41 protein-coding genes and 2 pseudogenes are annotated in these 49,356 nt (G+C 70.5%); 29 read left to right on the top strand and 14 right to left on the bottom strand.

Features of this window, described 5'->3' with window-relative positions:
- Positions 1-312 (bottom strand): transposase family protein (locus NH602_RS03225; RefSeq protein WP_253066969.1); only part of this gene is annotated, 312 nt, incomplete at its 3' end.
- 123 nt (positions 313-435) lie between these two features.
- Positions 436-1,320, bottom strand: coding sequence for a hypothetical protein (locus tag NH602_RS03220; RefSeq protein WP_253066968.1), 885 nt, complete (start codon positions 1,318-1,320; stop codon positions 436-438).
- Positions 1,321-1,595: 275 nt separating this feature from the next.
- On the opposite strand from NH602_RS03220, the gene NH602_RS03215 reads away from it, so the two are divergent.
- The 11 genes and pseudogenes from NH602_RS03215 to mobF all read left to right on the top strand — a co-directional run bounded on the left by NH602_RS03215 (position 1,596) and on the right by mobF (position 13,140).
- Positions 1,596-1,802, top strand: coding sequence for a helix-turn-helix domain-containing protein (locus tag NH602_RS03215; protein WP_253066967.1), 207 nt, complete (start codon positions 1,596-1,598; stop codon positions 1,800-1,802).
- Positions 1,802-2,035 carry a hypothetical protein gene (locus NH602_RS03210; RefSeq protein WP_060711238.1) on the top strand — a complete coding sequence of 78 codons (234 nt, stop codon included), beginning with the start codon at positions 1,802-1,804 and terminating at the stop codon, positions 2,033-2,035. Before NH602_RS03215 ends, NH602_RS03210 begins: the two co-directional genes overlap by 1 nt.
- A 281-nt stretch (positions 2,036-2,316) precedes the next feature.
- Positions 2,317-2,619 (top strand): hypothetical protein, encoded by a 303-nt coding sequence (locus NH602_RS03205; protein WP_253066966.1) that lies wholly within the window; start codon positions 2,317-2,319, stop codon positions 2,617-2,619.
- A complete protein-coding gene (locus tag NH602_RS03200; RefSeq protein WP_253066965.1) occupies positions 2,616-3,002 on the top strand; it encodes a hypothetical protein in 387 nt (128 codons plus the stop codon). The genes NH602_RS03205 and NH602_RS03200 overlap by 4 nt, the downstream gene beginning before the upstream one ends.
- A gap of 137 nt (positions 3,003-3,139) precedes the next feature.
- Positions 3,140-3,376: pseudogene (locus NH602_RS03195) on the top strand (WhiB family transcriptional regulator); the annotation flags it as partial.
- 194 nt (positions 3,377-3,570) lie between these two features.
- Positions 3,571-4,104 carry a hypothetical protein gene (locus tag NH602_RS03190; protein ID WP_253066964.1) on the top strand — a complete coding sequence of 178 codons (534 nt, stop codon included), beginning with the start codon at positions 3,571-3,573 and terminating at the stop codon, positions 4,102-4,104.
- Complete coding sequence (locus NH602_RS03185) at positions 4,080-6,056, top strand: type IV secretory system conjugative DNA transfer family protein (protein WP_253066963.1); 1,977 nt, start codon at positions 4,080-4,082, stop codon at positions 6,054-6,056. Before NH602_RS03190 ends, NH602_RS03185 begins: the two co-directional genes overlap by 25 nt.
- Positions 6,053-7,030 (top strand): hypothetical protein, encoded by a 978-nt coding sequence (locus tag NH602_RS03180; protein WP_253066962.1) that lies wholly within the window; start codon positions 6,053-6,055, stop codon positions 7,028-7,030. The genes NH602_RS03185 and NH602_RS03180 overlap by 4 nt, the downstream gene beginning before the upstream one ends.
- Entirely contained in the window at positions 7,027-7,686 is a 660-nt protein-coding gene (locus tag NH602_RS03175; protein ID WP_253066961.1) for a hypothetical protein, read from the top strand. The genes NH602_RS03180 and NH602_RS03175 overlap by 4 nt, the downstream gene beginning before the upstream one ends.
- The gene (locus tag NH602_RS03170) at positions 7,683-8,549 is read left to right on the top strand and encodes a hypothetical protein (RefSeq protein WP_253066960.1); all 867 of its coding nucleotides are present in this window, start codon (positions 7,683-7,685) and stop codon (positions 8,547-8,549) included. Before NH602_RS03175 ends, NH602_RS03170 begins: the two co-directional genes overlap by 4 nt.
- Positions 8,550-8,760: 211 nt before the next feature.
- Positions 8,761-13,140, top strand: a complete 4,380-nt coding sequence (gene mobF / locus NH602_RS03165; protein WP_253066959.1) for a MobF family relaxase — start codon at positions 8,761-8,763, stop codon at positions 13,138-13,140.
- Here mobF and NH602_RS03160 read toward each other — a convergent pair.
- The 4 genes from NH602_RS03160 to NH602_RS03145 form a co-directional block, all read right to left on the bottom strand.
- Positions 13,119-13,793, bottom strand: coding sequence for a hypothetical protein (locus tag NH602_RS03160; protein WP_253066958.1), 675 nt, complete (start codon positions 13,791-13,793; stop codon positions 13,119-13,121). The two genes, mobF and NH602_RS03160, sit on opposite strands and share 22 nt — an antisense overlap.
- Positions 13,794-13,861: 68 nt before the next feature.
- Positions 13,862-16,996, bottom strand: a complete 3,135-nt coding sequence (locus NH602_RS03155) for a type I restriction endonuclease subunit R (RefSeq protein ID WP_253066957.1) — start codon at positions 16,994-16,996, stop codon at positions 13,862-13,864.
- Positions 16,996-18,093 carry a restriction endonuclease subunit S gene (locus NH602_RS03150; RefSeq protein WP_253066956.1) on the bottom strand — a complete coding sequence of 366 codons (1,098 nt, stop codon included), beginning with the start codon at positions 18,091-18,093 and terminating at the stop codon, positions 16,996-16,998. Before NH602_RS03150 ends, NH602_RS03155 begins: the two co-directional genes overlap by 1 nt.
- A gap of 107 nt (positions 18,094-18,200) precedes the next feature.
- Positions 18,201-19,946, bottom strand: coding sequence for a class I SAM-dependent DNA methyltransferase (locus tag NH602_RS03145; RefSeq protein ID WP_253066955.1), 1,746 nt, complete (start codon positions 19,944-19,946; stop codon positions 18,201-18,203).
- 249 nt (positions 19,947-20,195) lie between these two features.
- Between NH602_RS03145 and NH602_RS03140 the strand changes: the two genes are divergently transcribed.
- Complete coding sequence (locus NH602_RS03140) at positions 20,196-20,489, top strand: hypothetical protein (RefSeq protein WP_253066954.1); 294 nt, start codon at positions 20,196-20,198, stop codon at positions 20,487-20,489.
- Between the two features lie 100 nt (positions 20,490-20,589).
- Here NH602_RS03140 and NH602_RS03135 read toward each other — a convergent pair whose 3' ends face one another.
- From NH602_RS03135 to NH602_RS03125, 3 genes are all read right to left on the bottom strand, one after another.
- Positions 20,590-21,342 carry a hypothetical protein gene (locus tag NH602_RS03135; protein ID WP_253066953.1) on the bottom strand — a complete coding sequence of 251 codons (753 nt, stop codon included), beginning with the start codon at positions 21,340-21,342 and terminating at the stop codon, positions 20,590-20,592.
- Between the two features lie 437 nt (positions 21,343-21,779).
- On the bottom strand, positions 21,780-22,484 hold the full coding sequence (locus NH602_RS03130; protein ID WP_253066952.1) for a hypothetical protein: 705 nt from the start codon (positions 22,482-22,484) through the stop codon (positions 21,780-21,782).
- A 360-nt stretch (positions 22,485-22,844) separates the two neighbouring features.
- A complete protein-coding gene (locus tag NH602_RS03125; RefSeq protein ID WP_374210120.1) occupies positions 22,845-23,816 on the bottom strand; it encodes a hypothetical protein in 972 nt (323 codons plus the stop codon).
- Positions 23,817-23,941: 125 nt separating this feature from the next.
- Between NH602_RS03125 and NH602_RS03120 the strand changes: the two genes are divergently transcribed.
- On the top strand, positions 23,942-24,973 hold the full coding sequence (locus NH602_RS03120) for a uracil-DNA glycosylase (protein WP_253066950.1): 1,032 nt from the start codon (positions 23,942-23,944) through the stop codon (positions 24,971-24,973).
- A gap of 660 nt (positions 24,974-25,633) precedes the next feature.
- Here the strand turns inward: NH602_RS03120 and NH602_RS03115 are convergent.
- On the bottom strand, positions 25,634-25,942 hold the full coding sequence (locus tag NH602_RS03115) for a hypothetical protein (protein ID WP_253066949.1): 309 nt from the start codon (positions 25,940-25,942) through the stop codon (positions 25,634-25,636).
- A gap of 33 nt (positions 25,943-25,975) precedes the next feature.
- On the opposite strand from NH602_RS03115, the gene NH602_RS03110 reads away from it, so the two are divergent.
- A complete protein-coding gene (locus NH602_RS03110) occupies positions 25,976-26,188 on the top strand; it encodes an SDR family oxidoreductase (RefSeq protein WP_253066948.1) in 213 nt (70 codons plus the stop codon).
- A gap of 87 nt (positions 26,189-26,275) precedes the next feature.
- Here NH602_RS03110 and NH602_RS03105 read toward each other — a convergent pair whose 3' ends face one another.
- Together NH602_RS03105 and NH602_RS03100 are read right to left on the bottom strand one after the other, a co-directional pair.
- A complete protein-coding gene (locus NH602_RS03105; protein ID WP_179762185.1) occupies positions 26,276-27,505 on the bottom strand; it encodes a CaiB/BaiF CoA-transferase family protein in 1,230 nt (409 codons plus the stop codon).
- A gap of 37 nt (positions 27,506-27,542) precedes the next feature.
- On the bottom strand, positions 27,543-29,021 hold the full coding sequence (locus NH602_RS03100) for an aldehyde dehydrogenase (NADP(+)) (RefSeq protein WP_253066947.1): 1,479 nt from the start codon (positions 29,019-29,021) through the stop codon (positions 27,543-27,545).
- Between the two features lie 163 nt (positions 29,022-29,184).
- Here NH602_RS03100 and NH602_RS03095 point away from each other — a divergent pair, with 163 nt between their 5' ends.
- The 9 genes and pseudogenes from NH602_RS03095 to NH602_RS03055 form a co-directional block, all read left to right on the top strand.
- Positions 29,185-30,342 carry a CaiB/BaiF CoA transferase family protein gene (locus NH602_RS03095; RefSeq protein WP_374210119.1) on the top strand — a complete coding sequence of 386 codons (1,158 nt, stop codon included), beginning with the start codon at positions 29,185-29,187 and terminating at the stop codon, positions 30,340-30,342.
- Between the two features lie 32 nt (positions 30,343-30,374).
- Positions 30,375-31,499, top strand: a complete 1,125-nt coding sequence (locus NH602_RS03090) for an acyl-CoA dehydrogenase family protein (RefSeq protein WP_179762188.1) — start codon at positions 30,375-30,377, stop codon at positions 31,497-31,499.
- A gap of 5 nt (positions 31,500-31,504) precedes the next feature.
- Entirely contained in the window at positions 31,505-32,689 is a 1,185-nt protein-coding gene (locus tag NH602_RS03085; RefSeq protein WP_253066945.1) for a CaiB/BaiF CoA-transferase family protein, read from the top strand.
- Between the two features lie 11 nt (positions 32,690-32,700).
- The gene (locus NH602_RS03080) at positions 32,701-33,816 is read left to right on the top strand and encodes a zinc-binding dehydrogenase (RefSeq protein WP_139282954.1); all 1,116 of its coding nucleotides are present in this window, start codon (positions 32,701-32,703) and stop codon (positions 33,814-33,816) included.
- Entirely contained in the window at positions 33,813-34,934 is a 1,122-nt protein-coding gene (locus tag NH602_RS03075; RefSeq protein ID WP_179762189.1) for a glycoside hydrolase family 88 protein, read from the top strand. Before NH602_RS03080 ends, NH602_RS03075 begins: the two co-directional genes overlap by 4 nt.
- Before the next feature lie 67 nt (positions 34,935-35,001).
- Positions 35,002-36,171, top strand: coding sequence for a GAF domain-containing sensor histidine kinase (locus NH602_RS03070; RefSeq protein ID WP_253066944.1), 1,170 nt, complete (start codon positions 35,002-35,004; stop codon positions 36,169-36,171).
- On the top strand, positions 36,164-36,799 hold the full coding sequence (locus NH602_RS03065) for a response regulator transcription factor (RefSeq protein ID WP_179762191.1): 636 nt from the start codon (positions 36,164-36,166) through the stop codon (positions 36,797-36,799). The genes NH602_RS03070 and NH602_RS03065 overlap by 8 nt, the downstream gene beginning before the upstream one ends.
- 130 nt (positions 36,800-36,929) lie before the next feature.
- Entirely contained in the window at positions 36,930-38,252 is a 1,323-nt protein-coding gene (locus tag NH602_RS03060; RefSeq protein ID WP_100880590.1) for an MFS transporter, read from the top strand.
- Between the two features lie 462 nt (positions 38,253-38,714).
- Positions 38,715-38,903, top strand: a pseudogene (locus tag NH602_RS03055) (IS3 family transposase); the annotation flags it as partial.
- A gap of 738 nt (positions 38,904-39,641) precedes the next feature.
- On the opposite strand, the gene NH602_RS03050 reads toward NH602_RS03055, so the two are convergent.
- Positions 39,642-41,108, bottom strand: a complete 1,467-nt coding sequence (locus tag NH602_RS03050) for a dihydroorotase family protein (RefSeq protein WP_253066943.1) — start codon at positions 41,106-41,108, stop codon at positions 39,642-39,644.
- Entirely contained in the window at positions 41,105-42,499 is a 1,395-nt protein-coding gene (locus NH602_RS03045) for an FAD-binding protein (RefSeq protein ID WP_253066942.1), read from the bottom strand. The genes NH602_RS03050 and NH602_RS03045 overlap by 4 nt, the downstream gene beginning before the upstream one ends.
- 183 nt (positions 42,500-42,682) lie before the next feature.
- Between NH602_RS03045 and NH602_RS03040 the strand changes: the two genes are divergently transcribed.
- The 6 genes from NH602_RS03040 to NH602_RS03015 all read left to right on the top strand — a co-directional run bounded on the left by NH602_RS03040 (position 42,683) and on the right by NH602_RS03015 (position 49,241).
- Positions 42,683-43,486 (top strand): IclR family transcriptional regulator, encoded by an 804-nt coding sequence (locus NH602_RS03040; RefSeq protein ID WP_100878327.1) that lies wholly within the window; start codon positions 42,683-42,685, stop codon positions 43,484-43,486.
- Entirely contained in the window at positions 43,483-44,679 is a 1,197-nt protein-coding gene (locus tag NH602_RS03035) for a CaiB/BaiF CoA-transferase family protein (RefSeq protein ID WP_179762196.1), read from the top strand. Before NH602_RS03040 ends, NH602_RS03035 begins: the two co-directional genes overlap by 4 nt.
- The gene (locus NH602_RS03030; RefSeq protein WP_253066941.1) at positions 44,676-45,539 is read left to right on the top strand and encodes a CoA ester lyase; all 864 of its coding nucleotides are present in this window, start codon (positions 44,676-44,678) and stop codon (positions 45,537-45,539) included. Before NH602_RS03035 ends, NH602_RS03030 begins: the two co-directional genes overlap by 4 nt.
- Positions 45,536-46,366: a cyclase family protein gene (locus NH602_RS03025; RefSeq protein WP_253066940.1), complete on the top strand. Its 831-nt coding sequence runs from the start codon at positions 45,536-45,538 to the stop codon at positions 46,364-46,366. Before NH602_RS03030 ends, NH602_RS03025 begins: the two co-directional genes overlap by 4 nt.
- Positions 46,363-47,799 (top strand): MmgE/PrpD family protein, encoded by a 1,437-nt coding sequence (locus tag NH602_RS03020; RefSeq protein WP_253066939.1) that lies wholly within the window; start codon positions 46,363-46,365, stop codon positions 47,797-47,799. Before NH602_RS03025 ends, NH602_RS03020 begins: the two co-directional genes overlap by 4 nt.
- Positions 47,800-47,954: 155 nt before the next feature.
- Positions 47,955-49,241: an MFS transporter gene (locus NH602_RS03015; protein WP_253066938.1), complete on the top strand. Its 1,287-nt coding sequence runs from the start codon at positions 47,955-47,957 to the stop codon at positions 49,239-49,241.
- Positions 49,242-49,356 lie beyond the last annotated feature (115 nt).

Here is a 49,356-nt window from a genome sequence, read left to right as displayed (position 1 = left end):
CCCGTCGAGGATCACGAACGCCTTCCCGATCGCGACCTCGATCGCCTGCTCCAGGGTCGGGGCCATCGCGGCGAGCAGCCTGATCGCCTCGCGCAGGTAGCGGTACACCGTCGAGGTCCCGACGCCGAATCCACAGGCCAGATCCGCGTAGGTCTCGCCCTTGCGCAGGTGCGCGATCACCAGCAGGGCCTGGCGGCCCGGGGTGAGCTTGCGCCACCGGGTGCGGCGCTGGTTGCGGTGTGCGCGCAGCGCGTCGGACAACACGTGCAGGGCGCGGCTGGACACGGTCATCCCGGACGGGTAGGACAGCACCTTGAAGCTCCTGGTCAGGCGGTCAGATCTAGTCAATCGCCCGTCTACCAGGAGCTTCACCCATCTCAGGTCACGCCACGCCGGACACTCGCTGACCAGTACGAACACGAGGTTGGCAAAGGCTCAGTGTCCGCGCCACCGGGCGAGGTGCCTGGCGTCGAGCATCAGGTAGGGCAGGGCGTGCTCGGGCTGCGCCGGGAGCGCGCCCGCTGCGGCGTCGAGGGACCGGAGCGCGGCGTCCCGGTCGCCGAGAGCGGCGAGCGCTTCGCCCTGGGCGGCGTGCAGCCAGGCCAGCAGCTCGCGCGGAACCGGGCCGTTAGCGATGGTGCGAGCCGAGGTGATCAGGTCGAGAGCATCCGCGGCCCGTCCGGCGTCGAGCAGGATGAACGCCTGCTGCGCCCGCGCATACCCGAGTCCGGCCGGTTGCCCGCTTTCGCGCGCCGCCGCGGTGGCGACCTCGTGCAGTCGCCACGCCTCCGGAAGTCGTCCCATGTCGAGGGCCTGCCATCCGGCGAGTGCCGCGACCTGGCCGAGTTCGTCCGCGGCCTGCTCGCGCGCCGTCCCGGGCAGGGCGTTGCGGACCAGGCTCTCCACGGTCTCGACGTGCGCGACGGCCTGGCCGTGCACCGTCGCCCCGCCGAGTCGGCGGTCCAACAGCCGGATGGTCTGTGTCTGCGACCGCAGGAGGTCGACCAGGCCGGGGTCGAGGCGGGTGAACTCCGGCAGCTCCAGCGGCTCGGTGATCGGCGCCGCAGCGACTTGCTCCGACGGCGGTGCCCCGACGAGGCCTAGCTCGACCGCGGAGCAGTGGTACACCTCGCACAGCAGCTCGCGGTAGAAGTCGCCGACGACGCCGCCTTGGTTCTCCCAGACGGCGACGCGGCGCCCGAGGCTCTCGTCCTTCGGGAGCTGCTCGCCCCGCCGGGTCGCTGCCGCCCGCAGCTCGTGCAGTAGCCGAGCCTTCTTCCAGCCGCGCTCCGCGCGGACCTGCGCGAGCCGGTTGTCCATCGACGCCCCCTCGTCCCGAGATCAACGGTGACTCGCTGACCTGGGGAAATCAACCCTGATGCGGATGGTCGCATCACCTCACGTCATCCCGCGTCATCTCCCGACAACACTGTTCGCGACTGCAATCTCAGTTCACGGAAGGCCCCGGCGATTGACTCCGATCGCCACTCGTGCCTTACTTGTTCAGTACATGTACCTAACATGTACAGATTGGGGTTGTGATGAGTGTTCTCCGAGGGTCGGAGACGGCGCCGCCGGCGCCGAGGTTCTACAGCGTGGCGCAGGTCGCGGCGCTGCTCGGGATGTCGCCGATGACCGTCTACCGGGCGATCGCGGCGGGGGAGTTCCCGGCGGTCCGGATCCGCGGGCGGCTGATCGTCCCGGCGAAGGCGATCGAGGCCATCGCCGACCTCGCCGTCGCCGAGCAGACCGTCGTCGACGCGTCGGGCTGGGCGCCGGTGCAGCACGGGAGCGCGGGCTGATGGGCAGCGTCGGGGTGCTGATCCTGTTCATGGTGCTCGGCGCGGTGATCTGCGCGAAGGCGCGGGTCGCGATGGGCGCGGTGGTGTTCTCGCTGATCGCGCTCGTGCTGTTCATCGCCACGCCGGTCGGCTCGGGGCTGCCGGACGCGATCTCGACGTTCGTGTCGGCGTTCGACCAGGCGGCAACACCAGCCCTCAACGGCGCGGGTGCGTCGGCCGGGAGCGGGCAGTGAACCCGGCCGCCGGTTCCGGTGGGGGAGACCTCGCCCTCACGGCCGGGCGGGCCGAGGACCGGGGTGGACCCGCCTGCGGCGGGCGGAGGGCCGTCCGGCCCGAGTTTGGCCCGGCCTCCCTCCCCGTCAAGGGCGCTGCGCGTCGCTGCGCGACCGGACTGCGTCCGGCCCTTGACGGCGAGCCTCCGAGGCCGTGCGCGCCTGACGGCGCGGTGGCGGACGGGACGCCGCCACCGGGGGGCCGGACCGGCCGACCCTCCTCGATCTTCTCGGAGGCCAGCGTGAGCGTGTTCTTCCTGCCCGGCCCGCCCGTCGTGGACCTGGACGACGACCCGACCGACCTGATCGACGTGGCGGATCTGGTGTGCCCGGGCTGCACCGGCCCCGTCGTGGACGCGCCGCCGTCGGGCTGGCCCGCCCGCGCCGGCCGGTCGCCGGAGTTCTCCCACACCGACGGCTCGGTGCTCTGCCCCGACCGGCTCGGACGGGTGCCGGAGCCGGTCGAGGCGGCCGGGCTGCGCTACGGGCTCACCGATGCAGGTGCCGCAGCGTGGCGGGACGAGGGCACCGGATGGTCGGCGTGAGCGCCAGCCCCGCGCCGGAGTGGGCGGTCCGCGAGCGGGTCGCGCAGCCCGGGGACCTGGACCCGCGATTGCTGCACCCGACCGGGCGCACCGACCGTCTCCAGGTCGTCGTCGAGCACTACGTCGTCGGGGCGGGTCGGTGCCCGGGGTGCGGGTGGCCGGTCGCGCGTCGGCAGGAGTGCCCGTCGCGTCAGGTCGCGGTGTGCCTGCTGGACAACCGGCTGTTGCCGGTCCGGCTGGCGCACCTGGTGGACGTCGTGCCCGGGGCCCGAGCAGGCCGGGACTCGGCGGCCGACCGGCACCGGGAGCGAGAGGAACTGGACGCGTTGCCGGGGCTGTTCGCCGCCCCGGCCCGGTCCCCGGAGCGAGGGGACACGTCGTGACCAAGGCGAGCACGCAGGAGATGGGACGGCCCGGCGACGGGTTCTTGGCGGAAGCACACCGCCGGGCCGCTCTCACCAACCAACAGGAGGTAGGAGAGATGTTCACCGTAGACCCGAGCCCCGGGCGGGGCGAGGAGCTGGACTGGCGGTCGCGCGCGGCGTGCCGCGAGGTCGACCCGGAGCTGTTCTTCCCGACCGCGGTGAACGGTGCCGCCTTGGTGGCGGCGGAGCGGCGGGCGCTGTCGGTGTGCGCGGGGTGCCCGGTCCTGGCCGCGTGCCGGGCCTGGGCGGTCGCCGAGCAGCCGCACGGCGTCGCTGGTGGGTTGACCGAGGACGAGCGGCGCCGCGCCCGCCGAGCGACGCCTCGGAGTCGTCGCGTCGAGTGGCGGCCGGCCGTCGTGCCCGTGCCGTCTCCGCGGACCGATCGGGCGCCGGTCATCGCCGCGGGCTGCGCCGCGCTGACCGCGGGAGCCGACCGCGGCGACGTCGCCCGCACGCTGGGCGTGACCCGTCGGACCGTCGACCGCTGGGCCGCCGCGCTCGTGGTCACCGCGGGTGGTGGTCGGTGATGAGCGTGTTCGACGCGTCCCCGAGGACCGCCGTGTCCGGGCGGGTCCGTGAGCTGGTCCGCCGGATCGCCGTCGAGGTGTTCGGCGCGGCCGAGGCCGAGGTCCCGATCCCGGGGTTCACGGTGTTCACCGACCGCCGCCTGGACGACCCGCTGGCCGGGATCCGGGCCGCGCTGCTGGTGCACACGGTGGCGGAGTCTCAGCTGACCGAGTACGCCCGGGCCGCCCGCGCGGCGGGCCGGTCCTGGGACCAGATCGCCGACGCGCTCGGCATCACCACCGACGAGGTCGCGGTCGTGGGGGAGGCGGCGTTCGACTGGCTGGTCTGCGGCCGGACCCCGGACCCCGAGCCGGACGGGGTGCGCTCGTTCCGGACGCCGTGCGCGTACTGGCGCTGCTCGACCTGCGAGGGCCTAGTGACCGACCACGGCCCGTTCGAGGGCAACCCGGCCAACAGCGAGGACGGCCACGCCAAGGGCTGCACGCGGCACGCCGCCGAGGTGCAGGCGTGGAACGAGGGGTGGGAGCACTGATGGAGATCCTGTTCAGCTCCACCGCACTCGTGCTGGCGATGTTCGCCGCGGGCGCCCTGCTCGCCTGGGCCCGCGGCGCCCGCGCCCTGGCCGCCGGCCTCGCCCTGATCGCGCTACTCCCGGCCGCGACGATCGTCACCACCCTCTCCTGGCCCGCCCTCGTCGCCGTAGTCGGGCTGGCGGGGGTGATCGTGTGGCACCGCTGGTCGCGCTCCTCGGCCACGGTGTCCCGCTGGGCCGCCCGGTCGCGCCGCAAGGTCGGCGTGGCGTCGTCGCTGGACATCGTCCGCCACGCCGGGACCCTCGCGGTCCGGCGCCGCACCGGCACGGTCCGGCCGTCGCTGGCCGCCCTGTCGCGGTGGCAGCGGCTCCGGCTCGCCACCAGCGAGGCTGCGGTGGAGCTGTGCCGCACCGGTGTGTTGCGGGTGTGGGCGTTGGTCGAGGACGTGGTGATCGTCGTCGGCGGGCCCCGCACCGGCAAGACCGGCTGGCTCGCCGGGCGCGTCCTGGACGCCCCCGGCGCGGCCCTGGTGACCTCGACCCGCACCGACCTGCTCGACCTGTGCGCACCTTTGCGCCGCCAGAACCGGGGCGAGGTGTTCGTGTTCAACCCCGCCGGCCTCGGCTCCCGGGCCAGCACGATCACGTTCGACCCGCTGACCGGCTGCACCGACCCCGTCACGGCCACCGAGCGGGCCACGGACATGCTCGCCGCCGTCGCCAGCGGGTCCGGTGGTGACCGCGAGTTCTGGGACGGCCAGGCCCGCCGAGTGCTGGCCGCCCTGCTGCACGCAGCCGCCCTCGGTCACAAGCGGATGGCCGAGGTCCTCGGGTGGGTCGCCGATCCCGACACCGCCGGCCGCGAGGTCCCGGCCCTGCTGCGCCGGTCGGGGGTGACGGCGTTCGAGCAGGACGTCATGCAGTTCCTGACCACCAACGAGCGCACCCGCTCCTCGATCACCTCCTCGGTGATGCCCGCCCTCGGCTGGCTCACCCACCCCGCAGCCGCAGCAGCCGCCGAGCCGGGCGAGGGATTCGACGTCGCCCGCCTCCTCGACGACCGGGCGACGGTGTTCCTGCTCGGCGCCGAGGAGGCCCAGACCGCGCCCCTGGTGTGCGCGCTGACCGGGCACATCGCCCGCGAGGCCCGCCGCCTGGCCGCCGGGCAACCCGCGGGACGGCTGGACCCGCCGCTCGGGTTGTTCCTGGACGAGGCCGCCCTGATCAGTCCCGTTCCGCTGGAGTCGTGGACCGCGGACATGGGCGGGCGAGGTGTGACGATCCTGTGCGCGTTCCAGTCCCGCGCCCAGCTCCTCGCCCGCTGGGGCGAGCACAAGGCCGCGACGATCCTGAACAACACCGCAGCGGTCATGATCTTCGGCGGGACGCGGGACAAGGCCGATCTGGAGTTCTGGTCCACCCTCGCGGGTGAGCGAGACGAGCGGGTCACCACGACCGACGACCACGGCCGCGTCGCCTCCCGCTCCGTGCGCAAGGTTCCGGTGCTCGCGCCGGCGCAGATCGCGAACCTGCCCGCGGGGCGGGTGGTGGTGATCCGGCGCGGGATCGCTCCGGTGATCGGTCGGGCGCAGATGGCGTGGAAGCGGCGTGACGTGCGGCGTCGGGCCCGGCTGCTGCGACGGATCGAGGCGGAGACCCGCTGGCACCGCCGCAGCGAGGCCGCCCGGGTCTGGACTGATGGTCAGCTCGAACGCCTCCTGGTCCTGCTCGCGGCGCGGTGGCCGGAGCGCTACGGCGAGGCGGCGGAGCGGGTGCGGTCGTCGAACCGGATGTTCGCCGAGCTCCGCGCGATCCGCCGCGGTACCGACGCAGACCGGGCCGTCGAGGCGACCGCGCTGCACGAGCGGTCCCCCGGCACCGGCCCCGGTGGGGCTGTGGGTCCGGCGGGGCCGGCCGACGGCGCTGCGGGTGACGGGCGGTGGACCCGATGAGCGAGCGCTACGAGCTGTGGACCCCCGCGCAGGCGGTGGAGCGGCTGGCCGCCGAGCTGCCGGGCGGGACGGCCGATGCCGAGCAGGTCGTCGCGTCCTACCTGCGTGACGCGACCGGTGTGCACGGTCGGCCGTCGTCGGGGTGGCGGATGGACGAGTTCGACCTCGACGACGCCCGGGCCCGGTTCGGGTGGGTCGACTTCGCGGGTGGGGAGACCGTCGCTGCCGCCCGCACGCGGGCGGACGCCGCCGCGGTCGCGGCGCTGCGGGAGGCGCGAGGGACGTCGGCGATCACCGAGCGGGACCGGCTGGCCGGGTTGCACTCGGACGCGGAGATGTGGGGCTACCGCGCCCAAACGGTCGGGCTCGACGAGCTGACCAACACCACGGCGTGTGACCCGCAGCCGCGGTTGGTGACGGTCGCTCGGGAGGGCCGGGAGCGCTCGCACCGCGAAGCGTGCGCCGTCCACGAGGCCCGCCAGGCCGCCACGGAGGCGGCGGCCGAGGCCGCCGCGCTCGACGAGCACCCGCACGAGCAGAACCACCCCGGCGACCGCCGGGCACACGAGACGCGCGACGAGCAGGAGGCACGAGTGGACACCTCGGACCGCGACCTTGACCGCGACTCCGGCCACGACGTCGTGCGGGACGTGGCGGACATCGAGTCGATGCTGCACGCCGAGCACTGGAGCGAGGTCATCGCCGCCGTCGAGCGCGACGAGAACCCCGACCGCCGCGACAGCGCCGACGGCCCGGTCCGGGACGCCGCGGCGAGGTCGGTGGGTGGTTTGTGGTTCACCGTCGACGACGGTGTCGAGGGCGGGGTCCGGCCGTTGACCGAGACCGAGATGCGGTCGATCGCCGACCTGGTGCGCGCCTCGCAGGCCGAGGCCGTCGCCGATCAGCTCGACGACGCACCGGCCCCGCGCCGGTTCCCGTCGGGCGACGGCGACGGGACGGAGTGGGAGCGGTGAGCCCGCCGTCGCACCCTGAGCCGGGCGATGGCGGGGCGCTGGCCCGGCTGGCCGGTCAGGTCGACACGCTGCGCCGCCAGGTCGCCGAGCTGGAGCCGATCCCGGACCAGGTCGGGGAGCTGGGGCGGCTCGTCGGGCAGCTCTCGGAGGCGCTGGCCGCGGTGACCGCGCGCCGGCGTATCCCGGCGGCGCCGTCGTGGCTGCTGGCCCCGACCGACACCGCTGAGACCCGGCGGCTGCTCGACGAGCTGTGCGGGTGGGCGCAGGCGGTGTTCCTGCGCTACCCCGACGCGGCGAAGGTGCTTCCCGAGTGCTGGCTGTGGCACCCCGAGGTCGTCGAGGAGCTGCTCTGGCTCATGCACGCCTGGCTCGCCGCCTACCAGGGCCCGGCCGCGTCGGTCGGCGCGGCGGGGGACTGGCACGACCGCCAGCGACCCGGGGTGGTCAACCGGATCCGGAAGGAGGTGGGGTCGTGCTCGATCGAGCGCCACCAGACCCGCCCCGGCTGGAGCGCCCCCGGCGGCGCCGCGCTGCCGGTCCCGGGCACCGATCACTCCGAGCTGATCGCCCGGTGGTGGGCCGGGCAGCGCGACCAGGCCCCGCCCGAGCCCGCCCCGGCGGTCGACGCCGGCCCGATCGGGACGGCTCTGCGATGACGGCCGCGGGAAGCGGGGCGCGGTGGGGTCGGGCGTCGGTGTGGCTGCCGGGTCTGGCCGTCGCGATCGGCGCCGCGGTGGCGACCGCGCACGGTCTGTTCGAGGTCGCGGTCGCCGCGCGGGTCCCGGTCGCTGTGGCGTGGATCTACCCGCTGATCACCGACGGCCTGGCCCTGGTCGCCTACACCGCGACCGCCCGGCTGTCGGGTGGCGCCGCCCGCTACGCGTGGGGTGTGGTGATCGTCGCCGCCGGGCTGTCGGGTCTGGCGCAGGCGGTGTTCCTCGCCGGGCCCGCCCCGGCTCCCGGGGCCCCGCCGGTCGAGGCGGATGCGGTGTTGCGGTTCGGGGTCGGGGCGTGGCCCGCGATCGCCGCGGCCGTCGTCGCGCACCTGCTCTACCTGCTCGCCGAGACCCGCCCCGAGCCGAGCCCCGCGGACCGGGGCCGGCCCGAGCCCGACGGTGTGTCCGGGGCGCGTGTCCGGGCGACCATCACCGTCCCGCCGTCCGGCCGGACACCGGTGGAACGCACCGACCCGATGGGACGCGGCCCGGCTGTCCCGGCCGCGCTGGACGGGCCGGTTATCCCGGCCCCGCCGCGGCCGGTGTCCCACCCGGTACCTCGCCCGGCGGTCCGTCCGGAGCCCGGGACTGGTGCGGGCGCCCAGGAACGCGCCCGCACCACCGCTCAGACCCACCGCCAGCGCCACGGCGACCTCCCGACCGTGCGCGAGCTGCAGGACCTCGCCGACGTCGGCCGCGGTACCGCCGCCCGAGCACTCCAGCAGCTCCGCGACACCCCGCAGCAGGCTCCGAACGCCCTGCACCTCGTCCCCGACGAGCCCCAGAACAGGACCACCCGATGACCACCAGCAGCCAGAACACCACCGCGACCGAGCACGCGACGAGAACCCAGAGCGACTACCTCGAACAGAGGAACAAGAGCCCAAGATCAAAGCCATCACACCCTTGCATCACGATCCGCGGGGCCGGGCCGGCCTCCGGCCTCCCGGTAACCCCCAACCCCGCCGCGCAGACTCGCGCGGACCGGCTCGCCGCCGTCGCGGGGTGGTCGCGGTGCTGAGGATCGTCAACGGCTACAGCCCTGAGTACCTGCTCAAGGAAGTCGCGACCGGGCGGGAGAACTACTACACGGGCGCGGTCGCCGAGGGCGAGCCGCCGGGGCGGTGGTGGGGGGCCGGGGCGGAGAAGCTCGGCCTGCACGGCCTGGTCGAGGCCCAGGACATGCGTGCGGTCTACGAGCGGTTCCTCGACCCGCGGGACACCGCGTTCCACGACCCGTCCCGGTGGGACACCGCTCCGACGCTGGGACACACCGGACGCAAGTACCTGTCCGAGGACGAGATCTACGGCGCCGCGCTGGAACGCGAGCCGGACGCGTCGGCGGAACGCCGCGCCCAGCTCCGGACAGAGGCCGGACAGAAGGCCCGGCACAACGTCGCGTTCTACGACGCCACGTTCTCCGTGCAGAAGTCGGTGACGCTGCTGCACACCGCGTTCGAGGCCCGCGAGGTCGCCGCCCGCCAGGCCGGGGACGAGGCCACCGCCGCGGCGTGGGGCGAGTTCCGCCAGGCGGTCGAGGACGCGATCTGGGCCGGGAACAACGCCGCGCTGGAGCTGCTGCAGGACAAGGCCGGCTACACCCGGGTCGGGCACCACGGCGGCGCCGCCGGCCGCTACGCCGACGCCCACGCCTTCATCGTGGCGTCGTTCTTCCAGCACGACTCCCGTGACCGGGACCCGCAGCTGCACATCCACAACACGATCCTCAACCGCGTCGAGGGCCCGGACGGACTCTGGCGCACCGTCGACGGCCGGAGCCTGCACCGCTGGCGCCCGGCCGCCGCCGCGGTCGCGGAGCGCACGACCGAGGAGCGGATCACGGCGTCGCTCGGGCTGATGATGGCGACCCGCCCGGACGGCAAGGCCCGCGAGGTCGTCGGGGTGTCGGAGCAGGCGATGAGCCTGATCTCGACGCGGCGGCACAAGGTGACCGCGAAGACCGCGGAGCTGGTCGAGGCGTTCGAGGCCCGCTACGGGCACGCCCCGAACGGCTACCAGCTCGAACGTCTCGCCCAGCAGGCCACCCTCGCCACCCGGGCCCGTAAGTCCCACCAGGGCGAGACCCGGGAGGACCTGCTCGACCGGGTCGCGGCCCGGATGGACGCCGAGATCGCCGGTGGCCTGGCCGGGATCGTCGACACGGCGCTGGCCGCCCGCCCGGGTGAGGTCGCGCCGATGCAGTGGTCCCCGGCCGAGGTCGTGTCCGTCGCGCTCGCCGAGGTGCAGAACTCCCGGACCGTGTGGACCCGCCCGGACCTCATCCGGGCGCTGAACAGCGCGCTGCCCGACCACCTCGGGATCAGCGACGGCGCGCAGATCGCGAAGCTCCTCGACATCCTCGCCGACGAGGCCATGACCGCCGACCTGGCCAGCGTGCAGACCAAGCGCCCCGCGGCCGACGTCCTGCCGGATGAGTACAAGCTCGCCAACGGCGACTCCGCGTTCGAGGCCCCCGGCGCCACCCTTTACGCGACGACCGGGCACGTCCACACCGAGCGGATCCTCGCCGGAGCTGCCGGGCGTCACGACGGCGAGCGCCTACCCGACGCAGTGATCGACCGGTTTCTGACCGGACTGGCCGCGAACGGCACCCGGCTCGGGGCCGCGCAGGAGGCCGCCGTCCACGGCATCCTCGGGTCCGGGGCTCGGGTCGAGACCCTGGTCGGCCCGCCCGGGACGGGGAAGTCGTTCACCGTCGGGATGATGGCGCGGGCCTGGACCGCCCCCGACCTGACCAGCGGTGGTCCGCCGCGGCGGGTGTTCGGGCTCGCTACCGCGCAGGCGGCAACGACGGTGCTGGCCGAGCAGGGCCTGACCGCGCGCAACATCGCCGCGTGGCTCGCGACCCAGGACCGGCTCACCGCCGGCCGCCCACGCGACGACACCGATCTGGGGTTCCGGCTGCACTCCGGAGACATCGTGGTGGTGGACGAGTCGGCGATGACCGACACCCCCGCCCTGGCCGCCATCCATGGCCACGTGGACGCGGCGGGGGCGAAGCTGCTGCTGGTCGGGGACCCGCGCCAGCTCGCCGCGATCGGCGCCGGCGGCGGCATGGACCTGATCGCCCGGGCGGGCGGGGCGCGCTACGAGCTCAACGAGGCCCGCCGCTTCACCCACGCATGGGAACGCGAGGCGTCGCTACGGCTGCGCGAGGGCGACACCGAGGTCCTGGACGACTACCACCGCCAGGGCAGGTTGATCGACTGCGGCGACGTCACCGCCGCCGAGACCGCCGCCGGCCGCGCCTGGCTCGCCGACACCCTCGACGGCACCCCATCGCTGCTGCTGGTCGACACCAACGACCAGGCCGACCGGCTGTCCTCCGAGCTGCGCTCCCAGCTCGTCGACCTCGGCCTGGTCGCCGAGCAGGGTGTGCTTCTCGGTCGGACCGGTGCCTACGCCGGGGTCGGCGACGTCGTCGAGGCCCGCGCGATCGGCCACGACCTCGCAGGCTACGAAGGCAACACCCGCGCCCCGCACACCCGCGAACGCTTCCGCGTCCTCGGGGTCCGCGACGACGGCGGCCTGGACGTCACCACCGACCTCACCCGCGACAGCGACGGGGTGGGGGAGCGGATGGTGCTCTCGCCGCGGTTCGTCGCCGACGACCTCGCCCTGGGCTACGCGGGGACCCGCTACTGCGGGCAGGGTGCCACGGTGACGACCTGCCATTCGGTGCTCACCGACCGGACCGACCACGCCGCCGCGCTGGTCGGGCTGACCCGCGGGACCGACGCGAACACCGCCTACGTCGCCACCGTGACCGAGCTCCCCGACGCTGCCGACGGCAGCCGGGGCCACCAGCTGCACCGCTCCCCGAAGGCCGTCCTGACGACCGCTCTGGAGCTGGCCGAACCCGACCGCTCCGCCGTGACCATCGCCGAGGACTCCGCCCAGTGGGCCGAGTCGATCCCCGTCGCGGCCGAGCTGTTCGCCGACGCCGCCCATCAGGCGTCGGTGCGCCGCACGAGCGCGTGGCTGGACCGGCTCACCGACACCGGTGTGCTGACGGTCGAGCAGCGGGACCAGCTCGCCGCCGAGGACGCTTCCACCTCGCTGACCCGCGTGCTGCGCCGGGCCGAGGTCTCCGGCACCGACCCCTACGCCACGCTGCACGACACGATCACCGGCCAGCCACTCACCGGCGCCCGCAACCTCACCAACGTCATCCACGCCCGGCTACGCGACAAGCAGCGGTTCGAACCCGACGTCGGCACCTGGGCGGACCGGGTCCCGCAGCTCGACGACCCGCAGATGACCCGCTACCTCGACCGGCTCGCCGAGCACATGGACCAGCGCACCGCCGCCCTCGGCGCCCAGGCTGCGGCCGAGCCGCCGCGCTGGGCGACCGAACTGCTCGGCGAGGTCCCCGTCCGGGACGACGCCGAGGCCCGCGCGGAGTGGGAGCGCAAGGCCGGCGCCGTCGCCGCCTGCCGCACCCTGACCGGCCGCGAGGACACCGACGCGACCGCCGCCGGCCCCGCCGAAGCTCTCGACGTCCTCGGCGCCGCACCGAAGCCCGGGATGGTCGAGCACCACGCCGCCTACTGCGCCGGGTGGGAGGCGCTGGGCCGGCCCCGCGCGGACCGGGAGGAGTTCGAGCTGTCCGACGGCGCGCTGCGGATGCGGGTGCGCGCCTACGAGCGCCAGCAGGCGTGGGCACCCCGCTACGTCGCCAACGAGCTGGCCGGGACCCGCCAGGCCGCCGAGCACCACCGCGGTGCCGCCACCCTGCACCGCGCCGAAGCTGACGCCACCACCGATCCGGCCCGCGCCGCCGAGCTGCGCCAGGCCGCCGACGGCGCCGCCGCCCTCGCCACGGAGCTGGACCGGCGCACCGGCGAGCTGGAGGAGGTCGAGGCCGCCCGCGGACGCTGGCTGCTGCGCACCGCCGTCGACCGGGACAAACACGACCGCGCGGTGATCGCGCTCGCGCACCGCAACAGCGACCGCGACGCCCCCGACGAGCGGGTCACCGCCGACGAATGGCTCACCGCCCACGACGAGGCCATGCGCGCCGAGGACGAGCACCGCCCGATCACCGAGAACGACCTCGACGACACCACCGTCGACGAGCACCAGGCCCTCGACGACGGCCCGGTCCTGGAGACCGCGGTCCCCGACCTGCGCGAGACCGCCGCGACCCAGCCGCGGGAGCGGCACGAGGACGACGTCCGGGTCCCGACCACCGCCGAGTCCGAGGACGCGGTCACCCGCGCCCGCCGGGCCCTGGACGAGATCCAGGCCCAGGAGGTCTACGAGGCCGGCCTCGACACCCCCGAGGCCCGCGACGTCGACCACCACCGCGAGGACCCATATGCCGACGAGGTCGGCGACGGCGAGGACGACTACGCCGACCGCTGGGGCTGACCCGGATCGGTCACGATCGCCTCGACGACGGCCCGCCACAGCGGCCACCGCTGCGGCGGCTCGTCGTCGGGGCGCACCGGCCACGCCATGTGATAGCCGTCGTCCTCGATGTCGAGGTACGTTTCGGCGATCTCGACAGCCGACCACGCCCGCGGGGACCGCCACAGCTCCAAGGCCGCGGCCACCGGCGCCGGTAGCCGGCCACCCGGGATCCGCTGCGTCGGACCCCACGACGCCGTGACGACCGGACAGCCGTCCGCGCGGGTCCCGGTCTGCACCAGCTCGGCCGGGTTCCACCGCACGACGTGCTCACCGACCCGCGGCACGTCGACCAGGACGAGCCCCGTCGGTAGTAGCTCGCCGGGGCGCTGCAACGCGATCTGTAGGTCCGCCTGCTCCCAGGCCAGCACCAGCCGCGAGGCGTTCGCGAACGATGCGACGAGGCCCAGGGTCTCGACGGCTGTGTGCGCGTCGTCGCCCGGGTAGAACGGACGCGCGCGGACGTAGCCCGCGTACGGCCGGCGCCCCAGGTCCTCGCAGAAGATGTGCATGGTCGGGGGCGGGACGAACCCGCCCTCGGCCAGCATCGCGTCGGTTGTTGCGACGGCGATGCTCTCCAGATTGTCTACCGACTGTTGCTCGATTTGCTCCATGTCAGCAGAGTGTGCGACAGACCTCCGACAGTTCTCGGACGTTCAGCCAGCTCTTCTCCGGGGATCCGTCACGAACCTTCTTGATCGACTGCGGCCTCGTAGAAGGCGTCCGCAAGCGCCACGATGACCGACTTGACGGCAGTCCCTTCACTGAAGAAGTAGTCGGCCATCGTGTTGTGGGCCTCCTGGTTGTCGGCGACCGCCTCGACGACAGCGGCCTGGAAGTCCTGCGACTCCATGAACTGCTTCTTAGAGTTGACCTTGGTTTGCCCGACGAGATCCGGGTGATTGAGCAACCGGCTGACCAAACCTTGCACGAACTCGCGGATCTGCGACTCGGCGAACGCGTCCGCTCCGAACAGGTCGTTCATCTTGTCGATGACCACCTGCAGCGCAACGTACTTCGGCTCCTTGCGGGTGCCGGTACCGGCGGCGCTGATCCCCTTCAGCTGCCCGCCCCCGGTAAGCGCGATGTCGACTGCCTTTGCCTTGGAGTGCGTCACACCAACCATGACGACATCGGACAGGTCCACCTCGGCGGCCCATGAGGAGTCGGCGATGACCCGTTCCAGTAGCCGCAGGAAGATGGAGAGGCTTTCGAGGTAAGGGTCGCCGTAGTCGACGATCTGGCTCATGAAGTCGTAAAGCCGCACGTAAGTCGAGACGTCCTTGCGGAACATGTCGAGGGTGCTGAGGGTGACCTTGTCCCCGACCTCGATGGCGTCGGCGTAGCGGCGGGCGAACTCGTTCTTGGCGGGGCTGATCGCGGCGGAAAGCGCGTTGTTGCCTTTGCGCTTTACCCAGAGATCGGCGACGTGGAGCACCTGGTCGTGGGTGTAGATCCCGAGCTGGTCAAGCTTGGAGGTGAGGTGGATGACGACGTATGGGTCAGTCTCTGTCTCCAGCGTCGCGCCGGCGAAATAGGGCTCGAACGCCGTCCGGATGTCCTCGGGCTTGTTCGCGAAGTCAATGACGAACGTCTGACGCTTCTGCTCCCCTCCCGCGGTGCGGTGGGTGCGGTTTAGTCGGGAGAGCGTCTGCACGGCGGTGACTCCGGAGAGCTTCTTATCGACGTACATCGCGGACAGTAGGGGCTGATCGAAGCCGGTTTGGAACTTGTTCGCGACCAGCATGACCTTGTAGGTCTGTCCCTTGAAGGCGGCGGCCAGATCGGAGCCAGCGCCAGGGTTGAGGTCGGCCTCAGAGAACTCGTCGTCCTCGCCCGGCTGCGGGCCCCAGGCCGTATCCCACTTCTCGTCCTCAGCCATCGTGACCGCCCCTGAGAAGGCGACCAGTGTGCGGTAGTTGTAGGACGGGTCCTGGGCGATCCGCTTGGCGACGTAGGCGTCGATGGCCTTCTTGTACTTGACCGCGGCCTTGCGGGAGTCGGTGACAACCATCGCCTTCGCCCTGCCTCCCAGCAGGTGGACGACGTTGGTGTGGAAGTGCTCGACGATGATCTGGACCTTCTGGCTGATGTTGGTCGGGTGCAGCTTCACCCACCGCATCAGCCCCTTGCGCGCAGCGGCCTCCTCCACGATCTCGGCGCCGTCGCCGCTCTCGGCCTGGCCGGCGATCTTCAGCGCGGTGTCGTAGGACTGGTAGCCGCGCAGGACGTCGAGGATGTACTCCTCATCGATCGCCTGGCGCATCGAGTAAAGGTGGAACCGGACGGGCTTGCCGTCGGCGCCCTTGCGGCCGAACAGCTCGACGGTCTTGTTCTTTGGTGTTGCGGTGAACGCCAGGTAGGAGATGTTTGGCGACTCGGCCCGCTCGGCCATCTCCGCGGCCAGGAGTGCCTGGACGTCGATCTCGCCGCCCTGTTCAGCCTCGGCCGCTTCCTCGGCGGTGAGCACGGCCCGGAGCTGGCTCGAGATCTTGCCGGACTGCGAGGAGTGGGCCTCGTCGGCGATCACCGCGAACCGGCGTCCCTTCAACGACGAGTCGGCACGGATCTCGTCCATCGCGAACGGGAACGTCTGCACCGTCACCGCGATAATTAGCTCCCCGTTCTTCAGTGCGGTCGCCAGAAGACCGGACTTCGACTTGGCGCCCGCCTTGCGCACGTCCTCGGGACTAATAGTGGCGACGATTTTGCCGGAGCCGTCGATCTGCCGGATCGCGTCCTGGAGCTGCCCGTCGAGCACGGTGCGGTCGACGACCACGATGACCGAGTCGAAGACTTTCTTGTCGTCGATGTGCAGCCGGGCGAGCTGGTGGGCGGTCCAGGCAATGGTGTTAGTCTTCCCCGATCCGGCCGAGTGCTCGATGAGGTAGCGCTGTCCGACGCCTTCCGCACGAACTGCGGCGACGATCTCCGTGACTGCCTCCCACTGGTGGAACCGCGGGAAGAGCATGCTTGTGCGCCGCGTAGAGGTACCGGTGGTGACGTCCCACTCCTCTTTTGTCTCGACGATCATCAGACGACCGATGATCATGAGCCAAGCGTCCTTGTCCCAGATCCGCTCCCATAGGTAAGCAGTCGACGAGCGACCGTCGGTGGCCGGTGGGTTCCCAGCTCCGGCGTTGTAGCCACTGTTGAACGGCAAGAAATGGGTCTTCTCGCCTTCCAGGCGTGTGGTCATGGCGGCCAGGTCATTGGAGACCGCGAAATGGACCAGCGCCCGATGACCGAAGGAGAGTAATGGTTCCGGACGGCCGTTTGTTAGCGGACTTCGACTCTTGCGATATTGATTGACCGCCTCGTCGACGGACTGGGTGAAATCGGTCTTCAGCTCTATTGTGGCGACTGGTAGGCCATTGACAAAAAAAACTAAGTCGATGCTGCGTCGGTCAGCAGTTGAAAACTGTACTTGACGTATCACGCGCACCCGCATCGCCGCGTATTGCTCGACCGACGTCGCGTTCAGGCTTGTCTCAGGCTGGAACTGCGCCATCTTTAACCGGCCGCCGCCGATGTACTGCACGCCTCTGCGCAGGACTTGGAGCGTACCGCCACCGTGCTCCAGAGGCTTGTCGAGCGCGTTGGTGAGAACGTCGAGGAACTTGGCGTGTGAACCGGCCGCCTTTAAGGCCTTTTCGTAGGAAGCGGCCTGTGTTTCTTCCAACCAGGCGAACAGATCCGCGGGATAAAGTGCACGTTCGCGGTCGTAGCCAGCGTCATCCGCCGAGTACAGCCATCCGTGGGACTCTAGATGCGCGCAGATCTCGGTTTCGAATACAACTTCTTGGTGATCATTCATTACGCCGTCTCTCGTAGGTCGATCTGGCCGGTCACAGCGGCAGAGATCAAGGCAGTGCGGCGCTCGCTGCACATCTGGATGAACTTCTCTGCCTCGTGAATTAATTTGTCTAATCGCTCTGTCTCCGTGTCGAGACGAGAAACGATAGTCTGCTGCTGCTCCACTGGCGGCACTGAGACGCGCAGTTCAGCCAGTCGTGTATTATTAAGGATGGGGATGGTGTTTCCGACCGCCAAGGCGACGAGGTCGGAGCGCAAACCTGTCAGCGAGTAGTACCAGTACTTTGCGATTCCATCAATCTCGACAGCTGTGATCTGTTGATTCGATGATATTGGCCCATCGCTCCATCCGACCTTTCCGACAGTCGCTCCAATGCAGCAGATCAGAACCGAACTTGTTGTCTGGCGAACTTGACTTGCTGCTAGTGCTGTCAGGCGGCGGCTCGGGACTACGTAGCCGCCGAGATCTTCCGGGCGTGCCCAGCCCAGTGGTCCAGCATCATCGTAGAGTTCTCCCGGGTCTCCCGTAGGAGTCTTACCGGTAACGAACCGGCCAATTCGTCGCAGAGTGACGGAATCCCAGTCGCTCGGTCGACTGAACTGGTCGGATGCCGTCATATGCGAAACTACCGCCTGACGTCGTTCGAGTAAAGTATTTATCAGTTCTTGCTGGTGCTTGACGAGGTCATCAATTCGCGCGGTCTCGTGATCGAGGTAGTCTGCGATAGCCTGCTGAGTAGTAATTCTGGGGAGTGGGACAGAATACTTCTCAATGAACGAGTCTGGAACGCGACGGAGTCCTCCGGAGCCTGTCATATGCGACTCGCCGCGCTGCAGAAAATCTGAAGATTGAAATATCCAGGACAGGTAGCGTGCGTCAATGCTTGACTTGGGCCGAATAACTGAAACCTCGGTTGTCGCGAAGGCATATCCGCAAGGGAGGTTTTGAGCGACGAAACCCTTGCCGTTTTCGAAGCATGGGGTAACTTTTGCAAGTGCTATATCGCCGTCCTCAATATACGAATAGCCGGACTGTAAATCTCTGAAGGGGCGGCGACGGCTCGTATCTACAGGTCCGAACTCCGAGATGGCCTCCATTGGTAAGTATGTAGCGTCATCGTCAGAGTGTGACCGCGGTCGTGGATTGAGCCTCGCTAGATATCGGAGGGGAATTCTACGCGCGGCTGCTATTTGATCCTGGGTGCTCATTCTTCTACTTCCTTAAGTAGGTTGAGAATGATCGCGGCCTGCTTCTCGAGGTCGGCATCGATCTCGGCGAGCGGCCGCGGTGGTACATACTCGAAGAATTGTCGCTTTAGAGGAATTTCGTAACCAATCTTGGTTCTCTTCTCGTCGATCCAGGCATTGTTTGCGTGTGGTGCAATCTCTGATCTAAAGTATGATCGGATCACGTCGCTCTCGTCACTCACGCCAGCAGTCGAGCCGCCGTAGGTGAACGGAACGTTCTCGGTGTCCCGCTTCTTGGGGTCAGGCTTTTTGTTGCCCTTACGGTCAACGATTGGCTTGCCGTCCTCATCGATCTGGGGATACTCGACAGTAACGGTCCAGAAGCCAAACTCCTCGTTTCGCATCACTCGAGAGTGGCCGGGGTCGGCGTCGGTGTAGTCGGCGTAAAGACGAACGATTCGGTCGCGATCATTCTGACTCAGTTCGCGGTTCTTGGCTCCTAGGTTCTTGCGCATCCTTGTCCAGAACGACGAGCCGTCAATCAGTTGCACAAATCCCTTACGTTCGGGGCGTTTAGTATTATCTAGGATCCAGATATAAGTTGCGATGCCGGTGTTGAAGAACATGTTCGTCGGCAGTGCGACGATGACATCGACCAGGTCGTTTTCTAGTAGCCATCGGCGTATGTTCGATGGACCGGACTCGGCCGCGCCGTTGAACAGAGGGGACCCGTTCATGACGATCCCGGCTCGGCCGCCGCCATCGGATGGGGCCCGCATCTTGTGGGCAAGGTGAAGTAGGAAGAGCATCTGGCCATCGGAGGTTGACGGGAGGCCAGGTGCGAACCGACCATAGGCCCCGGCCTTTTCGCGTTCAGCGTTCACGGCTTTTGCGTACTGTTTCCAATCTACGCCGTAGGGTGGGTTTGACATGCAGAAATCAAACTTTCTACCTACGAATGCGTCATCTGTAAGCGTGTTGCCAAATGCGATGTTTGTGGCGTCATGACCCTTGGCGAGCAGGTCGGACTTACAGATTGCGTAGGACTGGGGATTGTACTCTTGCCCGTACAAGCTGAGCTTCGCGTCGGGATTCTGTTCTAGTAGATGGTCCTCGGCGAGAGCGAGCATGCCACCGGTGCCGGCAGTGGGGTCATAAAGGCTGCGGACGATACCAGGTTCGGTGAGATCGCCGTCCTTCTCGGCGAACATCAGATCGACGAGAAGTCTGATGGCGTCGCGAGGTGTGTAGTGATCGCCGGAAGTCTCGTTCGCAGCCTCATTGAACTTCCGGATAATGTACTCGAATGCGTCGCCCATGTCTGCGTTTGAAACGGTACGCGGATGTAGATTGAGTGCCTTGAAGGATGTGATGACTTCGCGCAGGAGCTCGGCTTTCTCGAGCGCGAGAATCTCCTTCTTAAAGTCGAAGTATTCAAACACGTCGACGTCGGAAGAGAATCGATCGATGTAGTCAGTAAGATTGTCGGCTAAACCGTCAGGGTCTTTGAGTAGATTAGCGAAAGAGAAGTTCGAGGTATTGTAGAATGATCTACCTGTTGCCTTGCGGATCTCGAGCTTTAGTCGTACGGGGTTACTTTCCTTCGCTACGAGCGCGCGCATCGTGTCTCGGTCTGATTCGAGGATGCAGTCGAGGCGCCGCAAAATGGTCAGCGGGAGGATGACGTTGCCGTACTGATTGGGACGGTAGGGGCCCCGTAGCTTGTCCGCGATCGACCAGATGAACCCACCGAGATTACTCACGAGACTCCTTTGATGCCGACGTGCGATGACGGCGGAGGGCCAGTGCGTTCGCATCGACCCAGTGCGCTCCGTTTCTAGCAGTAGACCCGGAGAGAGCGCGGCAGTGGCTCGCTCGATCGATCGTCTGCAACGCTAACAGCAGCGAGGCCAAGAGCGTCGGTGTAGCGCCTGCGGCGTGGCCTGTCGGCCTGGTGGCCCACCACGACCCGTCACCGGTCAAGGGCGCTGAGTGGCGTCCACCAGAGTGGTGTGCGACCGGACTCTGTCTGGCTCGGGACCGCGAGCCTCGCCGGCCGTGGCGGGACGCCCTGCGGCGGCGGGGGACAAGCGCCCCGCCACTTCAAAGTCGCGCCGGACTGGCTGGACGCGCGGGCTGCCGCGGTCGCGGCGCTCGACGAGCTCGCGCGGGTCGAGGCCCGGCCCAAGGAGTACCGGTTCGAGGTCGGCCCGGTCGTCAGGTACGCGATGCCCGACGTTGACGAGAACGGCCAGCTCGACTCGGAAGATCTGGCCGGCGCGTTGCCGCTCGTTCTAGATTGCTGACGGGCCGGAACCGCAGACGCCGTGCTCGAACGACTGTCGTGCCAGATCGGTGAAGGCGGTGGGATAGGCGTAGCTGCGCTGCCGGAGGGCCGATCCAGACCTACGGTGTGTCGCCATCGAGTCGGCAGAACCAGCGCTCGACCAGGTCGCGGGTGAACGACTGGGCCTCGGCGAATTCCAACTCCCGCTTGGGGGGATCGCCGGACGGGCGCGCATGACGGTGGAGATTTACGCTCCGCGTGAAGTTGCTTACCTCGGTCTTCGAGTAGCCGAGCTGTTCGAGCGAGTGCTTGGGTGCCGTGCCGACCTTCGATGCGTCCCGGACGATCTCGAAGGCCTTGTACAGGTCTGCCCAACCCATGTCGGACTTGCCGAGGAGCGCGATCAGCTCGGCTGCTGCCGGATCAGCCCTTACCAGTCGTAGGTAGCGCGCTCCAGACGGCTCCGGGGTGACGACCGGTTCGTCAGGAGGGGTGGTGGTACCTGCTGAGCGTGCGCTGACACGAATTGTCGCCGTCTCCGCGCGTGCCGCCACGACCTTTTGGCGAAGCTCGCCCCCGTCTGCGAGGTGAAGGAACTTTGTCGAGCCTTCCCATTTCTCGAAGCTTCCCGCGATACTCACCGGCCGGAAGCCGCTGTGGCGCACCCTCGCTATGCCGAGGAGATCTGCCAGCACTCGCTCGGCGATCTTGACGAGCCGACCGGCATCCTGCATGTGGGGGTCGAGCTCTGCGGTCGCCAGATGGAAGCGGTCTTCGTCGTCCTGCACGATGTGCGGATCTCCCTCAGGGAACATGTCGACCAGGGTCTGCAGGTCGAACTCATGGCCATGGAGCAGCGCTCGTACCGTCACCCGTCCACGGTACGGCGAGAGACCGTCGTCACCGCAGAGGTCCGGTCGCAGGCGAGGTCTGCCCGCGGACCCCCAAAGGGGACGTGTCGATCCGCGCCTCGGCCCGTGGCTCGGCTGGCTATGCGTGACTTGTGTCGTGACGCGAAACGGCGGCGACGATCGGTGTCGACGGTGGTGAGTGGAGGCGCGTTCGACAATCGTCGCAGGTAGAGGGCTCGTGTGACGTCTCGCATGCTCTTTACACCCGTGCGGTCCCAGGTTCGGTTCCTGCCGCGCCCACTACCGGCTGTCGGCGGTCGCCACCTTCATCGAGCGCTGTTGTGTCGGGTTGAAGCTCGTCACCGGCGAACGGAGCACCGAGGTTACCGCCGATAGACCTATGCGGGTGATTCTCCCAGGTAGTGACGTACCTGCCTAAGCGCTCGGAGCTGCACGGTTCACGGGTTCTGGGACGCAGGTGAGGGAGGTGTCGCCCGTAGTCTTGCGGCAATCTGTTGGCGATGTGGGTCTTCTTTGATCCAGCCGCGTCTGTGGTCGTCGTCGTCGATGGCGACGATGATGCGGGCTTGCTGGTCGGTGCCGAGCTGAGTCGACCAAGCGGCGGAAGCGGCGCACAGTGCGTAGTACTGCTCGTTGGCGGAGCCAGGTCTGCGGATCGATCGGAGGACTGCTGCGCCGTCGACGAGCGAGGGGTTGCCGGTCATTGCTGCCAGCGCGACCGTCCGGTCGTCGCTGTCGCCGTCGAGGAGGGCACCGATCTGTGTCGTCGGGAAGTCGCCGTCGCGGGCGCGGTCGATAACAGCAGTGAGTAGTTCGTCGAAGATGGCTGTGCGCCGCTCGCCGGAGGGCAGCAGGTTGCGGACGGCGGACAGGCCGACCACCGACGATCGTAATGTTGCGTTGAGTTCGCCCAAGGATCGTCGGAGGAAGTCTTCGATGTAGGCCAGCGGTGCGAGCAGAAGCACCGATGCGCCGAGTTCGATCAGGACGGACTGCCACCAGCCGTCGAGTGGTGCCGCCCCGATCATGAGTGCCAGACCGACGAGCGCGCTTGCGATGATCACGGCAAGGCGTGATGTCGATGGCCGCCATTGCGGTCGTTGGCCGGGCGCTGTCGATTTGTTCGAGTCCTGCGAGGACATGCGGCACCTTTCGCTCTCGGCAGTGTGGGTGAGCTGGCTTGATGTGACTACGCGGGTGGTCGCGACAGAGTTGATGCCGTGTCCGAGGACTGGGAGAGGTCAGGGGTGGTCGGTGAGTGCCGGTCCTGGGGAGTGCGCGACAAGGTCTCCCGGGAACTCGACGACATGATTCTCGCGACACCCAAGAAGTCGTCGTGGCTGGCGATTAGGTCAGAGCCGATGAGGGGTGCGTGGCGAGCGACACAGTCGCGCGCCCGGCGCAGCCGCCGACGCGATGATCCACATTGCGGCGGTCGGTACCTCGACGTGAAGCGGTATGCAGTTGGGCGGCGCTCGGCCCTTGCTGATGCCGTGCGGCGCTCATCCATCGCGGAGTCTGCCGGGCGAGGTCTGGTCGCCGGGTGGGAGCTCCGTGATCGCGGCGTTGACCAGAGCAGGGTCTAGGTAGCGGTGGTGGACCTCGTGCGGCCACGCGTCGGTCGACGCGAGCTGCGCCGCCTGCACGATCTCGTCCAGCGTGCGGGCCTCGAACGTGTGGCGGCCAGTGAGGCAGCACCGGTAGTCCCTGGCCGCGGCTGCGCAGCGCGTGTTGCCGACGGGATAGAGCAGCACGAACGCCCCCGCGTCCCAACCGTCGTTGCTGTTGTCGAGCATCCGGAGCGCGAGCAGGTGGTCCAGCCAGATCTGTTGCAGCGGGAGGGTGGACAGGAGGGGGAAGGTCGACGGGTCGAAGGCGGCGGTGTTTCTCGCGATCTCGACGTAGTGGCCGTCCTTGTTCGATGCCGGCGTGCCGCGGAGGTCTTCGTGGTACTTGACCTCGATTCCGATGAAGCTGTGGCCGTGGTCGCCGTCGTACTCGATGAAGACGTCGAAGGCGGACTGGTTGGTCGTGTATGCCGCGTCGTTGCGGCCGGGGGACCACTCGAACCTGATGTCGTGTACAGCGCGGATGTCCGGCCAGATCTGGCTCAGCGTCGTGGTCGCGAGCTCCAGGTCGGCGGCCAGCGGGCCGAACAGGTTGAAGCACAGCGGTTGACTGGAGAGCAGGTCGACCCAGAGGCGTGGCCGGAAGAGCAGCGCCCCGGTGCGTGGTGCGTCGGCGACCGCCTTCTGCACCTGCTCCCGGGCCGGTGCGGACAGGTAGTTCCGCAGTTTCGGGGGCTGAGCGACGGAGGTTTCCAGGCGGGATCCGAGGGGTGAGCCGTTGTGGAGCCCGGCAGGTAGCGAGTGCTGCTCTCGCCACAGAGCCTGGTGCAGTCTGGCTCGCTGCTGCCACGGGTTGTCGCCGCGGACGCGAACGTGGTGAGAATCCAGAACGGATCGCGGGATCATGGCCGTAGTACATCGAAGGGCGCTGCCCGAGGGAAGTGGTCGTCACGGTCGTCGTACTCGATAGATTTCGGGGATAGCCTCCGGTCGGTTCGGCAATGGTCCAGGGGGACGATGTGGTTCGTCGTATGAGGGACGTCCGGTACCGCGAGCAACAGTGGCGGGATCGGTTCGCGCCCCACGTCGCCCCGATCAACGAGCTGGTCGACGAGCTCGGCACGCGCGACGAGGCCGGCCACCCGCCGTACGTGGCGCCGATGTACAAAGGCGTTCGCGCTCGCGCGCTGGCGATCCTTCGCGATCCCGGTCCGAAAGCGGGCGGGGAGAACGGTTCGGGCTTCTTGTCGGTGGAGAACGACGACCAGTCCGCGCAGCGGCAGGACGAGTTCTTCCGTGGGGCAGGGATCGATCCGGCCGAAGTCGTGCCGTGGAACGCCTATCCCTGGTACATCAACAGCAAGCCCACGCGCGAGCAGCTCCTGCAGGGCACCGAGCCACTCCGGCGTCTGATCGCCCTCTTGCCGCATCTTCGGGTGGTGATCCTGGAAGGCATCGATGCCAAGGCGGCGTGGGATCTGTTCGTCGCCCGGCACGGGGCGTGGGTCCGATCCCGAGGGATCGAAGCGGTGTCGACCTACCACCCGAGCCGGCAGGCGTTGCAGCACCCGGACCCGGCCGAGCGGGACCGGCGGGAGGAGCACATCCGGTCGACTCTGCGCCGGGCCGCGTGTGTGATCGATGAGCACGACTCCGGGCCGGGCGCCGAGAAGCCGTCGCCGTCTGCCCCCGAGGGGCTGGAGGTCATCGATGTGGACGTCATCGGCCGGCCGGCGGCCGCCTCGATGGCGTCCGAATTGCCGTGGCGTGCGGCGGTGACGGCTGCGGTAGGGCGTCGTGAGGTCCCTGATGGTGTGCGCTTTGCGGTTGAGGTGGAGTTCCGGCTGCCGTCGTCGCGAGAGCGCAACGACCGGTGGGATCTCGACGGCCTCCTCACGCCGACGTTCGAGGCGTTGGGCGGAGCGATCGGGTGGCGGCGGGGACAGGGGCGACCGCAGGCGGACGATGAGCGAATCGACCGGATCGTCGCGTCGAAGCGTCTGGCAACCGGGGATGAGGAGCCGGGAGCGCGGCTGCGCATCGTGCCGCTCGCAAGTCCGTGACACGAGTCGTGACACGAAATCCTGGCTACGACGGGTTCGCGAGACAGCAGGTGGGCGCCAGGGCGAACCATCGTCGCAGGTGGAGGCGTCGTGAGGCGTCTCGCACGCGCTTTACACCCGAGCGGTCGCAGGTTCGAACCCTGCCGCGCCCACATATCTGACCAGGGCCTTCTCTGGCCCCATGATCGCGTAGCTCCGCTCGTGGAGCCTTTCGTGATGCGAAGCCCTCGTATCCTGCTCCACGGGACGGCAGCCGGGAGGCCGCGCGGACGACCGCGCGGACGACCGCGCGGGACGATCGAGGAGCTGCCCGGCGGCGCGCTTCGGGTCTCCGTCTACGTCGGGAAGGACCCGATCTCCGGTCGGCGGCACTACCTGCGCGAGACCGTCCCGGCCGGGGCGGGCGCGAAGAAGGAGGCCGAAGGTCCTCCGGCGTCTGAACCACGACGTCGACGAGCAGCGGACCCCGCGCACGAGCGCGACGCTGGACCAGCTGCTCGACCGGTACCTGGAGACCCTCGACGTCGGAGCGACCACGCACCGCGCCTACACCCGGTACCTGGAGCTGCACGTCCGTCCGTTCCTCGGGCGGACGAAGGCCGGCGCCGTCGGCGCCGAGGCCCTGGACTCGCTCTACGCCGAACTGCGCCGGTGCCGCGATCACTGCTCGGGGTCGGCGAAGCGCGTCGACCACCGGACCCCGCGCGAGCACGAGTGCGACGACCGGTGCCGTCCGCACCGCTGTCGTCCGCTCGCACCGGCCACCATCCGGCACATCCACTTCGTGCTCAACGGCGCGTACTCGCGGGGCGTGCGGTGGCGGTGGGTGTCGGTGAACCCGGTCGAGTTCGTCTCGCCGCCCGCGAAGCCGCCGCCGGACCCGCAGCCGCCGTCCGCGGCGGAGGCGGCGCGCCTGCTGAACGAGGCGTGGCGGGATCTGGACTGGGGTGCGCTGGTCTGGCTGTTCATGACCACCGGCGCCCGTGGGGCGAGCTGTGCGCATTGCGCTGGTCGAACGTCGATCGGCATTCGGGGACGTTGACGATCCGCCGGGCGATCGCCCAGGACGGGCAGGCGTTGCAGGAGGACACCAAGACCACCAGCAGCATTGAGATCACGGACTCGACCACCGCCGCGCTCTGGCTGCTGTCCGACGAGGCCCGCTTCGTTACCGGACTCGAGCTGCTTGTCGACGCGGGCGGGAGCACGAAGTAGCGCCGTTGCGCACGTGCGGGCCCGTTGGTTCGTCGTCCACCCACGACCCGATCCTCAGCCTCACGTCGACTGTGGATCCGAGCTCGATCAGACGTAGTTCGCGGCGGAGCGGATCTCCCTGTCCGCGTCCGGGCGGATGGCGCCGACACCCGCCAGCGCGCGGATCTCGCCGGGGACGAAGCCGAGCTCGGCGAGCACGTTCTCGGTGTCCTGGCCGAGGGCGGGGACCCCTCGCCCGGTCTGTGCGCGACTCCGCGACATGCGCACGGGATGGCGGGGCAGCTGCGCGGCCGGCTGGCCCGCCACGTCCACGTCGACCAGGAGTGGGCCGGCCCCGACACTCGACCCGTCGAGGAGCGTCCGGAGCCCGAGCCGGGGAGCACAGGCCAGTCCTGCGGTCTCGAAGACCTCGAGAGCCTGCAGGTTCGTCAGCTCGGCGACGGCTGGCGCGAGAAGAGCTGTTGCCGCCTCCCCGTTACGCGCCTGGAGGTACGGCGTCGAGAACTCTGCCCGCTCGGTGAGGTCGTCGACGCCGAGTTCCCGGCACAGCGGGCCGAGTGCGTCCGCGTCGACGACACCGACCACGGTCACGGTTCCGTCGCGGGTCGTGAACGTGGCCCGGTACCCCAGGTCGTCCCATCCGGGGCTCCGCCCGTACATCGACAACGATGCGACCTCCGATCCCTGCATGGCGAGTGCGGTGTCGAACAGGCTCACCGTCACCTCCTGTCCGCGGCCCGATCGGCCTCGCTCGAGGAGCGCTCCGAGGATCCCCTGAACCAGCAGCGCCGAGGCCGCGTAGATGACCGGCGTGCCGGGAAGGGATCGCGGGAGGTGACCACCCCGGCCGCAGCCGGTGTGGGTGAGCCCGCTCGTGGCCTGCGCGAGTAGCTCGTGTCCCGACGGGGCGGCTGTGGAACCGATGGAACCGGCGCTGCTGATCGAGGCGTGGATCAGGCGCGGGTGGCCTCCGGCGAGATCGGCGTGGCCCAGCGCGAGCCGCTCGATGCACGGCGCCCCGTGGTCGTGGAGCAGGACGTCGGCGCGCTCGACCAGACGGCGCACGACGTCCTCGCCACCGGGCGTGGCGAGGTCGACGCAGATGCTGCGCTTGTTGCGGTTCGCGGCGGCGAAAGCCGGTGCCATGAGGTCGTTGTCGACCGCCTGCCGGTCGACCGGACGAAGGGCGTCCCCCCGGGCGCCGTGCTCCACCTTGACGACCTCGGCTCCGAGGTCGCCGAGCGTCTGCCCCGGCTGTGGGCTGAGCGCACCGCTGCCGAGCTCGACGACGCGGATCCCGTCCAACACCGGGCTCACGGGCGCTGGACCCTCGGTGAAGTGAGACGTCTACCGCTCACGCCGGCGGCTCCGGGGTGAGCACGCCGTCGACACGGCGGGGGATGCCCAGCGGGTTGGCGTCCGCCAACGCTGCCGGGAGCAAAGCGTCCGGAATCGACTGGTAGGCGATCGGGCGCAGGAAACGGCGCATGGCCGTGGCGCCCACTGATGTGTGGATCGATGTCGTCGACGGGTGGGGGCCGCCGTGGTGCTGTGCCCAGGTGACCGCGACACCCGTCGGCCAACTGTTCCACAGGACGCGGCCGGCGAGCGGAGCGAGGAGAGGAAGCAGCGCTGCTGCGTCGCCGTCGTCGGGCCCCGCGGCATGTACCCCTGCGGTCAGCGACCCCTCCAGCAGGGCGACGGCGGACCGCAGCTCGTCGGCGTCGCGGTAGGTCATCACGAGGGAGAAGGGTCCGAAGCGCTCCGCCAGCAGTTCGTCCCGGAACCCGGCGAGCTCGGCGATCGTCGTCCTGGCCAACACGGGGCGGACGCTCCGGCCGTCGCCTTCCGGGGCACCGGCAAGGATCCGCACCGCGGGATGCGTCGCCAGGGCCCGCGTCCCGTCCACGTAGGCGTCGCCGATTCCGTCGTGCAGCAACGTGACCGGTGCGGTGTCCGCCTCGGCGGCGACGATCTCGGCCATCCCGCTGTCCTCGGGCACGAGCAGCAGGCCCGGCTTGGTGCAGAACTGGCCGGCGCCGAGCCCGACCGAGGCCAGGTAGTCGCGGACGATCCCCTCGCCCCGCGCGGCCGCGGCCGCCGGCGTGACGAACACCGGGTTGAGGCTGCCCAGCTCACCGTAGAAGGGAACGGGGGAGGGGCGACCGGCGGCCAGGTCCGCGAGCGCCCTCCCCCCGGAGGTGGAGCCGGTGAAGCCGACCGCGGTGATCCGCGGGTCCATGACGAGGGCACGGCCCGACTCGAGTCCCGACACGACCCCGAAGGTGCCCTCGGGAGCACCGGCTGCGGCCAGCGACTTCGCGACGACCTCGGCGTAGGGGCCGGAGAGCCGCGGTTGGGCGGGGTGCACCTTGGCGACAACCGGGCAGCCCGCGGCCAGGGCCGACGCGGTGTCCCCGCCGGCGAGCCCGAACGCGAACGGGAAGTTGCTCGCCCCGAACACGGCGACCGGCCCCAGAGGCACGAGCATGCGGCGCAGGTCGGGCTGCGGGCCGAGCGGGCCCTCGGGGTTCGCCCGATCGATCACGGCCTCGAGCCAGGAACCCTCATCGACCGCTTCGGCGAACATCTCGAACTGCACCGCGGTGCGCTCGACCTCGCCGACCAGCCGCGCCTCGCCCAGGGCGCTGTCCGCATCCGCGAGCGGGACCAGCTCGTCGCGCCGGGCCCGCAGGCCCGCCGCGACCGCGCGCAACAACCTGGCTCGCTCCCCGGGCGACATCGCGCCCAGTGCGGGCGCCGCCGCGGCCGCGGATTCCAGGACCTGCTCGAACTCCGCCGGGCTGGTGCTCGGCTGCTCGACGCCGGACATCGCCGTCTCCCTCGGTCGGGGTGGCCCGTTGCCACGCTCGGCGGACACCGTCGCGCCGTCGTCGGGAAACCGGCACCTCCTGGTGGAGGTACCGAGGCGGATGAGGGCGGCACAGGATCTCGAAGCAACGCGAGGCGACCACAACGAGGAGGAGCGTCCTGCTGTGCCATCCCTGACGTCCACATCGGAAAGTTCCGGTCCGCTGACCGGCATCCGCGTGCTCGACATGACCCGCCTGGCTCCGGGCCCTTACGGAAGCATGCTGCTGGCCGACCTGGGGGCCGAGGTCATCGCCGTCGGTGGCGGCAGGTCCGGGCTCCCCGTCCCCGCCCTGGCGCGCGGGAAGCAGTTCGTGACCCTCGATCTCAAGACAGCGGACGGCCGTGCGGCCCTGCACCGGCTGGTCGAGGTCTCCGACGTGCTGATGGAGGGCTTTCGGCCCGGCGTGGCCGACCGGATCGGGGCGGGTTACGAGGAGCTGCGCCGGATCAACCCGCGGCTGGTCTACTGCAGTGTCACCGGATACGGGCAAACCGGTCCGCTCGCGCAGGCTGCCGGACACGACATCAACTATGCCGCCGTCGGCGGCGCCCTGGGGACGTTCGGGCCCGCCGACGGGCCACCGGTGCCGCCGCTCAACCTGCTGGCCGACTTCGCCGGTGGCGGCCTGCTGGCGGCGTTCGGCATCGTGTCCGCGCTCTACGAGCGGGAGCGTTCCGGGGCCGGCCAGTACCTCGACGCGGCGATGGTCGACGGCGTCCTGTCCATGATGGGCATGAACTTCGCCGACTGGGGCCACCGGTCCCTACCGGCCCGGGGGGAGGGCGTCCTCACCGGCAGCATGCCGGCGTACCGGTGCTATCCCTGTGCGGACGGTCGCCACGTCGCGGTCGGCGCGCTGGAGAACGCGTTCTTCGCCAACCTCTGGGCTGCGCTGGAACTCGGTGAGGTCCCGGACCACCTCGACCCCGAGAACTGGACCGAGATCGGCGAGCGCCTGACCGCGGCGTTCGCCACCCGCGACCGCGACGCCTGGGCGGAGCGCTTCGCCGGCGTCGACGCCTGCGTCACGCCGGTCCTCGAGCCCCACGAACTCGCCGGCTTCGGGCAGATCAAGGAGCGCTACGACGGATTCGACCCCGGCTCCGTCCCGCCCGTCCCGGTGTTCTCCCGCACCGCGGCCCGGGCCGGGCACACCGACACCGCAGACGCCACGGAGGCGGTGCTGACCCGGCTGGGCGTCTCCGCGGACGTCGCCCGCCGTGTCACGGCGGGCGGCGGGGGTCCCGCCGTCACCGGCCTCAGCTGGCCACCGCTGTGAACCACCTGCACGATCGTCGAAGGGAAGACGACATGGACACCCAGTACGACGACTTCCGGGACATGGTCCGGAGGCTCGCCGCCGATCGCATCGCCCCGCATGCCGGCGATGTCGACGACAAGGAGCGCTTCCCCGAGGAGGGCTGGGCGGCGCTGCGCGAGGCCGAGGTCGCGGGCCTGCCCTACGCCGGGGCGCTCGGTGGCGGCGACGGAGACCTGTTGTCGCAGGTCATCGCCGTCGAAGAGGTTGCCGCCGCCTGCGGGAGCACCGCGCTCGTGCTGCTGGTCAACTGGGCCGGTACCTCGACAGTGGTCAGCCACGGCTCGGACGAGCTCAAGGCCGAGATCGTGCCGCGCGTCGCGGCCGGTGATGCGGGGGCCGCCTGGTGCATGACCGAGCCGACCGTCGGCTCCGATCTCTCCGCGATCGCCACCACAGCGCGTCCCGACGGCACGGACTGGAGGCTCACCGGCCAGAAGCGCTTCATCAGCAACGCGCCGTGGGCCGACTGGTACGCCGTACTCGCCCGGTCCGGGGGAACGCAGGACTTCGGCGTGTTCATGGTCCACCGGGACGACCCGGGCGTGTCCTTCGGCCCGCACGAGAAGAAGATGGGCATGCGGGGCAGCCCGACCGCCGACGTCAACTTCGACGGTGTGCGGTTGCCGGCGAGCCGCGTCGTGGCCGACCCGGTACAGGGCTACCGCTACATCAACGGTGAGCTCAACACCAGCCGCGCGCTCATCGCCGCGCAGGCCCTCGGCGTGGCGCAGGGCGCCTTCGACGCGGCGGTGGCCTACACCTGCGAGCGGCACCAGTTCGGTCAGCCGCTGTCACGCTTCCAGATGCTGCGCGGGATGGTCGCCGATATGGCGGTCAAGATCGAGTCCGCCCGCGCACTGCTGTACGACGCCGTTGGTCTGATCATGGACGGGAACCCGCGGGCTCGCGGCAGGATCTCGATGGCGAAGCTGCTCTGCAGCGACAACGCCATGTCCGTCACCACGGACGCGGTGCAGCTCCACGGCGGGTACGGCTACGTCCGCGACTACCCGGTGGAACGCATGATGCGCGATGCCAAGATCACCCAGATCTACGAGGGCACCAACCAGATCCAGCGGCTGCTCGTGGCGAAGTCCGTCTACGAGGGTCGGTGATCGGCGTGTCACAGCCGCTGAGCGGGATGACCGTGCTCGACCTCGGCGAAGTGGTGCAGGGCCCCGTCGCCGCGCAGGTGCTCGGCGACCACGGCGCCGACGTGATCAAGGTCGAGCGCGGTGTCCGGGGCGACATGCTGCGCTCGCTGGACCGCCCGGCGATCGAGGCAGGGGAGCCGTCGTCGTACTACGCCGGCGTCAACCGCAACAAGCGCAGCATCGCCCTCAATCTGAAGACCCGGGAGGGCATGAGCGCGCTGCACCGGCTACTGGCCAGGGCCGACGTTCTCGTGCACAGCTACCGGCCGGCGGCCGTGGAACGCCTGGGTCTGGCGTACGAGCTGCTCGCCGAGCGCTACCCGCGGCTGGTGTACGCCTCGGCGTCCGGCTTCGGCGAGAGCGGCCCCTACGCGCACAAGGCCGGGCAGGACATGCTCGCCCAGTCGCTGAGCGGGATGGCCCGGACCGTCGGGGACCGGACGCTGTCCGCGCACCTCAATCCGGTCCCCGCGGTGGACTACGCGTCCGGGATGTTGCTGGCGCAGGGGATCCTGGTTGCGCTCTTCGAGCGCGAGCGCTCCGGCAGGGGGCAGAAGGTGAGCGTCAACCTGCTCGACACGGCACTCGCTCTGCAGACGCTGGAGAGCGCTTCGTTGCTGATGTACGACCACGAGACCAACTGGGTCACCGACTGGTACCACGGGGTCTTCCCCACCGCGGACGGCATGGTCACGGTCCTGGGCCTGTTCCGCGACAACGCCCTCGGCATGCTGTGCAAGGCGCTGGAGGTCGAGGACCTCAGCCGCAGGCCGGAGTTCGCCACCGCCGACCTGCAGGCCCGCAACGCCGCCGCCGCCAACGAGTTGCTGCGCGACGCGGTCGCCGCACTCACCACGCGAGATGCCACCAAGCGGTTCGACGCCGTCGACCTGCTGTCGGCCCCGCTGCTCACGTTGCGCGAGGCGCTGGAGGATCCGCAGGTACTGGAGAACGGCACCGTCACCACCGTCGACGTCGAAGGCCGGCGCACGACCAGGATCCTCGGCAACCCCGTCCGACTGTCGCGTACTCCCGCGAGCGTCGGCCGCGGGGTGTCCGGGGTGGGCGCGGACACCGAGGCGGTGTTGCGCGAGGCGGGCTTCGACGACGACGAGCTCCGTGCCCTCCGCGAGAGCGGAGCGGTGCGATGAAGGAGGACACCATGGGCGATCGCGTCGCCGTCGAGCTGACCGCATTCGGCGAGGACCTGCAGGTGGGGCACCGTCCCGCGAGCGCACCGCAGCCGGGCGCCGTGACGGTCGACGTCACCCACGCCGGGGTCTGCGGCACCGACATGCACCTGCAGCAGGGCCGGATGGAGATTCCGCTGCCGATGATCCTCGGGCACGAGGCGGTGGGCCGGATCAGCGCGCTCGGGAACGAGGTGACGACCGATGTGCTCGGCGCCCCGTTGCAGCCGGGCGACGCGGTGTCCTGGGCGTCGAACATCCCGTGCCACGAATGCTTCCACTGCACGAGCGACGAGCCGTCGCTCTGCGAGACGCGCAAGGTGTACGGCATCAACCAGAGCAGCGGGGTCTGGCCGCACCTGTCGGGCGGCTGGGCCGAGCAGATCTATCTGCAGCCGGGCTCGACGATCGTCAAGATCCCGGAGGGCGTCGGCCCGGAGCAGGTGATCGCCCTGGGCTGCGCGGGCCCGACCGCCGTGCACGCCATGGGCATCGGAGGCCCCCGACCCGGTGACGTCGTGATCGTGCAGGGGAGTGGGCCGGTCGGGCTGGCCTGCGCCATGCTGGCGACGCTCGCGGGTGCCGTCAAGGTGATCATCGTGGGAGGGCCTGCGGGACGGCTGGACGCCGCACGCGCCGCGGGCATCGGTGACGTGCACGTCGACATCTTCACCGAGTCCGACTCCGTCGACCGCGCGGCGAAGGTCCGGGCCGAGACGCCCGACGGGCGTGGTGCGGACCTCGTGATCGAGGCGACGGGCGTCCCGGCAGCGGTCGCCGAGGGCATCGACCTCACCCGCCGCGGCGGTACGTACCTGGTGGTCGGCCAGTACACCGACCACGGCACGACCCCGATCAATCCGCACCACATCACCAAGAAGCAGCTGAGGGTGCTCGGCAGCTGGGCATTCTCGCCGCGCAACCATCTCGACTATGTACTGAGCGTGCCCGAGCTGGCGAGGCGGTTCGACCTGGAGAAGCTCGTCACCACGTACCCGCTCACCGATGCCGGGCGCGCGCTGGCGGACATGCGAGGCGGAACCGTCCTGAAGCCAGTGCTGCTGCCCGGCCAGGTGAGCTCGTCATGAGGACCTACGACCACGACGAGGCCGTCCGACTGCTCGTCGAGCGGACCGACGCCACCTTGGCGTCGGATCAGCCGGGCTACCCGCACTACGCGGACCCCGCTGACGGCACCTGGCGTCGGACCCCCGATGGATTCTGGACCGGCGGCTTCTGGGGCAGCCTGCTGGCGTTGGCGGCGGTGGCAACCGGCGAAGAGCGTTACGCCGCGGCGGCCGACCAGGTCGCGATCGGGCTGACCGGACGTGCCGAGTCCGACACCGCCTTCCGCGGGTTCCTCTTCCATTACGGCGCGCTGCTGCCCCATCTGCTGACCGGCAGCGGTGCGGCTGCCGAGTCGGCGCTGGCCGGGGCGCGTGGTCTGGCGAGCGCGTTCAACGGCGACGCCGGGTTGATTCCGCTGGGTAGCCAGGCGGAGGAGGCGGGCGACGTCGGCGCGGGCGCGGCCAACATTGATGCCGTTCCGGGCACGGTCGCGTTGCTGTGCTGGGCCGCCGAGAGGACGGGCGAAACCGGTCTGGCGGAGATCGCGCGCCGGCATGCGGCACGGCACGTGGAGTACTGCGTCCGGGACGACGGGTCCGTCGCCCAGTCCGCGGCCTTCGACGAGCGCACGGGTGAGCTGAAGTGCCGTTACACGCACAAGGGACTGTCCGACGGCAGCACCTGGGCCCGGGCCCAGGCCTGGGCCATGCTCGGCTTCGCGCAGGCTGCGCACTGGTCGGGCCCGGAGTTCCTCGACCCGGCTCTGCGCGTCGCGGATCGATGGATCGAGTGGCTGCCCGATTGTCGGGTCGCCCCCTGGGACTTCGCGGCCGGCGTCGACGCCCCGCGGGACACCTCGGCCAGCGCCATCGCCGCTGTAGCGCTTCTGAGGCTGGCCGACCAGTCGACCGATCGTCCGCACTACCGCGACCATGCCGCGGCCACGGTGCGGAGGCTCGTCGTGGACCACCTCACCCCCGTGACGGAGGACGACCCCCGCCCTGCGGGGATCCTCACGGCCGGATGCTTCGACCAGCGACGGGGAGAAGCGACCGCGCACGAGCTGATCTGGGGCGATCACTTCCTGCTGGAGTCGTTGCTGCGGCTTCGGGGTGACGTCGCCACCTCCATCCCCTGACCTTCGACGAACGGGGGAACGATGCCCCGGCGGATACGCTTCGAGGACCTCGACGAGGAGAGCGCCCATGCGTCGCAGTACCGAGCCGAACCGAGTCGTGCCCGGCGACGCGGTGCTGGACCAGCTTGCGCTGCGACACAGCGAGCTCCTGGTCCTGCTCGACGAGTCCGCGGCGATGAACGCCGTGGCCCGGAGAATCCGCGAGGTCGGTGGGTTCGACATGTCGCTCGTCGGACGGGTCGAGTACGACGGCGCGATGGTGCACCGCAGTTGGCTCGGGACGCAGAGCACCGCGCTGCATCGGCTCCTGGTCCCTGAGGGACACGGTCTCGGGGGCAAGAGCCTGCTGCAGCGGCGCCCGGTCTGGGTGCGGGACTACCTCGCGTCGAGCGCGATCACCCACGAGTTCGACGAGCTCGTCGCCCGCGAGGACCTGCGGGCGATGCTGGCGGTACCGATGATCTACGACGGCGAGGTGCTCGGCGCCGTCTACGTCGGCGTGCGGGGCAAAGTCAGCTTCGGGGAGCAGGTCGTGTCGCTGGTCGAGGAGGCGGCATGTGCCGCGTCGGCGACACTGGTCAGTGCACGCCGTGCCCAGATCCAGACCCGAGTCGCAGTCCAGGCCGACCGGCGGCGCAAGGCCGCCGAGCTGCACGACTCGGTGAGCCCGGTGCTCTTCCGGATCGGCGCAGAGCTACGGAGCCTGCGTGCCGTGACCGGGGCCGAGTGCGTCCGTGCACGGGTCGAGGAGCTCGAACGCCAGGTCCAGGACGTCACGTCGATGTTGCGCTCCACGCTCGCCGAGCTCAACGAGCAGCCGCCGGACCGACATCTGGCCGTGAGTATCCAGGAGGACTGTGAGGCGTTCGAGGAGCGGACCGGGACCCCGGCGCGGTACGTGCCGCTGGCGGTGATTCCGGACCTGGGGCCGGGCCGCAACGAGGCGCTGCTCGGGGTGGTGCGTGAGGCTCTCGTCAACGTCGAGAAGCATGCGCACGCCTCGGCGGTGGTGGTCACCGTTTCCATCGTCGGCGACACGGTGAGTGTCGCGGTCGCCGACGACGGATGCGGGTGGTCCGAAGACAGGGCCGACCCGGCTCCTGGTCATCTCGGCCTCTCGCTGGCGGCGCAGCGGATGCAGCGGCTCGGGGGCGGCGTCGTCATGAGCGCGAACGACGACGGCGGCAGCACGGTGCGGGCGTGGGTGCCGTGCTACGCGGGGGACCGCAATGGGTGAGCACCGTCCGGTGCGGGTCTTCGTCATCGACGACCATCCGGTCGTACGCGGCGGGGTGGAGCTGCTGGCCGCAGAGGACCCTTTTATCACAGTCACCGGCGGTGCGAGCACCGCTCGTGAGGCGATCGATGCCCTGCGTCGCATCGAGAGCGACTTGGTCCTGGTGGACCTGCGGCTCCCGGACATGCCGGCGCCGGAGCTGGTGGGGCAGCTCCGGCGCACCCAGCCACAAACCCGGATCATGCTCTTCACCGGCTACGCCGATCACGGCGCGATCGACCTGCTGCTCGGGGCCGGCGCAGACGGGTGTCTTGTGAAGGACGTCACGGGAAGCGATTTCTCCACCGCCGTGCACCGCGTGATGAGGGGCGTGCGGGTCGTCGACCCGCGGCTGGCCGGTACGCGATGCTCGGCCGGCCCCGAACTGCTGAGCCGGGTGGGACTCACCCGGCGCGAGTACGAGGTGCTGCGATTCGCGGCGATGGGGCACAACAATCCCGAGATCGCCGAGCAGCTGGAGCTGGCCCGCAACACCGTCAAGGCTTATCTGAAGACCGCCATGCAGAAGCTCAACGCCCGGAACCGGGTGGAAGCGATCGCGAGGGCGCACGAGCTGCGCCTGCTCTGAGCTGGGCCGGCCCAGAGCGGAGCCGAACCCGAACAGACCACAGAGGACACCTGGCCCGTCGTGCGCCGGGTGGTCCCGGTCGGCCTCGGCCGGCCCGCACGTTCCGTCGCATCTTCACGAAGGAGTGGACATGTCAACGACCTCCCGGACCCGCAAGGCGGGTCTGGCCAGTGCTGTCGGGACCACGTTCGAGTGGTACGACTTCTTCATCTACGGCACCGCGGCCGGTCTCGTCTTCAACAAACTTTTCTTCCCGCAGTTCGATCCGCTGATCGGGACGCTCCTCTCCTTTGCTACATTCTCAGCCGCGTTCGTGGCTCGCCCGATCGGTGGCGTTCTGTTCGGGCATTTCGGAGACCGGGTCGGTCGCAAATCCGTGCTCGTCCTCACGTTCAGCATCATGGGTGTCACGACGTTCCTGATCGGATTGCTGCCGAGCTACGCCACGATCGGGGTGGCCGCGCCGATCATTCTGGTGACCTTGCGATTCATTCAGGGACTCTCCCTCGGCGGTGAGTACGGCGGCGCCGTGCTGATGGCGGTCGAGCACGCGCCGCCGAGACGTCGCGGCTACATCGGCAGCTGGGTCCAGATGGGCGTGCCCGCCGGCCTGATCCTGGGCAACGGCGTGTTCCTGCTCCTCGGCGGAATGGCTGAGGACGCGTTCATCGAATGGGGATGGCGGATACCGTTCTTGATCAGCGGCCTGTTCGTCATCTTCGGACTGGTCGTCCGTCTGAGGCTGGCGGAGAGCCCGGACTTCGCCGAGCGCAAGGAGCAGAGCGGGGTTGTCAAGCTGCCCATCGCCGTCATCGTGCGGCAGTACCCGAAGGAGGTGGTGCTCACCGCGGGTGCCTACCTCGCCATCGGCGTCACCTTCTACATCACGACGGTGTTCGGTCTCAGCTACGGGGCACAGCAGCTCGGGTTCAGCCGCAACGCCATGCTCGTCCTGGTACTGCTGTCCATGGTCCTCGCTCTCGCCGCCCTGCCCTACTTCGGACGGATGTCCGACCGATTCGGGCGCCGACCGGTGTTCCTCGGCGGCGTCATCGCCATGGGTGTCCTGGTCTTTCCGTGGTTCTGGTTGCTCAACGCGGGATCCTTCGTGCTCGCCCTCATCGGGTATCTCGCGATCACCTGTGGCTTCGCCGCTTCGTTCGGACCGCTCGCGGCTTTTTTCGCAGAGAGCTTCGAGACGAGAGTTCGCTACTCGGGAATCTCCTTCGGCTACACCCTGGGGACCCTTGCGAGCAGCGCTGTCGCACCGATCATCGCGGCGTGGCTGCTGGAATGGACCGGACACTATTCGGCCGTCGGTTGGTACATGATCGCGATGATCGTGCTGTCGGCGGCCTGCACCCTGCTGCTCCCGGAAACCTACGACCAGGACCGACTCGAGGAGACCCGGTGCGCCGCCGATCCGGAGCGAACCAACACCGAGGCGCGATAGCGTATTCTTGCCAGCGTGTTCTTGTCAGGATTGCTCGATGCGGGGACACGAACGACCCGGGATGCCTCGACCTCCCGTACGGCGCGCATCTGGACGTCCCCTGGCTGGTGGTGCTTTCTCATGAACGACGTTGTACAACACACATCTTTGGAGGCAGCCGGAGGAAGGAGGGAAGTGGTGCAGTGGGTGGGGCCGTCAGGGTAGGAGGTGTATGTCGAACGCGGTCATCAGCAGCTGGTCGTCGACCTTGCGGAAGATTCGTGATCGGGCTTCGTTCGCGATTGCGTAGCGAATGAGGGGCGAGTTCTCTGGTCGAGCAACGCCTGGCCGACGCGCTGCTGTGACGACGGGCCCACACTGATCTCCCGGCGTCCGGGGTGGTTCGCAGCAGTGGTCGCAACAAATGATTGAGCCGTCCTGGGTGCTGTAGAGACTCTTGACCTTGGAAACGAGGATGGAGCCATGCCGTCAGAACGAACTGCGGGCAAGCCCACGACGCGGCGGTACTCGCAGGAGGAGAAGGCCGCGGCGGTGCGGATGGTCCGCACGCTGCGCGCCGCGCTCGGACACGATCACGGCGTGGTGAAGCGGGTGGCCGATCAGCTCGGCCCCGGCGCTGAGTCGGTGCGGTTGTGGGTGCGCCAAGCCGACGGCCTCCTGCAGCACCTGGTCGATGCGGGATCCTTCAATGTTCCTCGATACGGAACCTCCGTTGGCTCGGGTCTGGTCGCCGACGCCCGGCAGGCCTGCGGGACGCCGTCCGACGACGGTCCCGAGGGTGGTCGGGACCACACCAGTTGGTAACCGACGGCACGACGAGAATCTCGAACTGTCGCCCGCCATGTGGCGGTCCGTCGCCGGCCGGGAAGGTCGACCACGGTCGATGGCAGGAAACGGGGCCTCCGGCCCGGCGAGAGGTCGATTCCGTGTGGCCTCCTTCAGGGCCTCCAACGCAGGCGCACGGAGGTCTGCGGTGCGCACGATGAACCGCACGACGCGCACGAATGGACTTGGCGGGGACGGTGCGTCCGGTGACACGAGTTCTCGTGATGCGTCGATCGTCTTGATCGGGCACGGAGAAGCTCTGCCGATCTTCTGTTGGCCGCAGAGTTCCGCTCATGGCCGCGCGGCCGAGAGCCCCGGTGGAACGCCTTCGGCGTGGCCTGTCGGCCCGGTGGCTCGGCACGGCCGGTCTCCCGGTCAAGGACGCTGCGCGACCGGACTTCGTCATGCGCTTCGCCGGAACCCCGAGCAACAGCTCGGCATCACCCTGGGTACCGTGCTGGTCTACGTGAGGATGCATCGCACCGGCACCGGTTGATCAGTGAGGTGCTGGCGGAAAGTGCGGGGGTCCGGGTGCGGCCGGCGGTCGACCGCGGGACGCCCGGCTCAGCGGCCGGTGGGGCGGTGCAGGTAGCGGCCCACCGGCTCCCCGCAGACCGTGCCGCCGTCGAAGATCCGACGGCCGCGCAGGAACGTCGTCTCGACCGTCGCGCCGATCTCCATCCCGCGGAAGGGCGTGTACTCCTGGGTGGACTCCGAGTCGGCCGGGTCCACCACGACCGAGCGGTCGGGGTCGACGAGCGCGATGTCGGCGTCGAACCCGGGGGCGATGTCGCCCTTGGTAGGCAGCCCGAGGCGCTGGGCCGGGTTGGTGGACACCAGCTCCGCGACCCGGGACATCGACAGTCCGCGCTTGCGTCCCTCCCCGACGAGGCCGGGCAGCAGGTACTCGGTGCCCCCGAAGCCGGACTTCGCGGCGAACACGTCGTCGCGGTCCTCGCCGAACTTCTTCTCCTCCTTGCAGCAGGCGTGGTCGGAGACGACCCAGCTGACGTCTCCGGCGAGCAGGTGCTCCCACAGCTTCTCGACATCGGCGCGGGGCCGCAGCGGCGGGTTGACCTTGCCGCCGACCCCGTCCGCGGTGGTGACGTCAGCGAGAAGGTGGCCGATGGTCACCTCCCGGCGGAAGTCCACGTGCGGGAAGGTCCGGGCCATCAGCATTGCCGCCTCCATCGCCTTGGCCGACGACAGGTGCAGCAGGTTGATCGTCGGCAGCCCGGTCTCGTGCGCCAGGTAGGAGGCGATCGTGACGGCGAGGCCCTCGGAGTGCGGGGGCCGCGAGGCGCTGTAGGCCTCCAGCCCGGACAGCTCGCCCTGCTCCTCGACCATTCGCGTGTAGGCGGTCATGATCTCGGCGGTCTCGCAGTGCAGGGACAGCGAGATCTGGTCGGCGATCTCCGGGTTCGCCTCGCGGGCGGCCTGGATCCCGCGCATCACGAACTCGAAGTGCGCGATGTCGTAGCGCTCCCCCTCGGGGATCATCAGGAAGTCGCTCTGGTCGGTGGAGCGGCCGTGCAGCCCGTGGCTCCCGTAGAACATGAAGATCTTGAAAGAGGTCACGCCGTGCTCCCGGACCAGCGCCGGGATCTCGTCGATGTGGCTGGACTGCATCGGCGCGAGGTGGAAGGCGTAGTCCACGTAGGACCGGCCCTCGGCGGCGGCGAGCACCTCCGGGAAGACCTCGGAGTAGGGACCGCCGCGGTTGAGGTAGTACTGCCCGGTCCGCATGTAGGTCAGCGACGTGGTCACGCCGCCCTGCGCGCACGCCCGGCTCTCGGTGGCGGTGTCGTCGGACAGCGGGTTGTAGATGCCCCAGTGCTGGTGGGCGTCGACGACGCCGGGGAACGCGAGCAGGCCGCGCCCCTCGTGCACCTCGGTCCCTTCCGGCACGGTCAGACCCGGACCGACCTCGGACACGACGCCGTCGGTGACGGCGATGTCGGCGGCGACCGGCTCGCCGCCGCCGGGACGGACGACGCGGACGTCGCGGATGATCAGGTCGGGCTGGGTCATCGGGCACCTTCCGGAGCGGTGGAGCGGACAGCGGGGACCGACCGGGCGAGGTGCCCGGCGGCGAGATAGGCAAGGCCCAGCGCGGGCAGCAGGCCGTTGCCGGCCAGGTAGCCGGCCGCGCCGTGGCCGGAGATGCCGGCGGCGGCGCCCCCGGCGGCGTAGAGGCCGGGGACCGGGTCCCCGGCGGTGTCCAGGACGCGCGCGTGCTCGTCGACGAGCAGGCCGCCCTGGGTGTGGAACAACGCGGGGACGATCTCCACCGCGCACAGTGGTGGGACCAGCGGGGTCGCGCTCGTGCGGCCGAACGGGTCGTCCCGTTCGCCGGACACGACCCGGGCCAGGTCCTCGACCTCGGCCGCCAGCGTGTCGGCCGGGACGCCGATGACGGCGGCCAGCCCGGCGACCGAGTCCGCGGTGCGCACCGCACCGGCGGCCAGGACATCCTGGTAGTCGCCGAACGCGCGGCACAGCCCGTCGATGCGTTCGTCGAACACCATCCAGCCGCGGCCGCCGGGGCGCGCGGCGAGCGCGGCGGCGTATTCCGAGTAGCCGGTGGTCTCGTCGCCGAAGCGACGGCCCCCGGTGTCGACGACGGCCGCGCCGTGCATCACCGCGGTCCAGGTCACCAGCGTCTGCGCCGCGGCCGAGAGCGCGGCGTGGCCCTGGTAGGCGTCGAGGTAGCCGGTCGCGGCACCGAGCTCGGCACCGATCCGCAGCGCGTCGCCGCGGGAGTGCTCGCCGCCGTGGTAGGTCGCCCCGGCGATCTCGGGTAGGTGGGTCCGGACCAGTCCGGCGTCGGCGCCGTAGCCGTTGGTGGCCAGGAGCACGGCCCGGGCCACGATCTCCTCGCACGTGCCGTCCGGGTCCTCGACGACCGCGCGCACCCCGCGCCCGACCTCCGGCCGGACCGCGACCAGCCGGGCCGGCACGAGCAGGTCGATCCGGTCGCTGCGTTCGACGGCGTCGGTCAGGTGCCGCAGGAGGGTCGACCCGTGCCGGCCGGGCAGGCTGTGCACCCGCGGGACCGAGTGGCCGGGGTAGGCGAAGTCGGTCGGCAGCTCGATCGGGACCCCGACGTGGTCGGCCAGCCACTCGACGAGCTCGGCGCCGACCTCGGCCAGCGCCGTCGCGATCCGGAGGTCGGCGGTCCCGCCGGTCTTGCGGACGATGTCGTCGAGGAAGCGTTCCGGGGAGTCGTCGATGCCGGCGGCGGCCTGGAAGCGGGACCCGGGCCCGGGAACCATCGCGGTGGACATCGAGGTGTTGTTGCCGCGCCGGAAGTGCGGGTCGGGGTCGACCACCAGCACGTCGAGACCGAGCTCGGCGGCCCGCACCGCGGCGGCCAGTCCTCCACCGGCGCCGGCCACGACCAGGTCCACGTCGGGCGTCATCGTCCCTCCCACCTCGATTCGGCAGTTGTTCCGTTAGGCGGAACATCACGGTTGAACCGTCGACTGCTCGATAACAGCAGTCTTGCTGCACTGATGCAAGTCAGGTGATGCGAATTCTTGACACACAAGCTCGACACACCACATTCTCGTTCCGGTAAGCGGTACGGGACAGAGGGAGGCGTCGTGACGGAGACGACCGGGGGCACCGGGGCGACGGAACGGGTGGCCGACGTGCTGCTGCTGTTCACCGACGGCCCGCCCACGCTCGGCGTCAGCCGGGTCTCCCGCGACCTCGGGCTGTCCAAGGCGGTGGTGCACCGGATCCTGCAGTCGCTCACCGCACGCGGCCTGATCGCCTACGACCCGGCCAGCCGGGAGTACCGGCTCGGCCCGGCGGCCGCCGCGCTGGGCAGTCGCGCGCTGCGCGACTCCGACCTGCGCACCGCGGCGCTGCCGTTCCTGGCCGAGCTGCGCGACCGGCTGCACGAGACCGTCACGATCAGCGCGAAGGTGCACGGCGGTCGGGTGTACCTCGACCAGGTCGTCGGCACCCACGAGATCACCATGTCGGTGGAGCTCGGGCGCCGGTTCCCGCTGCACGCCGGGTCGTCGGGCAAGTGCATGCTGGCGCACTGCGCCCCGGACGAGGTCGACCGGCTGCTCGACGGCGAGCTGGTCGCGCTCACCCCCTCCACCCCCACCGACCCCGCCGCGTTGCGCGCCGAGCTGGTCCGGATCCGCGAGCGCGGGTACGCCGCGTCGGCCGGTGAGCGGCAGGGCGACGCCGGCTCGGTCGCGGTGCCGGTGTTCGGCCCCGGCGGCCTGGTCGGCGCCGTGTCGGTGTGCGGTCCCCGGTTCCGGGTCACCGACGACTTCGTCGCCGTCACCGCTCCCCGACTGATCGAGACGGCCGACCGGATCACCGCTCGGCTGGGCGGCACCGCGCCCCCGCGCACCGTGCCCACCTCCACCGAAAGGACGTCATGACGTTCGACCACCCGGCGGCGCTGGAGGGCCTGAAGGTCCTCGACGCCTCCACGCTGTTCGCCGGTCCCCTGGCCGCCACCCTGCTGGGCGACCACGGCGCCGACGTCATCAAGATCGAGCACCCGCGCGGCGACCCGGCGCGGACCCACGGCGCGCAGAAGGACGGCGTCGGGCTCTGGTGGAAGATGCTGGCCCGCAACAAGCGGGCGATCACCCTGGTGCTGTCCACCCCGCGCGGGCGCGAGCTCTTCCTCGATCTCGCCGCGGACGCCGACGTCGTCATCGAGAACTTCCGCCCGGGCACCCTGGAGCGCTGGGGGGTGGGCCCCGACGAGCTCCGGGCCCGCAATCCGCGGTTGGTGCTGGCCCGGGTGACCGGGTTCGGCCAGATCGGCCCGTACGCGTCCCGGCCCGGGTTCGGCACGCTGGCCGAGGCGATGAGCGGGTTCGCTGCGATGACCGGCGAGCCGGACGGACCGCCCACGCTGCCGCCGTTCGGGCTGGCCGACGGCGTCGCCGCGATCACCACGGCGTTCGGCATCATGACCGCGTTGCGGGCCCGCGAGTCCACCGGCCGCGGCCAGGTTCTCGACACCGCGATCATCGAGCCGCTGCTGCACCTGCTCGGGCCGGGCCTGATCGCCTACGACCAGCTCGGCGTGCTGCAGCCGCGCACCGGCAACCGTTCGACCAACAACGCGCCGCGCAACACCTATCGCTGCTCCGACGGCCGGTGGGTCGCGGTGTCCACCAGCGCTCAATCCATCGCCGAGCGGGTGATGCGCCTCGTCGGCACCCCGGAGCTGATCGACGAGCCGTGGTTCGCCAGCGGCGCGGGCCGCGCCGAGCACGTCGAGGAGCTCGACGCCGCCGTCGGGACCTGGATCGCCGCCCGCGACCGGGACACCGTCGTCGAGGCGTTCGAGAAGGCCGAGGCCGCGGTCGCCCCGATCTACACCGCCGCCGACGTGCTGGCCGACCCGCACTTCACCGCGCTCGGCAGCATCGTCACGATCGACGACGACGAGCTGGGCCCGGTCCGGTTCCAGAACGTCCCGTTCCGGCTCTCTGAGACCCCCGGTGCGGTCCGGACCACCGGCCCGCGCCTGGGTGCGCACACCGCCGAGGTCCTGGGCGGGCTCGGGGTCGGCGCCGACGAGCTGGAGCAGCTGCGGGCGCAGGGGGTCGTGTGACCGGCCTCGGCCGCGCCCGCAGCTGGCTCTACGTCCCCGGGCACCGCGCCGACCTGGTGCGCAAGGCGCTCGACGGCCCGGCCGACGCCGTCGTCGTGGACCTGGAGGACGCCGTGCCGCCCGTGGACAAGGACCGGGCCCGCGAGACTGCCGTGGCGACCTGCGCCGCCCGTCCCGGCGAGGTGTGGGTCCGGGTGAACGCGGCCGGGACCCCCTGGGCCGAGGCCGACACGGCCGCACTGGCCGGCGGCACCGTGGCCGGGCTGCGGGTCCCGAAGGCCGAGGACCCCGCGGCCGTGGCCGCACTCGCCGAGCGGACCGGCGCCCCCCTCCACCTGCTGGTCGAGAGCGCCCGGGGGCTGCGCCGGGTGTTCGCCCTGGCGGAGTGCCACCGGCTGGTCGCCGGCGTCTCCACCGGCGAGACCGACCTCGCCGCCGACCTGCGGATCCGCGACCGTCGCGAGCTCGGCTGGGCCCGCGCCCGGATCGTCACCGCGAACCGGGCCGCCGGGCTCCCCAGCCCGGTCGCCAGCGTCTGGACCGACCTCGCCGACCGCGCCGGGCTCACCGCCGACAGCGCCGCCCTGCGCGACGCCGGATTCTTCGGCCGCTCGGTGATCCACCCGGACCAGATCGAGCCGGTGCACCGCGCCTTCACCCCCGACCGCGCCGAGGTCGAACGGGCCCGCGCCCTGCTCGACTCGGTCGGCACCGCGGGCACCGCCGCCTGGGTGGACGACCGCGGGCGCTTCGTCGACCCCGCCGTCGTCGCCGGGGCGCGCTGGGTCCTCGACCTCGCCGACTCCCTGACCGACCACCACGAACCGGCCGGCGCCACGGCCGGAAAGGAGACCTCGTGAGCATTTCCACCACCGCGGGCCCCGGCCTGCTCGACGCCGTCCGCGCCGGGACCCGGGTGATCGAGCTCGGCCACCCGCTCTACACCGGGATGGCGGGCTCGCCGAACCACCCGGGCTTCCGGATGACCCTGGAGCGCCGGCACGGCGACGTCGTCCGCCCGGACGGCGGCTCGGCGTCGAACGAGGTGATCGTGACCGGTGGGCACACCGGCACCCACGTCGACGCGCTCGCCCACGTCAGCCACGACGGCCTGCTGCACGGCGGGGTCGACGCCGCCGAGGCCCAGCGCGGCGGCAAGCACACCGCGCACGGCGCGGAGACGATCCCGCCGATGGTCACCCGCGGTGTGTTCCTCGACGTCGCCGCGGTGCACGGGGTCGACGTGCTCGACGGCGGCTACGGCGTGACCGTCGAGGACCTGCAGCGCGCCGCAGAGCGTGCCGGGGCCGAGCCCGGCCCCGGGGACGTGGCCGTGGTGCGGACCGGCTGGGGACGGCTCTTCGCCGACGCCCCCGCCTACGTCGGGAAGGAGACCGGCGTGCCCGGCATGACCGTCGAGGGTGCGCACTGGCTGGCCGAGCGCGGGATCGTGGCGACCGGATCGGACACCACCGCCTACGAACAGATCCCGGCCGGCGTGGGGCACCGGGTGCTCCCCGTACACCGGGTACTGCTGGTCGAGCAGGGCATCCACATCGTCGAGCACCTGGCCCTCGAGGACGCGGCGGCGGCCGGGCTCGGCGAGTTCCTCGCCGTGTTCGCCCCGCTGCGCATCGTCGGCGGCACCGGCGCCCCGGTCCGCCCGCTGGCGGTGGTGCCGGCATGAGCACCACCACCCCCGCGCAGCGGATCGGCGAGGTCGGCGCCCGGCTGGCCGCGGACGGCGTCGACGACGTGCTCGCCGACGACCTCGTCCGGCGGATCGTCGACGTCATCGGCAACTCGCTGGCCGCCACCCGCGAGGAGCCTGCCCGGATCGCCGGAGCGGTGACCGCCGAGTGGGGCGGCGCGCCCGCCGCGACCGCGATCGGGCAGGCCCAGCGGCTCCCGGCCCCGTCCGCGGCCCTGGTCAACGGCACGCTGGCGCACAGCCTCGACTTCGACGACACCCACCTGCCCTCCGTGCTGCACCCGTCGGCCGCGGTCGTCCCGGCCGCGCTGGCCACCGCCGAGCGGGTCGGGGCGAGCGGGCGCGCGTTGCTGGCCGCGGCCGCGATGGGCATCGAGGTGACCTGCCGGCTGGGCATGGCGGGCTACGACGAGGACCTGGGTAACTCGGTGTTCTTCGAGCACGGCCAGCACGCGACGGCGATCTGCGGCGCGATCGGCGCGGCGGTCGCCTCGGGGATGCTCTCCGGCCTGGACGCCGACCGGCTCACCTCGGTGGTCGGCATCGCCGCCAGCATGGGCGCCGGGGTGATCGAGGCCAACCGCACCGGCGGCACGATCAAGCGGGTGCACTGCGGCTGGGCCGCGCACGCCGGCGTGGTCGCCGCCGACCTGGCCCGGCACGGCCTGACCGGGCCGCCGACCGTGATCGAGGGCCGGTTCGGGTTCCTCCGCGCGTTCTGCGGCGAGCGGGTGCACCCGGAGCGGGTCACCGAAGGGCTCGGCGAGCGGTGGGAGACCCCCGGGGTGTTCTTCAAGCCCTACCCCTGCAACCACTTCACCCACGCCGGGGTGGACGCGGCGCTGGCGTTGCGGGCGCGCGGCGTGCGTGCCACCGACGTGCGGGAGCTGATCCTGGGCGTGCCCGCGCCGGTGCTGCGGACGATCGCCGAGCCGGCCGAGGAGAAGGCCCGCCCCCGCTCCGGCTACCACGCGGCGTTCTCCGGGCCCTACACCGTGGCCGCGGCGCTGGTCGGCGGCGGCGGACTGGGCGTGTTCCACGAGGACTTCACCGACGCCGCCGCGGCGGACCCGGCACGGCTGGAGCTGGCCGGGCGGGTGCGGGTCGTGGCCGACGACGAGGCGACGGCCGGGTTCCCGCGCCAGTTCCCGGCGGTGCTGACCGCCGAGCTGGCCGACGGGAGCACCGTGACCGAGCGGGTGCGGACCAACCGGGGCGGGCCCCAGCGGCCGCTGTCGGCCGACGAGCTCGCCGCCAAGTTCACCGGCAACGCCGAGCGCGCCGTGCCGTCCGACGACGCGACCACGATCGTCGCGACGCTGTGGGACCTGCGCGACGACCGCCCGGTCGCCGACGTGATGAGCGGGTTGCAGGAAGCCACCATTCGTTCCGCTCAGAGAAACAATTGAGCATTCGCTTCCACGCTGTCATCGGAATTAACTCCCGGCTCATTGACTCACAGCGTGGCATCAATCGAGAATTGCCGGACAACGGAGTCTGAATTGTTCCGCGGAGCGGAACACGGGATTCGCAGGGACGCGAATCGGATGCGAAGGACGCAATCATGGGTACACGGTTCCGCTTCGTGACGTTGGGGCTGGTCGTCGGCCTCATCGTCATCAACTACATCGACCGGAGCGCGGTCTCCTACGCGGTCGAACCGCTCGAGCAGGAATTCGGGATCACCACCGCGCAGTACGGGATCATCAGCTCGGTCTTCTCGCTCGGGTACATGGTCGCGGCATTCCTGTCCGGGCCGCTGGTGGACCGGTTCGGCACCCAGCGGGTACTGCTGGTTGCCGTCGCACTGTTCTCCGTGACCACGGCGCTGATCCCGGTCGCCGGGTCCTTCGCCGGGCTGCTGATCATCCGGCTGCTGCTGGGCATCGGCGAGGCACCGGCGTTCCCGGCCGCGACCCGCACGGTGAGCCGGTGGCTGCCGATCCGCGAGCGCGGAGTGGCGCTGGCGCTGTGCGGCGGGGTCGCGGTCTCCGGCAGCCTGCTGATCTCCGGACCGCTGCTGACCTGGCTCACCGACCTCGTCGGCTGGCGCGGCATGTTCTGGACGCTCGCGATCTTGGGTGTGGTCTGGGCGGTGTTCGCGCTGGCGTTCCTGCGCGACCTGCCCGAGGAGTCGTCGCGGGTCGACGCCGCCGAGCGGGAGCTGATCACCGCCGGCCAGGAGGCCGAGGCCGGGCCGGGCCGCTCCCGCGTGCGGTGGCGCCCGCTGCTGACCAACCGCAACCTCTGGGTCGTCTCCGGCGGCTACTTCGCGTGGGGCTTCATGTTCTGGGGCTTCATGTACTGGCTGCCCTCGTTCCTGTCCGACGCCTACGGGCTCAGCATCAAGCAGGCCGGCTCGTTCTCGATCGCTCCGTGGGCGTGCGGCATCGTCGGCGCGCTGGCCGGCGGCGTCATCGTCGACCGGGTCTACCGCCGCAGTCCGCGCATCCGCAGCCGGTTCTCGGTGATGGGCGTGGCCCTGCTGCTCGCGGGCTGCTCGCTGGTGCCGCTGGCGATCTCGCCGACGCTCACCGTCGCGCTGGTCTCGATCTCGCTGGGGGTCGGGTTCGGCTTCATCACCGGCGGGATCTGGTGGGTCGCGGCCATCGACGCCGCTCCGGACCAGCCGGGCAGCGCGGCCGGGTTCGCCGACGCCGCGTTCGCCTCGTCCGGCATCGTGGCTCCCTCGGTGATGGGCTTCATCGTCTCCAGCACAGGCAGCTTCACCAGCGGGTTCGTCGTGATGGCCTGCCTGGCGGTCACCGGGGCCCTGCTGATGCTGCTGGTCCCGCGGGAGCCCGTGACCGCGGCGGTCGCCGCCGCGGAGACCGCGGGCAACCCGGCGTGACCGGTCGCGGTCCGGAGCGGACCGCCGCCCGGTCGGCCGTGCGGGCCGCGACCGGCCGGCTGGGCGCACGGGTGGCCGGGCTGCGCTGGGCCGACGTGCCGTCGGAGGTCCGCGA

The sequence above is a fragment of the Pseudonocardia sp. McavD-2-B genome (assembly GCF_024124365.1).
Classification (GTDB): domain Bacteria; phylum Actinomycetota; class Actinomycetes; order Mycobacteriales; family Pseudonocardiaceae; genus Pseudonocardia; species Pseudonocardia alni.
The sequence above is the reverse complement of the archived record's forward strand: the minus strand, read 5'-3'. Positions and strand labels throughout refer to the sequence as shown.

Coding starts and splice junctions, on each gene's coding strand:
- NH602_RS03220 (WP_253066968.1), bottom strand. CDS start 1,320: ATGGACAACCGGCTCGCGCAGGTCCGCGCGGAGCGCGGCTGGAAGAAG.
- NH602_RS03210 (WP_060711238.1), top strand. CDS start 1,802: ATGGGCAGCGTCGGGGTGCTGATCCTGTTCATGGTGCTCGGCGCGGTG.
- NH602_RS03190 (WP_253066964.1), top strand. CDS start 3,571: ATGAGCGTGTTCGACGCGTCCCCGAGGACCGCCGTGTCCGGGCGGGTC.
- NH602_RS03180 (WP_253066962.1), top strand. CDS start 6,053: ATGAGCGAGCGCTACGAGCTGTGGACCCCCGCGCAGGCGGTGGAGCGG.
- NH602_RS03170 (WP_253066960.1), top strand. CDS start 7,683: ATGACGGCCGCGGGAAGCGGGGCGCGGTGGGGTCGGGCGTCGGTGTGG.
- NH602_RS03160 (WP_253066958.1), bottom strand. CDS start 13,793: ATGGAGCAAATCGAGCAACAGTCGGTAGACAATCTGGAGAGCATCGCC.
- NH602_RS03155 (WP_253066957.1), bottom strand. CDS start 16,996: ATGAATGATCACCAAGAAGTTGTATTCGAAACCGAGATCTGCGCGCAT.
- NH602_RS03150 (WP_253066956.1), bottom strand. CDS start 18,093: ATGGAGGCCATCTCGGAGTTCGGACCTGTAGATACGAGCCGTCGCCGC.
- NH602_RS03130 (WP_253066952.1), bottom strand. CDS start 22,484: ATGTCCTCGCAGGACTCGAACAAATCGACAGCGCCCGGCCAACGACCG.
- NH602_RS03125 (WP_374210120.1), bottom strand. CDS start 23,816: ATGATCCCGCGATCCGTTCTGGATTCTCACCACGTTCGCGTCCGCGGC.
- NH602_RS03120 (WP_253066950.1), top strand. CDS start 23,942: ATGAGGGACGTCCGGTACCGCGAGCAACAGTGGCGGGATCGGTTCGCG.
- NH602_RS03115 (WP_253066949.1), bottom strand. CDS start 25,942: ATGAACAGCCAGACCAGCGCACCCCAGTCCAGATCCCGCCACGCCTCG.
- NH602_RS03100 (WP_253066947.1), bottom strand. CDS start 29,021: ATGTCCGGCGTCGAGCAGCCGAGCACCAGCCCGGCGGAGTTCGAGCAG.
- NH602_RS03090 (WP_179762188.1), top strand. CDS start 30,375: ATGGACACCCAGTACGACGACTTCCGGGACATGGTCCGGAGGCTCGCC.
- NH602_RS03080 (WP_139282954.1), top strand. CDS start 32,701: ATGGGCGATCGCGTCGCCGTCGAGCTGACCGCATTCGGCGAGGACCTG.
- NH602_RS03075 (WP_179762189.1), top strand. CDS start 33,813: ATGAGGACCTACGACCACGACGAGGCCGTCCGACTGCTCGTCGAGCGG.
- NH602_RS03070 (WP_253066944.1), top strand. CDS start 35,002: ATGCGTCGCAGTACCGAGCCGAACCGAGTCGTGCCCGGCGACGCGGTG.
- NH602_RS03065 (WP_179762191.1), top strand. CDS start 36,164: ATGGGTGAGCACCGTCCGGTGCGGGTCTTCGTCATCGACGACCATCCG.
- NH602_RS03060 (WP_100880590.1), top strand. CDS start 36,930: ATGTCAACGACCTCCCGGACCCGCAAGGCGGGTCTGGCCAGTGCTGTC.
- NH602_RS03050 (WP_253066943.1), bottom strand. CDS start 41,108: ATGACCCAGCCCGACCTGATCATCCGCGACGTCCGCGTCGTCCGTCCC.
- NH602_RS03045 (WP_253066942.1), bottom strand. CDS start 42,499: ATGACGCCCGACGTGGACCTGGTCGTGGCCGGCGCCGGTGGAGGACTG.
- NH602_RS03035 (WP_179762196.1), top strand. CDS start 43,483: ATGACGTTCGACCACCCGGCGGCGCTGGAGGGCCTGAAGGTCCTCGAC.
- NH602_RS03020 (WP_253066939.1), top strand. CDS start 46,363: ATGAGCACCACCACCCCCGCGCAGCGGATCGGCGAGGTCGGCGCCCGG.
- NH602_RS03015 (WP_253066938.1), top strand. CDS start 47,955: ATGGGTACACGGTTCCGCTTCGTGACGTTGGGGCTGGTCGTCGGCCTC.